Source organism: Oleispirillum naphthae, assembly GCA_027864655.1.
Classification (GTDB): Bacteria; Pseudomonadota; Alphaproteobacteria; order Rhodospirillales; family Rhodospirillaceae; genus Oleispirillum; species Oleispirillum naphthae.
Genome location: JAQAZG010000002.1, coordinates 223,762 through 281,432, shown reverse-complemented (window position 1 = coordinate 281,432; position 57,671 = coordinate 223,762). Strand labels below are relative to the sequence as shown.

47 protein-coding genes, 1 tRNA gene, 2 pseudogenes and 1 riboswitch (2 of these 51 only partly in view) are annotated in these 57,671 nt (G+C 65.8%); of the genes and pseudogenes, 28 read left to right on the top strand and 22 right to left on the bottom strand.

Going from position 1 to position 57,671, the window contains the following annotated elements; translation table 11 throughout:
- From O7R11_RS03485 to malQ, 6 genes are all read left to right on the top strand, one after another.
- Positions 1-886, top strand: the 3' portion of a protein-coding gene (locus O7R11_RS03485) for a TIGR03862 family flavoprotein (protein WP_337996095.1). It extends 317 nt beyond the left edge of the window; the window shows 886 of its 1,203 coding nt (coding positions 318-1,203); its start codon lies beyond the left edge, outside the window; its stop codon occupies positions 884-886.
- Positions 887-983: 97 nt separating this feature from the next.
- Positions 984-2,624, top strand: coding sequence for an alpha-D-glucose phosphate-specific phosphoglucomutase (locus O7R11_RS03480; RefSeq protein WP_337996094.1), 1,641 nt, complete (start codon positions 984-986; stop codon positions 2,622-2,624).
- Between the two features lie 198 nt (positions 2,625-2,822).
- On the top strand, positions 2,823-3,077 hold the full coding sequence (locus O7R11_RS03475; RefSeq protein ID WP_337996093.1) for a DUF2934 domain-containing protein: 255 nt from the start codon (positions 2,823-2,825) through the stop codon (positions 3,075-3,077).
- Between the two features lie 86 nt (positions 3,078-3,163).
- Positions 3,164-5,380: a 1,4-alpha-glucan branching protein GlgB gene (gene glgB / locus O7R11_RS03470; RefSeq protein ID WP_337996092.1), complete on the top strand. Its 2,217-nt coding sequence runs from the start codon at positions 3,164-3,166 to the stop codon at positions 5,378-5,380.
- 2 nt (positions 5,381-5,382) lie between these two features.
- Positions 5,383-7,539, top strand: coding sequence for a glycogen debranching protein GlgX (gene glgX, locus O7R11_RS03465; RefSeq protein ID WP_337996091.1), 2,157 nt, complete (start codon positions 5,383-5,385; stop codon positions 7,537-7,539).
- Between the two features lie 35 nt (positions 7,540-7,574).
- Positions 7,575-9,722 (top strand): 4-alpha-glucanotransferase, encoded by a 2,148-nt coding sequence (gene malQ / locus O7R11_RS03460; RefSeq protein ID WP_337996090.1) that lies wholly within the window; start codon positions 7,575-7,577, stop codon positions 9,720-9,722.
- A gap of 199 nt (positions 9,723-9,921) precedes the next feature.
- Here malQ and O7R11_RS03455 read toward each other — a convergent pair whose 3' ends face one another.
- On the bottom strand, positions 9,922-10,935 hold the full coding sequence (locus O7R11_RS03455; RefSeq protein ID WP_337996089.1) for a 1-aminocyclopropane-1-carboxylate deaminase: 1,014 nt from the start codon (positions 10,933-10,935) through the stop codon (positions 9,922-9,924).
- Between the two features lie 160 nt (positions 10,936-11,095).
- Between O7R11_RS03455 and O7R11_RS03450 the strand changes: the two genes are divergently transcribed.
- From O7R11_RS03450 to O7R11_RS03405, 10 genes are all read left to right on the top strand, one after another.
- The gene (locus O7R11_RS03450; protein ID WP_337996088.1) at positions 11,096-11,560 is read left to right on the top strand and encodes an Lrp/AsnC ligand binding domain-containing protein; all 465 of its coding nucleotides are present in this window, start codon (positions 11,096-11,098) and stop codon (positions 11,558-11,560) included.
- 270 nt (positions 11,561-11,830) lie between these two features.
- Positions 11,831-12,394, top strand: a complete 564-nt coding sequence (ahpC, locus tag O7R11_RS03445; protein WP_337996087.1) for an alkyl hydroperoxide reductase subunit C — start codon at positions 11,831-11,833, stop codon at positions 12,392-12,394.
- Positions 12,395-12,510: 116 nt separating this feature from the next.
- Entirely contained in the window at positions 12,511-14,091 is a 1,581-nt protein-coding gene (gene ahpF / locus O7R11_RS03440) for an alkyl hydroperoxide reductase subunit F (protein ID WP_337996086.1), read from the top strand.
- Positions 14,092-14,439: 348 nt separating this feature from the next.
- Positions 14,440-15,057 (top strand): class II aldolase/adducin family protein, encoded by a 618-nt coding sequence (locus tag O7R11_RS03435; protein WP_337996085.1) that lies wholly within the window; start codon positions 14,440-14,442, stop codon positions 15,055-15,057.
- A gap of 151 nt (positions 15,058-15,208) precedes the next feature.
- Entirely contained in the window at positions 15,209-16,102 is an 894-nt protein-coding gene (locus tag O7R11_RS03430) for a TRAP transporter substrate-binding protein (RefSeq protein ID WP_337996084.1), read from the top strand.
- Between the two features lie 130 nt (positions 16,103-16,232).
- Entirely contained in the window at positions 16,233-16,724 is a 492-nt protein-coding gene (locus O7R11_RS03425) for a TRAP transporter small permease (RefSeq protein WP_337996083.1), read from the top strand.
- Entirely contained in the window at positions 16,721-18,010 is a 1,290-nt protein-coding gene (locus tag O7R11_RS03420) for a TRAP transporter large permease (protein WP_337996082.1), read from the top strand. Before O7R11_RS03425 ends, O7R11_RS03420 begins: the two co-directional genes overlap by 4 nt.
- A gap of 56 nt (positions 18,011-18,066) precedes the next feature.
- Positions 18,067-19,098 (top strand): NAD(P)-dependent oxidoreductase, encoded by a 1,032-nt coding sequence (locus O7R11_RS03415; protein WP_337996081.1) that lies wholly within the window; start codon positions 18,067-18,069, stop codon positions 19,096-19,098.
- Complete coding sequence (locus O7R11_RS03410; protein WP_337996080.1) at positions 19,064-20,593, top strand: xylulokinase; 1,530 nt, start codon at positions 19,064-19,066, stop codon at positions 20,591-20,593. The genes O7R11_RS03415 and O7R11_RS03410 overlap by 35 nt, the downstream gene beginning before the upstream one ends.
- A gap of 60 nt (positions 20,594-20,653) precedes the next feature.
- Positions 20,654-21,421 (top strand): DeoR/GlpR family DNA-binding transcription regulator, encoded by a 768-nt coding sequence (locus O7R11_RS03405; RefSeq protein WP_337996079.1) that lies wholly within the window; start codon positions 20,654-20,656, stop codon positions 21,419-21,421.
- Positions 21,422-21,448: 27 nt separating this feature from the next.
- On the opposite strand, the gene trhA is transcribed toward O7R11_RS03405, so the two are convergent.
- The 3 genes from trhA to O7R11_RS03390 form a co-directional block, all read right to left on the bottom strand.
- Positions 21,449-22,090 carry a PAQR family membrane homeostasis protein TrhA gene (trhA, locus tag O7R11_RS03400; RefSeq protein WP_337996078.1) on the bottom strand — a complete coding sequence of 214 codons (642 nt, stop codon included), beginning with the start codon at positions 22,088-22,090 and terminating at the stop codon, positions 21,449-21,451.
- A 122-nt stretch (positions 22,091-22,212) separates the two neighbouring features.
- A complete protein-coding gene (locus tag O7R11_RS03395; RefSeq protein WP_337996077.1) occupies positions 22,213-22,467 on the bottom strand; it encodes an SHOCT domain-containing protein in 255 nt (84 codons plus the stop codon).
- Positions 22,468-22,589: 122 nt separating this feature from the next.
- Positions 22,590-23,006, bottom strand: a complete 417-nt coding sequence (locus tag O7R11_RS03390) for a GNAT family acetyltransferase (RefSeq protein ID WP_337996076.1) — start codon at positions 23,004-23,006, stop codon at positions 22,590-22,592.
- 367 nt (positions 23,007-23,373) lie between these two features.
- Between O7R11_RS03390 and O7R11_RS03385 the strand changes: the two genes are divergently transcribed.
- Entirely contained in the window at positions 23,374-24,483 is a 1,110-nt protein-coding gene (locus O7R11_RS03385; RefSeq protein ID WP_337996075.1) for a type I restriction endonuclease, read from the top strand.
- A gap of 177 nt (positions 24,484-24,660) precedes the next feature.
- Here O7R11_RS03385 and O7R11_RS03380 read toward each other — a convergent pair whose 3' ends face one another.
- The 3 genes from O7R11_RS03380 to glgA all read right to left on the bottom strand — a co-directional run bounded on the left by O7R11_RS03380 (position 24,661) and on the right by glgA (position 29,357).
- Entirely contained in the window at positions 24,661-25,326 is a 666-nt protein-coding gene (locus O7R11_RS03380) for a DUF1847 domain-containing protein (protein WP_337996074.1), read from the bottom strand.
- Between the two features lie 93 nt (positions 25,327-25,419).
- On the bottom strand, positions 25,420-27,903 hold the full coding sequence (locus O7R11_RS03375; RefSeq protein WP_337996073.1) for a glycogen/starch/alpha-glucan phosphorylase: 2,484 nt from the start codon (positions 27,901-27,903) through the stop codon (positions 25,420-25,422).
- An 8-nt stretch (positions 27,904-27,911) separates the two neighbouring features.
- Positions 27,912-29,357, bottom strand: coding sequence for a glycogen synthase GlgA (gene glgA / locus O7R11_RS03370; RefSeq protein ID WP_337996072.1), 1,446 nt, complete (start codon positions 29,355-29,357; stop codon positions 27,912-27,914).
- A gap of 200 nt (positions 29,358-29,557) precedes the next feature.
- Between glgA and glgC the strand changes: the two genes are divergently transcribed.
- A complete protein-coding gene (glgC, locus tag O7R11_RS03365) occupies positions 29,558-30,820 on the top strand; it encodes a glucose-1-phosphate adenylyltransferase (protein ID WP_337996071.1) in 1,263 nt (420 codons plus the stop codon).
- 24 nt (positions 30,821-30,844) lie between these two features.
- Here the strand turns inward: glgC and thiC are convergent.
- A pseudogene (gene thiC, locus O7R11_RS03360) lies at positions 30,845-32,299 on the bottom strand (phosphomethylpyrimidine synthase ThiC); the annotation flags it as partial.
- Between the two features lie 72 nt (positions 32,300-32,371).
- Positions 32,372-32,487, bottom strand: a riboswitch (TPP riboswitch).
- 185 nt (positions 32,488-32,672) lie between these two features.
- Between thiC and O7R11_RS03355 the strand changes: the two are divergent.
- A complete protein-coding gene (locus tag O7R11_RS03355) occupies positions 32,673-33,512 on the top strand; it encodes an MBL fold metallo-hydrolase (RefSeq protein ID WP_337996069.1) in 840 nt (279 codons plus the stop codon).
- Positions 33,513-33,527: 15 nt separating this feature from the next.
- Here O7R11_RS03355 and O7R11_RS03350 read toward each other — a convergent pair whose 3' ends face one another.
- The 4 genes from O7R11_RS03350 to O7R11_RS03335 form a co-directional block, all read right to left on the bottom strand.
- Complete coding sequence (locus O7R11_RS03350; RefSeq protein ID WP_337996068.1) at positions 33,528-34,322, bottom strand: aspartyl/asparaginyl beta-hydroxylase domain-containing protein; 795 nt, start codon at positions 34,320-34,322, stop codon at positions 33,528-33,530.
- A gap of 67 nt (positions 34,323-34,389) precedes the next feature.
- A complete protein-coding gene (locus tag O7R11_RS03345; RefSeq protein ID WP_337996067.1) occupies positions 34,390-34,788 on the bottom strand; it encodes a DUF805 domain-containing protein in 399 nt (132 codons plus the stop codon).
- Positions 34,789-35,044: 256 nt separating this feature from the next.
- Positions 35,045-38,260, bottom strand: a complete 3,216-nt coding sequence (locus tag O7R11_RS03340; RefSeq protein WP_337996066.1) for an efflux RND transporter permease subunit — start codon at positions 38,258-38,260, stop codon at positions 35,045-35,047.
- Complete coding sequence (locus tag O7R11_RS03335) at positions 38,257-39,273, bottom strand: efflux RND transporter periplasmic adaptor subunit (protein ID WP_337996065.1); 1,017 nt, start codon at positions 39,271-39,273, stop codon at positions 38,257-38,259. The genes O7R11_RS03340 and O7R11_RS03335 overlap by 4 nt, the downstream gene beginning before the upstream one ends.
- A 97-nt stretch (positions 39,274-39,370) precedes the next feature.
- Between O7R11_RS03335 and O7R11_RS03330 the strand changes: the two genes are divergently transcribed.
- On the top strand, positions 39,371-39,697 hold the full coding sequence (locus O7R11_RS03330; RefSeq protein ID WP_337996064.1) for an ArsR/SmtB family transcription factor: 327 nt from the start codon (positions 39,371-39,373) through the stop codon (positions 39,695-39,697).
- Between the two features lie 58 nt (positions 39,698-39,755).
- Positions 39,756-41,066 (top strand): NAD(P)/FAD-dependent oxidoreductase, encoded by a 1,311-nt coding sequence (locus O7R11_RS03325; protein ID WP_337996063.1) that lies wholly within the window; start codon positions 39,756-39,758, stop codon positions 41,064-41,066.
- 200 nt (positions 41,067-41,266) lie between these two features.
- Here O7R11_RS03325 and queF read toward each other — a convergent pair whose 3' ends face one another.
- The gene (gene queF, locus O7R11_RS03320; protein WP_337996062.1) at positions 41,267-41,734 is read right to left on the bottom strand and encodes a preQ(1) synthase; all 468 of its coding nucleotides are present in this window, start codon (positions 41,732-41,734) and stop codon (positions 41,267-41,269) included.
- Positions 41,735-41,929: 195 nt separating this feature from the next.
- On the opposite strand from queF, the gene O7R11_RS03315 reads away from it, so the two are divergent.
- Genes O7R11_RS03315 through O7R11_RS03300 form a run of 4 tightly spaced genes read left to right on the top strand, consistent with a single transcriptional unit; the run spans position 41,930 to position 48,490 of the window.
- On the top strand, positions 41,930-46,048 hold the full coding sequence (locus O7R11_RS03315) for a response regulator (protein ID WP_337996061.1): 4,119 nt from the start codon (positions 41,930-41,932) through the stop codon (positions 46,046-46,048).
- A 17-nt stretch (positions 46,049-46,065) separates the two neighbouring features.
- Entirely contained in the window at positions 46,066-46,911 is an 846-nt protein-coding gene (locus tag O7R11_RS03310; RefSeq protein WP_337996060.1) for a CheR family methyltransferase, read from the top strand.
- Positions 46,908-47,513: a chemotaxis protein CheB gene (locus O7R11_RS03305; RefSeq protein ID WP_337996059.1), complete on the top strand. Its 606-nt coding sequence runs from the start codon at positions 46,908-46,910 to the stop codon at positions 47,511-47,513. The genes O7R11_RS03310 and O7R11_RS03305 overlap by 4 nt, the downstream gene beginning before the upstream one ends.
- The gene (locus O7R11_RS03300; protein ID WP_337996058.1) at positions 47,495-48,490 is read left to right on the top strand and encodes a diguanylate cyclase; all 996 of its coding nucleotides are present in this window, start codon (positions 47,495-47,497) and stop codon (positions 48,488-48,490) included. Before O7R11_RS03305 ends, O7R11_RS03300 begins: the two co-directional genes overlap by 19 nt.
- A 34-nt stretch (positions 48,491-48,524) precedes the next feature.
- Here O7R11_RS03300 and O7R11_RS03295 read toward each other — a convergent pair.
- Positions 48,525-48,598 (bottom strand) — tRNA-Gly (locus tag O7R11_RS03295).
- 164 nt (positions 48,599-48,762) lie between these two features.
- Between O7R11_RS03295 and folE the strand changes: the two genes are divergently transcribed.
- The 3 genes from folE to O7R11_RS03280 all read left to right on the top strand — a co-directional run bounded on the left by folE (position 48,763) and on the right by O7R11_RS03280 (position 51,404).
- Entirely contained in the window at positions 48,763-49,407 is a 645-nt protein-coding gene (gene folE, locus O7R11_RS03290) for a GTP cyclohydrolase I FolE (RefSeq protein WP_337996057.1), read from the top strand.
- A gap of 80 nt (positions 49,408-49,487) precedes the next feature.
- On the top strand, positions 49,488-49,784 hold the full coding sequence (locus tag O7R11_RS03285; protein WP_337996056.1) for a chorismate mutase: 297 nt from the start codon (positions 49,488-49,490) through the stop codon (positions 49,782-49,784).
- A gap of 219 nt (positions 49,785-50,003) precedes the next feature.
- Positions 50,004-51,404 carry a bacteriohemerythrin gene (locus O7R11_RS03280; RefSeq protein WP_337996055.1) on the top strand — a complete coding sequence of 467 codons (1,401 nt, stop codon included), beginning with the start codon at positions 50,004-50,006 and terminating at the stop codon, positions 51,402-51,404.
- A gap of 412 nt (positions 51,405-51,816) precedes the next feature.
- On the opposite strand, the gene O7R11_RS03275 is transcribed toward O7R11_RS03280, so the two are convergent.
- From O7R11_RS03275 to O7R11_RS03240, 8 genes and pseudogenes are all read right to left on the bottom strand, one after another.
- A complete protein-coding gene (locus O7R11_RS03275) occupies positions 51,817-52,410 on the bottom strand; it encodes a hypothetical protein (RefSeq protein ID WP_337996281.1) in 594 nt (197 codons plus the stop codon).
- Positions 52,388-52,513: pseudogene (locus tag O7R11_RS03270) on the bottom strand (IS5/IS1182 family transposase); the annotation flags it as partial. The pseudogene O7R11_RS03270 and the gene O7R11_RS03275, both read right to left, overlap by 23 nt.
- 122 nt (positions 52,514-52,635) lie before the next feature.
- Positions 52,636-53,409: an amino acid ABC transporter ATP-binding protein gene (locus tag O7R11_RS03265; RefSeq protein ID WP_337996054.1), complete on the bottom strand. Its 774-nt coding sequence runs from the start codon at positions 53,407-53,409 to the stop codon at positions 52,636-52,638.
- Positions 53,410-53,428: 19 nt separating this feature from the next.
- Positions 53,429-54,121 (bottom strand): amino acid ABC transporter permease, encoded by a 693-nt coding sequence (locus O7R11_RS03260; RefSeq protein WP_337996053.1) that lies wholly within the window; start codon positions 54,119-54,121, stop codon positions 53,429-53,431.
- A complete protein-coding gene (locus O7R11_RS03255; RefSeq protein WP_337996052.1) occupies positions 54,118-54,882 on the bottom strand; it encodes an amino acid ABC transporter permease in 765 nt (254 codons plus the stop codon). The genes O7R11_RS03260 and O7R11_RS03255 overlap by 4 nt, the downstream gene beginning before the upstream one ends.
- A 60-nt stretch (positions 54,883-54,942) precedes the next feature.
- The gene (locus tag O7R11_RS03250) at positions 54,943-55,833 is read right to left on the bottom strand and encodes an amino acid ABC transporter substrate-binding protein (RefSeq protein WP_337996051.1); all 891 of its coding nucleotides are present in this window, start codon (positions 55,831-55,833) and stop codon (positions 54,943-54,945) included.
- A 54-nt stretch (positions 55,834-55,887) separates the two neighbouring features.
- Entirely contained in the window at positions 55,888-57,045 is a 1,158-nt protein-coding gene (locus O7R11_RS03245) for an aminotransferase class V-fold PLP-dependent enzyme (protein ID WP_337996050.1), read from the bottom strand.
- A 263-nt stretch (positions 57,046-57,308) separates the two neighbouring features.
- Positions 57,309-57,671: the 3' portion of an IclR family transcriptional regulator gene (locus O7R11_RS03240; protein WP_337996049.1), read on the bottom strand. The gene runs 447 nt beyond the window's last position; 363 of the gene's 810 nt are visible here — the last part of the coding sequence; the start codon falls outside the window, past its right edge — the gene reads right to left on this strand; the stop codon is at positions 57,309-57,311.

The window sequence follows — 57,671 nt, the reverse complement described above, 5'->3', positions numbered from 1 at the left end:
GATGAAGGCCGCGCCCTTGCTGCGCGCCTGGCTCGCGCGGCTTTCCGGGCTGGGCGTGGCGTTCTCGCCGCGCTGCCGCTGGACCGGATGGGACGAAACCGGCGCGCCCGCCTTCGCCACGCCGCAAGGCCCGGCGCGCAAGGCGGCGGACGCGGTGGTGCTGGCGCTCGGCGGCGCAAGCTGGCCGCGCCTCGGCGGCGACGGCTCCTGGACCGGCCTGCTCGCCGCGCGCGGCGTCGCGTTCTCGCCGTGGCGGCCCGCCAACTGCGGCTTCGACGTCGCCTGGAGCGATCCCTTCCGCGACAAGTTCGCCGGAACGCCGCTGCCGACCGCGACCTTCTCCTGCTGCGGCCGGGCGGTGCGCGGCGCCGCGGTGATCACCGCCACCGGCATCGAGGGCGGCGCGGTCTATGCCCTCTCCGCGCCGCTGCGCGACGCCATCGCAAACGGCGGCACGGCGGAACTCACCCTCGACCTCGCCCCCGACCGCGCCGAGGCGGCGCTCGCCCGCGCGCTCGCCGCGCCGCGCGGCGCGAAGTCGCTGTCCACCCACCTCGCGCGCTGCGGCCTTGGCGGCGTGCGCGGCGCGCTCTTGCGCGAAATCCGCCGCGACGCCGCGGCGCTCTCCCCCGCCGCGCTGGCGCGCCTCGCCAAGGCGCTGCCTCTGACCTGCCTGCGGCCCCGCCCGCTGGCGGAGGCGATCAGTTCCGCGGGCGGCGTGGCGCTGACCGAGGTGGACGGCGGCCTGATGCTCACCGCGCTCCCCGGCGTTTTCTGCGCCGGCGAGATGCTGGACTGGGAGGCTCCCACCGGCGGCTACCTGCTCACCGCCTGCCTTTCCCTCGGCCGTGCCGCCGGGGCCGCCGCCGCTGCGCGCCTGGGTTGAGACGCCGCGCCGGGGCGGCATGGACGGATGCCTGCGAATCGATTATTCTCGGTGGATAAAATGGCTCCACCCAAATCGGGGCTGAAAGGGGGGTTTCATGCACGAGAGCCGCGTTCCGACAGTGATTCCGACCACACCTTTCCCGGATCAGAAGCCGGGCACCTCCGGCCTGCGAAAACCGGTCTCGGTGTTCCAGCAGCCGCGCTACCTGGAAAACTTCATCCAGGCGGTCTTCGACTCCCTGCCCGACCACGAGGGCAAGACCCTGGTGATCGGCGGCGACGGCCGCTTCTTCAACGCCGAGGCGGTGCAGATCATCCTGCGCATGGCCTGCGCCAACGGCATCGCCCGCATGCTGGTGGGCAAGGGCGGCCTCTTGTCCACGCCCGCGGTCTCCTGCCTGATCCGCAAGCATAAGGCCTATGGCGGCTTCGTGCTGTCGGCCAGCCACAACCCCGGCGGCGCGCACGGCGACTTCGGCATCAAGTACAACATCGGCAACGGCGGCCCGGCGCCGGAATCCCTCACCGAGACGATCTTCGCGGCGAGTCGCACGGTCAGCCGCTTCCGCATCGTCGCGGCGCCGCACTGCGACCTCGGGCGCATCGGCTCCTGCCGCTTGAACGCCACCGCGGTGGAGGTGGTGGACCCGGTGGCCGACTACGCCGCCCTGATGGAAAGCCTGTTCGATTTCGACGCGATTTCCGGCCTCCTGAAATCCCCGGACTTCCGCATGCGCTTCGACGCGATGAACGCGGTGACCGGCCCCTACGCCAAGGCGATTCTCGAAGACCGCCTGGGCGCGCCCGCGGGCACCGTGGTCAACGGCGTGCCGCTGCCCGACTTCGGCGGCCTCCACCCCGACCCCAACCCGGTCTACGCCGCCGACCTCTGCGCCGCGATGAAGGGGCCGGACGCGCTTGCCTTCGGCGCGGCCTCCGACGGCGACGGCGACCGCAACATGATTCTCGGCGCCAACGCCTACGTCACCCCGAGCGACAGCCTGGCGATCATCGCCGCGCAGGCGCACCTGGTGCCGGGCTATGCCGGGCGGGTTGCGGGCATCGCGCGCTCGATGCCGACCAGCCGCGCCGCCGACCGCGTCGCCGCCGCCCTCGGCGTACCCTGCTACGAGGCCCCCACCGGCTGGAAGTTCTTCGGCAGCCTGCTGGATGCGGGCAAGGCCACCTTCTGCGGCGAGGAGAGCTTCGGCACCGGCTCGGACCATGTGCGCGAGAAGGACGGCCTGTGGGCGGTGCTCTACTGGCTCAACATCCTCGCCAAGACCCGCCGCCCGGTGGCGGACATCCTCGCCGAGCATTGGGCGAAATACGGCCGCGACTACTATTCCCGCCACGATTACGAGGGCCTGGACGCCGACGCGGCGGCCAAGCTGATCAAGGGCCTGCGGGCCGCTTCGCTCAAGGGCAAGAGCTTCGGCGGGCGCACCGTCACCCTGCACGACGACTTCTCCTACACCGACCCGGTGAACGGCGAGGAGACCTCGGGCCAGGGCATCCGCGTCGTCTTCGACGACGGCGCGCGCATCGTCTACCGCCTGTCGGGCACCGGCACCAGCGGCGCGACCCTGCGAGTCTACCTGGAACGGTTCGAATCCGCTCCCACGGCCCAGGGGCAGGACACCCAGGCGGCGCTCGCCGAACTGATCGGCCTGTCGCGGGAAATCGCCGGGCTTGCGGCGCGGACCGGACGCGAGACGCCGGACGTCATCACCTGACCCGCGGCGATAAACCGCTGCGGGCAGGAACGACTGGATTTTTTTCCGCGCACGACGGATGATTGCGGAGCGGGCGGGGGTCTTCACGGCCCCCGCCCGCGGCGGCGCCTTCCGGGACGACGGGGGTTTGTGTGGGGGTATCTCCCGGGCGCACCAGAGTGTTTTGGTTTATCCATTCCAGACAAGGACCAGCCCGCCATGACCGAACATACCGAACTCAAGATCCGCAACCGGGCCTACGCCTTGTGGCAGGAGCACGGCTGCGAGCCCGGCAAGGATATGGACTTCTGGTTGCAGGCCGAGCGCGAGATTCTGGACTTTGCGCCATCGGCTGCGCCGGAACCCGCCGCAAAACCGAAGGCTCCGGCCAAGGCCGCGGCAAAACCGAAGGCTCCTGCCAAGGCTGCCGCGAAGCCGAAGGCTCCGGCCAAGGCCAAGACCCCGGCGAAGTAGACCCACCCGCACGGTGCCTCCGCCCCGGCGCGCGCGGAGGCCCGCACCCGGCGCGCGCGCGGCCCCTGCCAGCATGAAGGATGGACATGGGAAATCCCCGCATCCCCGGCGAATCCGCCGGATTCGCCCGGATATTTCACGCCACCCACAACGATCCTTTCGGATTTCTGGGGCCGCATGCCGTTGACGGCGGCGTGATCGTCCGCGCCTTTCTGCCCGATGCGGAACGCGCTTTCGTCGTCGCGCCCGACGGCGCGCCGCTCGCCGCCATGGAGAGCTGCGGCAAGGGCGGTTTCACCGCGCTGCTGCCCGCCCCCGCGGGCACGGAGACCCCCTACCGCCTGCGCCTGTCCGCGGGCGAGGACACCTGGGAGATCGACGACCCCTACCGCTTCCCCGCCGTCCTCGGCGACCTCGACCGCCACCTCATGGCCGAGGGCCGCCATCGCCGCCTGTTCGACAAGCTGGGCGCGCACCCGGCGGTGGTGGAGGGGATTGCGGGCGTCACCTTCGCGGTATGGGCGCCGAACGCGCGGCGCGTCAGCGTCGTCGGCGACTTCAACGCCTGGGACGGCCGCCGCCACCCGATGCGCCTGCACCCCGGCTGCGGCGTGTGGGAGATATTCCTCCCCGGCGTGACCGAAGGCGCGGTCTACAAGTTCGAACTGCTCGGCCCCAACGGCAAGCTCCTGCCGCTCAAGGCCGACCCCCTCGCCTTCGCCTGCGAAACCCCGCCCCACACCGCCAGCCGGGTGATCCGCCGCGGCGTCTACGCCTGGGGCGACGCCGCGTGGATGGCCCGCCGCAAGGACGCCAACGCCTTCGATGCGCCGATGGCGATCTACGAGGCGCACCTCGGTTCCTGGCAGCGCTGCCCGGAGGAGGGCAACCGCTACCTCACCTACCGCGAAATGGCGGAGCGCCTGGTCCCCTACGTGCGCGACCTCGGCTTCACCCACATCGAGCTTCTGCCGGTCAACGAATACCCCTTCGACGGTTCCTGGGGGTATCAGCCGATCGGCCTGTTCGCGCCGACCAGCCGCTTCGGCGGGCCGGACGACTTCCGCGCCTTCGTCGATGCCTGCCATGCCGCGGGCATCGGGGTGATCCTCGACTGGGTGCCCGGCCACTTCCCCGACGATGCGCACGGGCTGGCGATGTTCGACGGCACCCACCTCTACGAGCACGCCGACCCGCGCCAGGGCCGCCACATGGACTGGGGCACCCTGATCTACAACTTCGGCCGCGCCGAGGTTTGCAACTTCCTCATCGCCAACGCGCTGTTCTGGCTGGAGGACTTCCACATCGACGGCCTCCGGGTGGATGCGGTGGCCTCGATGCTCTACCTCAACTACAGCCGCAAGGACGGCCAGTGGATTCCCAACGCCTTCGGCGGCCACGAAAACCTCGAGGCGATCGCCTTCCTCAAGCGCTTGAACGAGGTGGTCTACGAGGAGCACCCCGGCGCCTTCACCGTCGCCGAGGAATCCACCGCCTGGCCGATGGTCTCGCGGCCCACCTACCTCGGCGGCCTGGGCTTCGGCTTCAAGTGGAACATGGGCTGGATGCACGACACCCTGCGCTACATCAGCAAGGACCCGGTGCACCGCGCCTACCACCACAACGACCTCACCTTCGGCCTGCTCTACGCCTATCACGAGAACTTCGTGCTGCCGCTGTCCCACGACGAGGTGGTGCACGGCAAGGGCTCGCTGATCGGCCGCATGCCCGGCGACCACTGGCAGAAGTTCGCCAACCTGCGCGCCTACTTCGCCTTCATGTGGACCCACCCGGGCAAGAAGCTCCTGTTCATGGGCGGCGAATTCGCCCAGTTGTCGGAGTGGGACCACGACAAGAGCCTGGACTGGCACCTCGACACGGACCCGCTGCACGCCGGCGTGCGCGCCGTGGTGCGCGACTTGAACGCGCTCTACCGCCGCACCCCCGCCCTCTTCACCGCCGACTTCGAGCCCGCGGGCTTCGCCTGGATCGACAGCTGCAACCCGGAGCAGAGCGTGCTCGCCTATCTGCGCCGCGACCCGAAGAGCGGCGCGGTGGCGGTGGTGGTGATCAACTTCACCCCGGTGGTGCGCGAAACCTACCGCGTCGGCGTGCCCGCTCCCGGCTTCTATGTCGAGGCGATCAACACCGATTCCGCCCTCTACGGCGGCGGCAACGTCGGCAACGGCGGCGGCGTCGCGGCGGCGGCGACGCCCGCCCACGGCCAGCCCTGCTCCGTCGTCGTCACCCTGCCGCCCTTGGCCGCGCTTATCCTCACGCCCGGCAGCGCAGACGGGAGCTGAGCATGGCAACCGTCGTCTGGCCCGGCAGGCCCTCTCCCCTGGGCGCCACATGGGACGGCAAGGGCACCAACTTCGCCCTCTTCTCGGTCAATGCCGAGGCGGTGGAGCTGTGCCTGTTCGACGCCGCGGGCAAGAAGGAGCTGGAGCGCATCACCCTGCCGGAATACACCGATCAGGTGTGGCACGGCTTCCTCCCCGAGGTGAAGCCGGGCCAGCTCTACGGCTACCGCGTCCACGGCCCCTACGAGCCCTCCGCCGGGCACCGTTTCAACCCCAACAAGCTGCTGGTCGATCCCTACGCCAAGTCGCTGTCGGGCGAGATCATCTGGCACCGCAACAACTACGGCTACCGCCTCGACCATCCGCGCGGCGACCTCTCCTACAACCGCCAGGACAACGCGCGCACCGTGCCCAAGGGCATCGTCGTGGAGACGCCGCAGGGCCGCCACCTCACCGCATCGCCGGACGTGCCGTGGCAGGACTCCCTGTTCTACGAACTGCACGTCCGCGGCATGACGATCCGCCACCCCAACCTGCCGCTGCCGCGCCGCGGCACCTTCGCGGGCCTGGGCTCCGCCCCCATCGTCGCGCACCTGAAGTCGCTCGGCGTCAACGTGGTGGAGCTTCTGCCGATCCACCCCAGCGTCGATGAGCAGCACCTGGTGGAGCGCGGCCTGCGCAACTATTGGGGCTACAACCCGCTCAACTTCTTCGCGCCGTCGCCGCGCTACCTCTCGGGCCGCAACATCGCCGAGTTCCGCACCATGGTGAACCTGCTGCACGATGCGGGCATCCAGGTGATTCTCGACGTGGTGTTCAACCACTCGGGCGAGGGCAACCACCTCGGACCGACGCTGTCCTTCCGCGGCATCGACAACGCCAGCTACTACCGCCTCAACCGCGACGACCGGCGCTACTACACCGATTTCACCGGCTGCGGCAACACCTTCAACCTGGCGCACCCCCGCGTGCTGCAGATGGTGATGGACTCCCTGCGCTATTGGGTGGAGGTGATGCAGGTGGACGGCTTCCGTTTCGACCTCGCCACCTCGCTCGCCCGCGCGCCGGACGCCTATTCGCAGGAGAGTCCCTTCCTCGCCGCGGTGCGCCAGGACCCGGTGCTCTCCAAGATCAAGATGATCGCCGAGCCGTGGGATCTCGGCCCCAACGGCTACCAGCTCGGGCAGTTCCCGCCCGGCTGGTCGGAGTGGAACGACATCTACCGCAACAAGGTGCGGCAGTTCTGGCGCGGCGATTCCGGCCTGATGGGCGATTTCGCCTCCAGCATCACCGGCTCCTCCTCCCTGTTCGAACACCAGGGCCGCCGCCCCCGCGCCTCGGTCAACTTCGTCACCGCGCACGACGGCTTCACCCTCGCCGACCTCGTCAGCTACGAGCGCAAGCACAACGAGGCCAACCAGGAAGACAACCGCGACGGCAGCGACTACAACCTCTCCTGGAACTGCGGCGTCGAGGGCCCCACCGACGACCCGGAAATCCGCGCCATGCGCATGCGCCAGAAGCGCAACGTCATCGCCACGCTGCTGCTCTCCCAGGGGATCCCGATGCTGACCGCGGGCGACGAGATCGGCCGCACCCAGAAAGGCAACAACAACGCCTATTGCCAGGACAACGAGATCAGCTGGCTCTCCTGGACCGAGATGGACGACGACGACCGCGACTTCCTCGACTTCGTGCGCACCGTCGCCAAGCTCCGGCGCGACCACCCGGTGTTCCGGCGGCCGCGCTTCTTCCACGGGCGCAAGCTCGGCAAGGGGCCGCTCAAGGACATCACCTGGCTTTCCCCGCGCGGCGGCGAACTCGCGCCCGAAGACTGGGGGCTGTCGTATGCGCGCTGCCTCGGCTTCCATTTGGGCGGCGAGAGCGGCGCCTACTTCTCCCGCCATGGCGCCAGCCTCGACGACGAGCAGTTCATCGTGCTGATGAACGCGCACTACGGCACCGTGCCGTTCCGCCTGCCCGGAACCGAACTCGGGCGCAGCTGGCGCGCGCTGATCGACACCTCCAATGCCCGCCCCTTCGCGAAGAACGCCCGGCCGCTCTTCCGCGCGGGCGAGGTCTACCCGCTACAGGGCCGGGCGCTCGCCATTCTCATCCACGCCGAACCCATAGAGAAACCCGCCGCCAGGAAGGATTGACCCCTTTGTCCCGTCCGCTTTCCCCCGTGGAGCCCGTGCAAGCCCTCGGCCAACTGGCCGAAGAGGCGGGGATTCACCGCGACTACTGGGACATCGCGGGCACCCTGCACGTCACCTCGGATGCGACCAAACGCGCCATCCTCGCCGCCATGGGGATTTCCGCCGCCACCGACGCCGAAGCGGCGCAAAGCCTCACCGCCTGGCGCGAGCGCCCGTGGCGCGACCTGCTGCCGCCGGTGGTGGTGGTGCGCCGCTTCGCACCGGACACCCCGGTTTCGGTGGAGGTGGCGGTGCCCGACGAACTCGCCTTCTCCCGCCTCGGCTGGCGGCTCGAGGTGGAAAACGGCGACGTGCACGAAGACGCGCCGCCCGCCTGCGCCCTGCCGGTGGTGGCGATGGCCGATATCGGCGGACGCACCGTGGCGCGCCGCCGCCTCGACCTGCCCACCCCCCTGCCCGAGGGCTACCACACCCTCAGCGTCCGTTTCGCCGGGCGGAATGCGCGCACCCGCGTCATCGTCGCGCCGCCCGCCGCCTATGTGCCCGGCTGGATGGCGGCGGGTGAACGGCGCTGGGGACTGGCCTGCCAGCTCTACGGCCTCAAGCGCGCCAAGGACTGGGGCGTCGGCGATTTCGCGGCGCTCGAAGAGGCGATGGCGGAGGCCGGAAAGCTCGGCGCGGCGATGCTCGGCATCAACCCGCTGCACGCCCTGTTTCCGCCCTGGCCGGATGCGTGCAGCCCGTACTCGCCGTCGAGCCGGGTGTTCCTCAACCCGCTGATGATCGCGGTGGACGAAATCGGCATCGCGAGCCCCGGCCTCGACGCCTTCACCGCCCGCGACTGTGTGAAAAAGACCCTGCGCGCGGCCAAGCGGCGCGGCCTCATCGACTATCCGGCGGTGAGCGACGCGAAGTTCAAGGCGCTTGCCGCGCTCTATGCCGACTTCCTGGAAATGCCGGCGGAAAAGACCGCGGCGTTCGAGGCGTTCTGCGTCGAGGGTGGAGATTCGCTGCGCCGCTTCGCCGAGTTCTCCGCCCTGCACGAGACCATGGGCGGCCTGCCGTGGAACACCTGGCCCGCCCCCTTCCAGGACCCGGACAGCCCCGAGGTGGCGGCCTATGCGCTGGCCAATGCCGGGCGCGTCACCTTCCACGCCTTCCTGCAATGGCTGGCGGAAGGCCAGCTCGCCGCGGCGGCGCGGCGCAATCCCGGCGTCGGTCTCTACCGCGACCTCGCCATCGGGGCGAGCGCCGACGGCGCGGACGCCTGGGCGAACCAGGGCGGCCTGGTCACCGGCGCCTCCTTCGGCGCGCCGCCGGACGCCTTCAGCGCGGTGGGCCAGGACTGGGGCCTGCCGCCGCCGCACCCGCACCGCATGCGCGACGACGCCTATGCCGGGTTCGCCGCGCTCCTGCGCGCCAACATGCGCCACGCCGCGGCCTTGCGCCTCGACCACGTGATGGGGCTGATGCGGCTGTTCTGGATTCCCAACGGCACCGGGGTGGCCGAAGGCGCCTACGTCTCCTATCCGTTCGACGATCTCCTCGCCATCGTCGCGCTGGAAAGCGTGCGCAACCGCTGCGTGGTGATCGGCGAGGACCTGGGCACGGTGCCGGACGCCTGCCGCGCCCGCATGGCGGCGGAACGCCTGCTCTCCTACCGCGTGCTCTATTTCGAGAAGTGGCCGTCCGGCCTGTTCAAGCGGCCGGAGGCCTATCCGCCGCTGGCGCTGGTCACCCCCACCACCCACGACATGCCCACCATCGCCGGGCACTGGCAGGGGCGCGACGTCGCCCTGCGCGCGGAGATCGGGCTGTTCGGCGGGCCGGAAGAGGCGGAAACCGAAAGCCGCAACCGCGCGGAAGAGCGCGCCGCGCTCGCAGGCGCGCTGGCGGACCAGGGCCTCTCCCCCGAGCCGCCGCCCGCCGCCGACCCGGCGCAGGCGACGCCGGAGGCGCTCGCCGCGCTCACCGCCTCGGTGCTGCGCTTCGCCGCGCGCCCCCCCTCGGCGCTGCTCATGGTCAACGTCGGCGACATGCTGGCCGAGGATACCCAGATCAACCTGCCGGGCACGGTGGCCGAACACCCCAACTGGAGCCGCCGGATGAAACTCGCCGCGAACAAGATCGCCGCCAACCCGGCGGTGCGCACCGCCGTGGCGGCAATCCGCCGCGAGCGTTAGGCGGTTGAAGAAAAAGAAAAAACTTTGCGGAGAGACTCGGCCCCCCCGCCCCCCCATAACTGGTTTTTCGCCGCTCAGCGGCAGACAACATCTTTGCGGCAACCGCCGCAGGCCTATCGCGCTACGCGCAAAAATTGAAGTTACGGGGTGCGCGAGGGGGCCGTGTCCCCTCGCAAAGTTTTGGGGTTTCGGCCGGGCGTCAGCCGTTGCGGAAGGCGTAGCCATAGCCGCTGAGCGCCGGTGCGCCGCCGAGGTGGGCGTAGAGGATTTTCGCGCCCTTGGGGAAGTAGCCTTTCTTCACCAGGTCGATCAGGCCCTGCATGGATTTGCCCTCGTAGACCGGGTCGGTGATCATCCCTTCGAGGCGGGCGGTGAGGCGGATCGCCTCCTTGGTTTCCTCCGACGGCACGCCGTAGTGCGGGTAGGCGTAGTCTTCGATCAGCACCACGTCGTCGAGGGTGAGTGTCTTGTCCAGTTCCACCAGCCCGGCGGTGCGGGTGGCGATTTCCAGCACCTGCTCGCGGGTCTGCCGCGGCGTCGCCGAGGCGTCGATGCCGATCACCCTGCGTTCGCGCCCATCGGCGGCGAAGCCCACCAGCATGCCTGCGTGGGTGGAGCCGGTGACCGTGCACACCACGATATAGTCGAAGGCGAAGCCCAGGTCCTTTTCCTGGGCGCGCACTTCCTCGGCGAAGCCGACGTAGCCCAAACCGCCGTACTTGTGCACCGAGGCTCCGGCGGGAATCGCATAGGGCTTGCCGCCCTTGGCCTTCACGTCTTCCAGCGCGGCTTCCCAGCTGGCGCGGATGCCGATGTCGAAGCCCCGATCGACCAGGCGCACGTCCGCGCCGAGAATGCGGCTCAGCTGGATGTTGCCGACGCGGTCGTACACCGCGTCCTCGTGCGGCACCCAGCTTTCCTGCACCAGGCGGCACTTCATGCCGATCTTGGCGGCCACCGCGGCGACCATGCGGGTATGGTTGGACTGCACGCCGCCGATCGAGACCAGGGTGTCCGCGCCCGAGGCGATGGCGTCGGGGATGATGTATTCCATCTTGCGCAGCTTGTTGCCGCCGAAGGCGAGGCCGGAGTTGCAGTCCTCGCGCTTGGCGTAGATCTCCACGCCGCCGCCGAGATGGCCTCCGAGGCGGGCGAGCTTTTCGATGTGGGTGGGACCGAAGGTGAGCGGGTAGCGCTCGAATTTTTCCAGCATGGGGGCTCCCTTCCGCTTGCCGTTGCGATGCCCGGAAGCTAGCATCTATCGCGCGGAAGGTGCTCTCGAATGCGGCCATGAACTCGGATGATATTTTATTTTATCTCACTGAAGTTGGATTAAAATCCCGATTTTTCTGCTTCTAACGGAAGATTCTCTCATGCCTCACGACCTCGACCCGATCGACCTGAAAATGCTGCGCCTGCTACAGAAGAACGGCCGCCTCTCCAACGCCGATCTGGCGCAGGCCGTGGGGGCAAGCCCCGCCACCTGCCATCGCCGCACCCAGCGCCTGTTCGCCGAGGGCTACATCCGCCAGGTGCGCGCCATGGTGACGCCGCAGAAGGTGGATCGCGGCGCGCTGGTGGTGGTCGGCGTGGTGCTCGACCGCTCGACGCCGGACAGCTTCGCGGAGTTCGAAAAAGCCGTGGCCGCCCTGCCCTTCATCCTCGACTGCCACCTGGTGGCGGGGGATTTCGACTACTTCCTGAAAATCCGCGTCGGCGACATGGCGGACTTCAACCGCATCCACGGCCAGCAGCTGATCGCCCTGCCCGGGGTGCGCCAGACCCGCACCTTCTTCGTGATGAAGGAGGTGGTGGACAACGCCGCCCTCGACTTCTGAACCGGAGCGATTCGCTCCGGCGCGGCGCCGCCGGGAAAGGGCAGCAGCCCTGCCACACCCATGAATTATTGCTGTTTTGCAATAACTTATAACTTACGTTATATTCATTCATGACCTCGCCGCACCCCCAAACCCCTGATTTTCCTGGGTTCTTTCCGCGCCGCCAAGGATCGGTTTTCTAGATCGGAAATACATAGAAAACCGGATTTCATAGATCAAACCGCCGATCCAGGATGGCGCAGATTTCAGTCCAACCCCTGGAGAAACGACATGTCCCTGATCAACACCCCCGTGAAGCCTTTCAAGGCTCAGGCCTTCAAGAACGGCAAGTTCGTCGAGGTCGATGACTCCCACCTCAAGGGCAAGTGGTCCGTGGTGTTCTTCTATCCCGCCGACTTCACCTTCGTCTGCCCGACCGAGCTCGAGGACCTGGCCGACAACTACGCCGAATTCCAGAAGCTGGGCGTGGAGATCTACAGCGTCTCCACCGACACCCACTTCTCCCACAAGGCCTGGCACGACACCTCGGATGCGGTGAAGAAGATCCGCTACACCATGGTCGGCGACCCGACCGGCGCGGTCTCCCGCAACTTCGACGTGATGATCGAGGACGCCGGGCTGGCCGACCGCGGCACCTTCGTCATCGATCCGGACGGCAAGATTCAGATCGTCGAGATCAACGCCGGCGGCATCGGCCGCGACGCCAAGGAACTGCTGCGCAAGGTCAAGGCGGCGCAGTACGTCGCCGCCCACCCGGGCGAGGTCTGCCCCGCGAAGTGGCACGAGGGCGAAAAGACCCTCGCCCCGTCGCTCGACCTCGTCGGCAAGATCTGATCTCCCCCAACGGGCGGCGACCCCGCCGCCCGGACCCCTTCCCTGAGAGAGCGCGCGATCCCATCCTCCCGGGATCGCGCCCACCCAAAAAATCCTGAAAAACAAGGAGCCCCGCCGTGTTGGATGCCAGCCTGAAGGAACAGCTCAAGGGCTACCTCGCGCACATCGCGCAGCCGGTGGAGATCGTCGCCACCCTCGACGACAGCGAAAAGTCCGCCGAGTTGCGGGAACTGCTGCGCGAAATCCAGCCGCTTTCGGACGCCCTCACCCTCGTCGAGACCGGCCGCGCCGACCGCGCGCCCTCGTTCGCCATCCGCCGCGCCGGAACCGATATCGGCGTGGAGTTCGCGGGCATCCCGATGGGGCACGAGTTCAACTCCCTGGTGCTGGCGCTTCTGCACGCCGGCGGCCACCCTGCCAAGACCGACCCGGACGTGGCGGCGCAGATCCAAGCGCTGGAAGGCGACTTCCGCTTCGAGACCTACTTCTCGCTGTCCTGCCAGAACTGCCCGGACGTGGTGCAGGCGCTCAACCTGATGAGCATCCTCAACCCGCGCATCCGCCATGTCGCCATCGACGGCGCGCTGTTCCCCGCCGAGGTGGAAACCCGCCAGGTGATGGCGGTGCCCGCGATCTTCCTCAACGGCAAGCCGTTCTCCCAGGGACGGATGACCCTGGAGCAGATTCTCGCCCTGCTGGATACCGGCGCGGCGGCGCGCGAGACGGAAAAGATCAGGGGCAAGGAAGCCTTCGACGTGCTCGTCGTCGGCGGCGGCCCGGCGGGCGCGGCGGCGGCGGTCTATGCGGCGCGCAAGGGCATCCGCACCGGCGTGGTGGCGGAGCGCTTCGGCGGCCAGGTGCACGACACCCTGGCGATCGAGAACCTGATCTCGGTGCCGCACACCGAAGGCCCCAAGCTCGCCGCGGCGCTGGAAGCCCACGTGCGCGCCTACGACGTGGACATCATGAACCTGCAACGCGCGGAAAGGCTCATCCCCGCCAAGACCGAGGGCGGCCTCGTCGAGGTGCGGCTCGCGGGCGGCGCATCGGTGAAGGCACGCACGGTCATCCTCTCCACCGGCGCGCGCTGGCGGCTGATGAACGTGCCGGGCGAGGCGGAATACCGCAACAAGGGCGTCGCCTTCTGCCCCCACTGCGACGGCCCGCTGTTCAAGGGCAAGCGCGTCGCGGTGATCGGCGGCGGCAACTCCGGCGTCGAGGCGGCGATCGACCTTGCGGGCATCGTCGCCCACGTCACCCTCATCGAGTTCGACAACAAGCTCCGCGCCGATGCGGTGCTCCAGGACAAACTCACCAGCCTGCCCAACGTCTCGGTGATCACCTCGGCGATGACGACGGAAGTGCACGGCGACGGCGACAAGGTCACCGGCCTCACCTACCAGGACCGCAGCCGCAACGAGCTTTTCCGCCTCGACCTCGACGGCATCTTCGTGCAGATCGGCCTGGTGCCCAACACCGAGTGGCTGAAGGATACGCTGGCGCTGACCCCGCGCGGCGAAATCGAGGTGGATGCGCGCGGCGCGACCTCTCTCCCCGGCGTGTTCGCCGCGGGCGACGCCACCACCGCGCCCTACAAGCAGATCGTCATCTCCATGGGCGACGGCGCGAAGGCGGCGCTCTCCGCCTTCGACTACCTGATCCGCCACGCAGCGGCGGAGGAACCCGCCGCCGCCTGACGCGCGAAGCACCGCCGGAATGCCGAACGGGACCCCTTGGGGGTCCCGTTTCGCATGTCCGCATGCCCGCCGCCTGACGGAGTCTCGGTTCGCCCGTTCCGCCGTGGGACGCACGGCGCCGATGGTTTTCCCCTTCCCTCCCTCGGAAGCGTATCATGGTATGCCGCGCGGAACCCTCCGTGTCCCATCTGCACCGCCTTGATTCCCCTAGAGAAGCCGGAAGCGTGGAACATGATGACAAAATTTGAAAAAATATAAATTTAAAATGACAATTTTTACCTTGATGTGAAATAAAGTGACTACTACAGTCGACGGCAACGACACCCTTGCCACGAAAGGAGGCCGACTGTGGTGAGCAGGGAGCAGGTACTGGAATTCGTCAATTTCTGTCATTTGGTGCAGGAAAAAGGCCTCGTCAGTGGGCCCGGCGGCAATTGCAGCTGCCGCGCCGACGATCGGAACATCATGATCACCCCCACCGGGAGGTCCCTCGAGTCCCTCACCGAGGAAGACGTCGTCGTCATGGACATCGACGGGCGCTCGGCGCACAAGCTCAAGCCGTCGAAGGAGCACGCCCTGCATCGCAACTGCTATGCCGTGCGCAACGATGTACGCGTCGTGCTGCACGTGCATTCGGTCTACAGCGTCGCCCTAGCCTGTCTGAAAGACCTGGACTATGCGTGCGCCGCCCCCGTCTACACGGCGGGATATGCGGGACGCATCGGCAACCTCACGACGCTCCCCTATTTCGAATCCGGTTCCGCCGCCCTGGCGGACGGGGTGAAACAGGTCATCGCGCAGCGGAATTCCGTGCTTCTGGCGAATCACGGCCTTCTGACGGTGGGCTCTTCCTACGAACAGGCCCTGAATCTGGTCGAGGAGGTCGAAGCCAACGCCCAGCTCTTCTTCATCCTGCGGGAGCAGGGCCGTTCCCTCGACGAGGCCAAGTCCGGCATGCGCGCATAGAATCAAGGCGATAACCGTCGAATAACAACCGATAAACACAAAGGAGGATCAGCTTATGAGGAGGCACGGTATCCCAGGATTGTTGTTAGGTGCGGCTCTTGCGCTCGGTTCCGCCTCCGCCCCCGCGGCGGCGGCCGACGGCACGATGACGATGAAACTCGGTCATGTCATGGGCGGGGAGAATTCCTGGCACAAGGCCAGCCTCCTGTTCGCCGACATCGTCGAGAAAAAGACCGCCGGTCGGATCAAGGTCCAGGTCTTCCCCAACTCCCAGCTCGGGGACGAGCGCGACATGGCGGAAGGCGCTCAGATGGGCACCGTGGACATGGTGATCATCGGCGGCATCATGGGGAACTTCTACAAACCGATCCAGCTGTTCGAGATCCCCTACTTCTTCAAGGATATCAAACATGTCCGCAAGGTGATCTACGGCCCGATCGGCGAGAAGATCAAACAGGACGTCTTCGAAAAATCCGGCCTGGTCTCCCTCGAATTCTGGGAACGCTGCCCGCGCGTGCTGAGCAGCAACAAGCCGGTCAATACCATCGACGACATCCAGGGCCTCAAGCTGCGCACCCCGGAAATTCCGGCGACCGTCGCCGCCTGGAAGGCCATGGGCGCGAACCCCACGCCGATGCCCTGGGCCGAGGTCTACACGGCCCTGCAGCAGAAGATCATCGACGCCCAGGAGAACCCCCTGGCGACCATCGCCTCCGCCAAGGTGGAGGAGGTGCAGACCCACATCGCGCTCACCAACCATGTGTTCGGCACCCCCCAGCACATCATGAGCGGCAAGACCTGGGCCAAGCTTTCCCCGGCGGACCGGAAAATCATCAAGGAAGCCGCCAAGGAAGCCCGGGAATACCAGAACAAGCTGGCCTGGGAGGATGACGCCAAGACCAAGGCCGCCTTCGAGAAGAAGGGCATCGTCTTCACCGAGCCCGACCTGAAGGGATTCCAGGAGCGCGCCCAGACCATCCATGCCGGTTTCGCAAAGAAATACGGCCAGGATCTGTACGATCAGGTGCAGGCGGCGGCGCGCTGAGGCGTCCCCGCTCATCTTCGGACGCACAGGCGGGTTTACTTGCGGATCATGGCCGCCCCCATGTCCGAGCCTGTGCGTCCGTATCGAGGCGCAAAAAACCGGATAACCGCCACATCAGGGAGGCACGGCCATGAGCGAGCGAGCGCGTCATGTCCTGGACGCCATGGAGCGTATTCTCAACAGGACGATCGTCCTCTTCACGGGAACTCTGCTGTTCTCTCTCGCCATCATCATTTTCATCCAGGTGATCTTCCGCTACGTGCTGGAAGACTCCCTCAGCTGGTCGGAAGAGCTGACCAGATACATGATGATCTGGATGACCTTCCTGGCCACGGGCTACGTCGTGGGCAAGCGAGGGCACTCCAACATCGACATCCTGACGAGCCAGCTCAGCCCGCAATGGCGTCTGCGCATCGACAAGGCCAACAGCGTCCTGCTGATCGTCTTTTCCTGCATGATCGTCCGCTACGGCATCGAATTCATGACCTACGGCGCCAGACAGACGTCGAGCGCCCTCCTCATCCCCATGCACTACGTCTACCTCGCCATTCCCGTCGGCGGCGTGCTGATGCTGTTCTATGCCGTCGTCATTCTGCTGCGACAGGAGGGGACTCCCCAATGACCACGATTCTGCTCATCCTGTTCGGCGTTTTTCTCGTCCTTCTCGTCTTCGGCATGCCGATTTCGTTCGCCCTGGCCCTTGCATCCGTCGCGGCGCTGCTCAACCTCGGCACCTACGACCTGACGGTGATCGTGCAGCGCATGTTCACCTCGATCAACTCGTTCTCCTTGATGGCCATCCCCTTCTTCATGCTCGCCGGCGAGCTGATGGAGGTGGGCGGCATCTCCCGGCGCATCGTCAACTTCGCCAACGCGTTCGTCGGCTGGATCACCGGCGGCCTCGCCATGGCCTGCGTGCTCGGCAGCATGATCTTCGCCGGGGTGTCGGGCTCGGCGGTGGCCACTGCGGCGGCCATGGGCTCCATCCTGGTGCCGGCGATGGAGGAAAAGAAATACGGCAAGGGCTATTCCGCGTCCGTCGTCGCCACGGCCGGCACCATCGGGCCGATCATTCCGCCCAGCATCCCGATGGTGATCTACGGCTCCATCACCGGCGCCTCGATCGGGCGCCTCTTCGTCGGCGGCTACATCCCGGGCATCCTGATCGGCCTGGGGCTGATGATCGTCGCCTACCTCATCGCAAAGAAGCGCAACTATCCGAAAACCAACGAGCGGATCAGCCTGCGGGAAATCGGCACCTGCACCGCCGATGCGCTGCTGTCGCTGTTCATGCCGTTCGTCATCATCGGCGGCATTCTGCTCGGCATCTTCACACCGACCGAGGCGGGTGCCGTCGCCTGCGTCTATGCTTTCATCCTCGGCGCGTTCTTCTACAAGGAAATCAAGCTGAAGGACCTCTACCGCGTGATGGAGCACGGGGTGCAGATCACCACCATCGTGATGTTCCTCGTCGCCGTGGCCTCGCTTTTCGGATGGATTCTGACGGCCGAGGGCCTGCCCGCCTTCATCGTCAAGTCCTTCCTCAACATTTCCACCAACCCGCTGGTGATCCTGCTGCTCCTGAACGTCATGCTGCTCATCGTCGGCATGTTCATGGACTGCACGCCGGCGATCATCCTGCTCATGCCCGTGCTGACGCCGCTGCTGAAGAGCGTCGGCATCGATTTCGTGCACTTCGGGGTGGTGATGATCCTCAACCTGGGCATCGGTCTGGTGACCCCGCCGGTCGGGACCTGCCTGTTCGTCGCCGGAAAGATCGCGAACATCTCCATCGTCGAGATCGTCAAGGAGATCTTCCCGTTCCTCCTGGTGATGATCGCCCTTCTCTTCCTCATCACGTACGTCCCGTGGACGGTCACCTGGTTGCCGTCCGTCCTCATCGGATAGCCGCGGGATATCCCTGTTGTTCCGCAGCGCGCGGAACGAATCGGTAGGAGATTTCTATGAGAGCGTTTGTCACGGCGCAATTGAACCACGCAAGCATTGCGGCGCTGGGCCAATACATGGACATGGCCTTCGGCGGCTGGGGGCACACCGGCGTCAAGCTGGCTCCCGCGGAGCTGATCGCCCAGGCGGGGAACCCGGAGGTGCTGATCGTCTGCTACGAACACGTGGATGCGGAGGTGATCTCCCGGCTCACCCGGCTGAAGGTGATCTGCTGCAGCCGCGGCGGCGTGCGCGCCAGCGTCGATGTCGACGCCGCGACGCGGGCGGGCATCCCCGTGCTCTACACCCCCGGACGCAACGCCGGGGCGGTGGCGGACATCGCCCTCGGCCTGATGCTGGCCGCGGCGCGCAACATCGCGCTGACCAACCATTACATCCGCATGCGCGACTGGGAAAACGCCACCTGGGACATGGACGGCAACACCGCGGAAAAACGCTTCAGCGGCCCCGAACTGGAAGACAAGACCATCGGCATCGTCGGCTTCGGCGAGGTGGGGCGCAAGATCGCCTTGCGCGCCAACGGCTTCGGCATGCGCATCCTCACCCACGACCCGTTCTTCACGCCGTTCGCCGCGCTTCCCGGCGTGCAGAGCGTCTCCCTCGACGACCTGATGCGCCAGGCGGATTTCGTCGTCATGGCCTGCGCGCTGAACGACAAGACCCACGGCATGATCGATGCCGGGCGCATCGCCCTGATGAAGCCCGGGTCCTACTTCGTCAACGTCGCGCGCGGCGCGCTGGTGGACGAGGCCGCGCTCCATGCGGCATTGCGCGACGGCGCGATCGCGGGTGCCGGACTCGACGTCCTGATCGACGAGCCGATCCCGCACGACCACCCGTTCCTATCGCTGCCGAACATCGTCATCACGCCGCACATCGGCGGCGCCTCGGCCGACATCACCGAGCGCCAGTCGAAAATCCTGGGCACGGGCCTCATCGCCTTCCTCCAGAACAGGCAACCGTCGAATATCATCAACCCTGAGGTGCTGCACCATGACCAAGCCGGAAACCTTACTCCTCGGCATTGACATCGGCCTCTCCGGGGCGAAGTGCACCTTCTATTCCGACAAGGGACGCCCCGTAGCCGGAAGTCATGCGGAATACCCCACCACGTCCCCCCATCCGGGATGGGCGGAGCAGAACCCCGATCACTGGTGGAAGGCCGTGACGGCGAACATCCGGGACTGCATCGACCGGCAGGGAGTCGACGCGTCCGCCGTCGCCGCCGTCGGCGTCAGCTGCTCCAACACCATCGTCCCGGTGGACCGGGACGGCAACGTCCTGCACAACGCCATCCTGCTGTTCGACCAGCGGACGGGCAAGGAAGTGCAGTGGGTGAAGGACGAAATCGGCGAGGACCGCATCTACCGCATCACCGGGAACCGCATCGCGCGCGGCACCTATTCGCTGCCGACCATCCTCTGGCTGATGCGCAACAGGCCGGATGTGATGAAGCGGGCGTGGAAGGTCCTCGTTCCCAGCGGCTTCATCGTGCAGCGGCTGACCGACGTCTTCTCGATCAACCGCTCGCGGATGAGCTTTACCCTGCTCGCCGACCTGCGCAAGGGCGCGTGGGATGCGGACCTCGCTCGCGATGCGGGCGTCCCGCTTTCCATACTGCCGGACCCGTACGCGGCCTCCGCCGCCGTCGGTTGCGTCACGCCGGGCGCGGCGAACGCCACCGGACTGCGCGCCGGCACCCCGGTGGTCGCGGGCGCCATGGATACGGTGGCCGCCTCCTTCGCCTCCGGCGCGGCGCGGGAGAACACGGTCTTCCTCACCATCGGCACCACCGTCAGACTCTGCCACACCACGACCGTCGCCCGCTTCGACAAGCGCCTGATGAACACCGCCAACGTCTTCGGCGATACCTGGCTCGAAATCGGGGCGACCAACACCGCGGGCGCCTCGCTCCGCTGGTTCCGGGACACCCTGGGAGGGGCCGGTTCCTCCGGCGAAAAGGTCACCTACGCACAACTGGACGCGGCTGCGGCGGCCTCCCCCCCCGGGGCGGGCGGCGTGATCTTTCTTCCCTACATGGCGGGCGAACGCAGCCCGCTGTGGAACCCGGATGCGAAGGGCGTATTCTTCGGCATCGGCCTTCCCACCACCTATGCCGACATGGTGCGCGCGGTCATGGAGGGCGTCTCCTACTCGGTGCGGCAGCTGGTGGAGATCGTCATGACCCATCCCGATCCGGCGTCGACCATCGCCATCAGCGGCGGCGTCGCGCGCAGTCCGCTGTGGTGCCAGATCATCGCCGACATGCTGCGCCACCCGCTCATCCAACTGGAGGCGGGGGAGACCGAGACCCTGGGCGCGGCCCTGATCGCCGGGCACGGCGTCGGCCTGATTCCCGACCCCTTGCCCTTCGTCGACAGGCTGGTGAAAAAAGGACGCAAATACATGCCCGTACCCGAGAATGCGCACGCCTACGACGCGTACTATCCGATCTTCATGAAACTGTACAAGGACATCGCGGAAACGTATTCTCAGCATGCCGCCGTGCAACAGACCGCATGATGCCGGACGGCCGTTTCATCGTGAACGGACCCCGACCCCCAGACTTGCGATCGCGCCAGAATGAAAAAAATTGAACGCCGCCACATGATCGAGAGTCTCTCCAAGGTCCGCGATTACATCTCCATCGCGGACCTCGTCGCGGCCATCGGGGTCTCGGAATCGACGATCCGCCGCGACATCGACGACATGGAAAGGAAGAACCTGCTCTTCCGCGACCAGGGGCTGATCATCTGGAACCAGCCCGACAAGAGCCACCTGGAAAAGGTCTACTACCGCCAGTCGCAGAACGTGGGCACCAAGAAATTCCTCGCGGAAAAGGCGTCCGCGCTCGTCCTGGACAAGGACGTCATCTTCATCGATACCGGCGTCACCATGTTCCACCTGGCCTGCGCCATCGGCTACGACAAGTCGCTCACCGTGGTGACGAACGACCTCAGCATCGCCCTGGAACTGGAAAAGCGCCCCCAGATCAACACCATCGTCCTCGGCGGCACGATCCGCCACGGCACCCACACGCTCAACGGCGAGTTCGCGGTGCGCAACCTCTCCGGCCTGCGTTTCACCAAGATGTTCACCAGCGCCGGCTGCATCCACCCGGACGAGGGCTTCATGTACTACAATCTGCAGGCCACGGAGCTGCGGAAGAAAATCGCCCCCCTCGCGGAGAAGGTCATCGTCGTCGCGGACGCCAGCAAGTTCTCCAGCATCGGCTTCGTCACCGGCATCCGCTTCGACCAGTGCGACCTCCTGATCACCGACGGCATCCCCGACGAATTCCGCGGGAAGCTTTCCCCGAAGACCGAACTGCGCATCTTTGAAAAAGATTGACGTTTCCCGGCGGCGCGGCCCGCCGCCTCAGCCCGGAATGATCGCGTCGAACACCGCCACATAGTGGCAGCACGCCGCCGCCAGCACGAAGCCGTGCCAGATCGCATTCTGGAAGGAAAGCCGCCGCCACGCATAGAAGGCGACGCCGACGGTATAAAGCACGCCCCCGGCGATGAGAAACCCCAGCGCAAAACCGGGCAGCGCGGCGAACAACGGCCCCCCCGCCACCAGGCCGACCCACCCCAGCGCCAGATACAGAGCCACCGACAGCCGCGCCAGGCGGTCCGGCCGGAACATCTTGAGCGCCAGGCCGAAGGCCGCCATCGACCACACCATGGCGAGCAGGCCGTAACCCGCCCAGCCGCCGATGTTGACCAGGGTGAACGGCGTGTAGGTGCCCGCGATCATCACATAGATCGCCGCATGGTCGCCGCGCCGCAGAATCTCCTTGCAGCGCGACTCCGGGGCCAAGTTGTACGCGGCGGAAAAGCCGAAGGTGCAGATCAGCCCCAGGCCGTACACCGCCGCCGCGACCACCGGCAGCGCATCGCCCGCCGCAGCCGCGCGGACCAGCAGAACCACCGCGGCCACCACGGCCAACGGCACGCCGAGGGCGTGGATCACCCCATCGGCCAAAATCTCGGAACGGGTGTAACAGGATGCGGACATGCCGGCCGTGCCCCCCAACGGCGGCCGCGGGCAATGAACCGGCGGCTCTTCCGGCGGAGACTAGCACCGAACCCGCGGCGGCGACAGACACTCCTGGGTGAAAGTCTCGTGACCGGCTCGCCTCAGCCGCCCAGGTCCTTCTTCATGCGCTGATAATCCGCCTGGGAGATCTCGCCCTCGACATAGCGCTTGCCCAGAAGCTCCAGCGCCGGGTCGCCCTGCCGCCGCCCCGCGCGGCCGCGCACCGCCGCGACCACCGCATAGACCACCAGCCCCCAGAACAGCAGGTGCGCGATCCCGTGAAACGCAAAAAACGGCCAGGACCAGTCGCCCTGCCCGCCCATCATCCAACCGCCATGGCCGCCGTAACCCCACATCGCATCCTCCATCTCAAAGGGCTTATCGATGCCTCCACCCTAGCCCCGAGATGTCGCACGCCTGTGCCGAGAAACCCGGAAAACTGTCGCAAACCGTATCAGCCGGAACGCCGCGCCGTGCCTCACAGCCACTTGCCCATCACCACCCGCGGCGCAACCTCGAACCCCAGCCCCTCGTAGAACGCCACCACCGGGGCGTTGGTCTCCCGCACCAGCAGTTGCGCCTTCACCACGCCGCGTTCCCGCAACCAATCCTCCGCCGCCGCCACCATGCGCCGTCCATACCCCAGGCCGCGGCACGCCGGATCGGACGCCACGTAATACAGCCAGCCGCGGTGCCCATCGTGCCCCACCAGCACGCTCGCCCGCACCCGCCCGCCTTCATCCACCCCCACCAGAACCCCGGAACACGCCCCCGCCACGGCGAAGCGGAAATCCACAGCAGGGTCGTTGTACGCCACCACCAACCCGCAGGCGCGCCACAACGCCACCACCGCCGCCTCATCCCCCGCCTCGGCACCCCGCACGCTCAACGGCATAGCAACGCCCTCCACTCAGCCAAAAAACCACCCTAGCCGACAGATTGCCCCGAAACCGTGTGAACTTACGATGAAGACATAAAAAAACGCGGGCCCCGCCCGCACCCGCCGGGGTCGCGGACCCCGGACCCCATAACTTTTCCTCTCGACAACTCCCCCAACGCCCTGACCACGGCAAGCAAGCCCTACAGCGCTTCGCGCGAAAACATGGGCAGGCTTAATGATGCCCAAATAGGGAGGGACACGTATTTTAAAACCGATAGTTGACTTGCGGGTCCATTAAATGGAGAATTTCATCTCTGTTTCCAAGGCGGTGTGCGGTGACTGAACCATAAAACTTCTTACCGATTCTTTTGGGGGACGGGTCATGACAACAGAATTCCAACAGGAGCTGGTCAACTTTTCCAATAGAATTTCCTCAATCTCCGGTAAATGTTCCACAGAAGAAGGAACAAAGCAGTTCCTAGTTCTTCCTTTCCTCGAATTTCTTGGATATGACTGCAAAAATCCATCCGAGGTTTGCCCAGAATGCTCGGCTGATTTTTCTGATAAATATAAAAATCGTGTCGATTATGCAATTCTTCGAAATGAAGAACCCGTCATCGCTGTTGAATGCAAATGTGTAGGCTCAGATATACGTGATGATAGAGGGCAATTGCGTAGTTATTTTAATGCTGTAAAAACCATAAAACTAGGAATACTTACAAACGGCACAGTTTATGAGTTCTATGCAGATTCCGACGAACCGAACATGATGGATCAAACCGCTTTTTTATCAATTGATCTAATAGACATATCGAGGGGAAAAATTGAAGATTCTGCCATAGATGGCCTTTCCGGCCTCAAAAAATCAACGTTCGACCCAGAGAACATTGGAGCCGAGGCAAAAAAGAAAATAATTTTCCAAAGTATCGTGCACCAACTTGACGGCCTAGCAAATGCACCAAGTGAAGCTTTCACGCGGATGCTGCTCCAGAATGCTGGACTGAGTCATATTCGAACAAAAAATCTGTCCGAATATCAAGACATTGTGAAAGTCGCTTTCCGCGAATTCATAAATCTTCGCATCCTTCAGCGCCTTGACATATCTACTAAAGAATCCGAGAAAACTTCCACACCACCCACAACAACACCAGAATTACCGGCAGATTCTGCCCCATCCAGCGGAATTATAACCACAGAAACAGAGATAGAGGCTTTTCATTACGCAAAAGAGCGCCTTGCCTTCCTGGTGAGAGACGAAGATATGTTCAGTAAAATCAGCGAAATACAATACAGAGACTATCTCGGTAAATTCATAGTGTTTTACAAGAAAGAACGAAAAGGAAGGTTATTTGAATTTCTTGAGAATAAAGACAATCACAAATACACGTTCATATTCCCGGATGGCTCTGAATTCTCCGGCGACGACCTATCGTCTGTTCAAATCGACAAACCCCTTCTGGAAACATTTCAGAAGCGCTTGGCCGAGGCATGACTCTAACTCCTTTTAATTCCACGAGGAAACCTGCCGGAAGCGACAGCGCGTTTCCGGTTGGAGGCATGGAGTAAGTATGGGGTCGAGGGGACCGAGTCCCCTCGCGGGTGCGGGCGGAGCCCGCGCGTTTTTCACTTCCCCAGCGGGCGCAATGCGCCCGCTTTAGCTATCTGGGGCTCACACCAAGCCGTCCACGCGCTCTTTGTCGAAGATGCGGCGGCAATAGCTGTGGGAGGTATAGAGCGCGGCGACCGGGTTGTGGGCGAGGACGCGGTCTTTCGCCACCAGCACGGTGACGGGCGCCTCCGAGTGGCGGATAAACAGGCTGTCGTGGCCGACGCACAGGCCGACGGCGACGTTGAGGTCGGTTTTCCGTTCGTTGAGCAGCAGCGCCTGGAGGATGGGGTTGCAGCAGGATTCGTCGAGGCCGGGTTTGACCTTGATCTCGTCGGGGATGCCGATTTCGAGTTTGTCGATGGAGCCGACCTTGCACAGCACGACGTAGGTATCCATGCCGCCCATTTGCAGGAACCTGGCGAAGGTGCGGGATTCCTCGATCATGCCGATGCAGGTGGCGATGCCGATTTTCTTCGCGCCGATGCGGCGGGCGAAGACCAGGGTTTCCTCGACGCGGGTGAGTTTGCCGTAGTAGGTGCCTTCGATCTCGGCGGCGGCGCGGGCCATTCTGCCGTCCAGTTCGTCTCCGCGGTAGGTTTCCAGCATTTCGGCACGGAGGCTGGGGTCCAGCGCCTCGGTGAGGCAGAACTTGGGATAGCTCTTGTCGTGGCGGTAGCAATTGAGCTGGCGGCAATCGCCGCAGCTGAGTTCGTGATCTTCGGCCATGTCGGTCTCCTCGGCGATAGGTGTCCCCGCCGAGGACTATAACGCAAAACCGCGCCCCAGGTGGTCCGACCACCTGGGTTTTTTGCGGGTTTTTTACGCGTCGAGGGGTTTGATCCCCCAGATCCCCTTCGCGTACTCGTGGATGGTGCGGTCGGAGGAGAACTTGCCCATGTTGGCGACGTTGAGGATGGCGCGGCGCGTCCATTCCGCGCGGTCCAGGTAGGTTTTGTCCACCTCCTCCTGGCAGGCCACGTAGTCGGCATAGTCGGCGAGCAGCAGGAAGTGGTCGCCGCCGCGCAGCAGGCTGTCGATCAGGGGCTTGTAGCGCACCGGGTCGTTGGGCGAGAAGTAGCCGTTGCGCACCATGTCGAGGGTGCGGCGCAGTTCCTCGTTGGCGTTGTAGTATTCCCACGGGTCGTAGCCGCCGGAGCGCAGCTCCTTCGCCTCCTTCGTGTCGAGGCCGAAGATGAAGATGTTGTCCGCCCCCACCTCGTCGTGGATTTCGATGTTGGCGCCGTCCATGGTGCCGATGGTGAGCGCGCCGTTGAGGGCGAACTTCATGTTGCCGGTGCCCGAGGCCTCGGTGCCCGCGGTGGAGATCTGCTCGGAAAGCTCGGAACCGGGGATGATCGTCTCGGCGCTGGAGACCTTGTAGTCGGGGATGAACACCACCTTGAGCATGTCGCGGGTGGCGCGGTCGTGGTTGACGGTTTCCGCCACGTCGAGCACCAGGCGGATGATCAGCTTGGCCATGTCGTAGCCCGGCGCGGCCTTGCCCGCGAAGATCACGGTGCGCGGCACGGTCACGCTTTTCGGGTCGTCCTTCAGGCGGTTGTAGCGGGAGATCACCTGCAGCACGTTGAGGAGCTGGCGCTTGTATTCGTGGAAGCGCTTGACCTGGGTGTCGAACAGGCTTTCCGGGTTCACCTCGACATGGCAGGCGGAGGAGATGAGCTTCGCCAGGCGCTGTTTGTTGGCGAACTTGATCTCCTGGAAGCGTTTCTGGAAGAAGGCGTCGCCCGCCATCGGCGCAAGCGCGTGCAGGCGGTCGAGGTCCTTTTCCCAGCCCTTGCCGATCGCCTCGGTGATCAGGGCGGAGAGTTCGGGGTTGGACTGGCGCAGCCAGCGGCGCGGCGTGATGCCGTTGGTCATGTTGACGAACTTCTCCGGCCAGATGCGGGCGAAGTCGGCGAACAGGCCCTCGCGCAGAAGCTGAGTGTGCAGGGCGGCGACGCCGTTGACCTTGTGGCTGCCCACCACCGCGAGGTGCGCCATGCGGATGCGGTGGGTGGCGTCGTCCACCAGGGAGACGCGGGACAGGATGCCCGGATCGCCGGGGAAGGTGCGCCGCACCTCGCGCAGGAACAGATCGTTGATCTGGTAGATGATTTCCAGGTGGCGCGGCAGGATCGCCTGGACCATGTCGATGGCCCAGGTTTCCAGCGCTTCGGGCAGCAGCGTGTGGTTGGTATAGGCGAAGGTCTTGCGGGTGACCGCCCAGGCCGCCTCGAAGCTCATCCCGTGGTCGTCGATGAGCAGGCGCATCAGCTCCGCCACCGCCATCGCCGGGTGGGTGTCGTTGAGCTGGATCGCCACCTTCTCGGCGAAATGGGTGAAGTTCTCGTGGGTGCGCAGGTAGCGGTGCAGGATGTCCTGCAACGAGGCGGAGACGAAGAAGTACTCCTGCTTCAGCCGCAGTTCCTGGCCGTCCTGGCTTTTGTCGTTGGGGTAGAGCACCTTGGACAGGGTTTCCGAGATGGTCTTGCTGCGCACCGCCTCGATGTAGTTGCCCTGGTTGAAGTATTGCAGGTCGAACTCGCGGGTGGAGCGGGCGGACCACAGGCGCAGGTTGCCCACGGTTTCGGTGTCGAAGCCGGAAACCGGGGAGTCGAAGGCCATGGCCATCACCTCCTCCGCGTCCACCCACTGGCAGATGTCCTCGCCGTTGGCGTTGCGGAAGCAGAGGTTGCGCCCGCCGAGGCGCACCTTGTAGAGCACCGAGGGGCGGGCCACCTCCCACGGGTTGCCGTAGCGCAGCCAGTTTTCCGGCTGTTCCAGCTGCTGGCCCTCTTCGATGCGCTGGGTGAACATGCCGTATTCGTAGCGGATGCCGTAGCCGATGCCCGGATAGTCGTGGGTGAACAGGCTGTCGAGGAAGCACGCGGCGAGCCGCCCGAGGCCGCCGTTGCCGAGCGCCGCGTCGTATTCGAAGCCCTGCACCGCCTCGAAATCCAGCCCGAGGTCGTCGAGGGTGCGCAGCGTCACGTCCATCACGCCCAAGTCGATCAGCACCTTCTTCAGCGAGCGGCCGATCAGGTATTCCATCGAGAGGTAGTAGACGAGCTTCTTGTCCTGGGCGTAGCTCTGCCCCGAGGTGCGGACGTTGCGCTCGGAAAGGACGAAGCGCAGAAGGTGCGCCAGCGCGAGAAACCAGTCGCGCAGCTCCGCGCCGTCGGGGGAGCGCCCGACCGACTGGATCATCGAGCGCATCAGCGCCTTCTTCAGGGTCTCGGTGTCCTCGAACACGTTGAACAGGCGGTCCTTCGGGTCGTCAACGACCTGCATTCTAATGGACATCGTGGCTCCTACGTCTTGGACTTGAGCACCATCTCGTAGATTTCGCGGTAGCGCACCGCGGCGGCCCGCCAGGAGAAATCCTTCTCCATGGCGCGGGTCTGCACCTCGCGCCAGGCGGCCGGGCGGTCGTAGAGGCCGCGGGCGCGCGACAATGCGGCCAGCAGGTCCGCCTCCCCCTCGCCGTCGAAGACGAAGCCGGTGCCGACGGGGCTTTCCCCCACGTCGGCGACGCTGTCGGCGAGGCCTCCGGTGCGGCGCACCACCGGCAGTGTACCATAGCGCAGGGCATACATCTGCGTCAGACCGCAGGGTTCGAAGCGCGACGGCACGGTGAAGACGTCGGCCCCCGCCTCGATGGCGTGGGCGAAGGCCTCGTCATACCCGATATGGGCGGCGACGCGCCGGGGAAAAGCCTCCGCCGCCTCGCGGCAGCGGCGTTCCAGGTCGGCATCGCCCGAACCCTGGATCACCACCTGGAAGCCCATGTCGAGAATTCCCGGCAGCGCCTCGAGCACGATGTCGATGCCCTTCTGCCACACCAGGCGGCCGAGCAGCCCCAAAAGCGGCACGCTGGGGTCGGGGTCGAGGCCGGAGGCGGCCTGCAACGCCGCCTTGCACGCCGCCTTGCCGGAGACATCCGCCGCCGAATAGGGCGCGGCGATCAGGGGGTCGGTCTCCGGGTTCCAGATGTCGTGGTCGATGCCGTTCAGGATGCCGCGCAGGCGCGCGCCCCGCGCCGCGACCACGCCCTCGAGGTTGCAGCCGTAGAGCGGCGTCTGGATCTCCCGCGCGTAGGTGGGGCTCACCGTGCTCAGAAAGTCGGAAAACACCAGCCCCGCCTTGAGGAAGCTGAGGTTGCCGTAGAACTCCATGCCGTCGATGGTGGCCAACGCCGGGTCCACCGCCACCTCGGGCAGCACGTCGGCGCCGAACACCCCCTGGTAATGCAGGTTGTGGATGGTGAACACGCAGCCCGGGGTGCGGCTGCGCCACTGCTTCAGATACGCGGGGATCAGCCCGGTCTGCCAGTCGTGGGCGTGCACGATGTCGGGCTGCCAGCCCATCAGCCCTCCCCCCACGCCGATCAGCGCGGCGACGCGGGAAAGCAGGGCGAAGCGGCGGAAGTTGTCGCCCCAGTCGCGCCCCTGCGGGTCGAGGTAGGGGCCGCCGGGGCGGGCGAAGGCCTCCGGGCAATCGAGCAGCAGCACGTCGAGCGTGCTGTCGGGCATACGCGCGGGGATCAGGCGCGCCGGGCCATAGCCGAGGGATTCCCCCAGTTCGAGCGGCGGCTTCGGGTCGGCGACGCGGGCCATCGCCTCGGGGTACCCCGGCACCAGCACCCGCACCTCGTCGCCCAGGGAACGGAAGGCCTTCGGCAAAGCGCCCACAACGTCGGCAAGTCCCCCGGTTTTGACCAGCGGAAAGACTTCCCCGGCGACAAACAAAATACGCATTTGGTGAGTGATCCCGGCTCTCGATCCCGGAGTCGACTATGGCACAGGCAGATGCCGGGCAGTAGTCCAAACCGCACCCGAAGATATGGCGCAAGGCTTTCTTGAAGATGCGGTGACGCAAATTTTAACCCTCGGTTTTGCCTTTGCGCCGCATCCGCCTTGGCATAACCTGTGGGTGAACCACTGGGGGAGGAACGGTGATGAATGCCAGTCCGTACGATCTCAACACCTCCTTGAAAAATACGCTCGCCCTGGTGCTGGCGGGCGGACGCGGCAGCCGTCTGATGGACCTCACCGACAGCCTGGCCAAGCCCGCCATCCCGTTCGCCGGGAAGTTCCGCATCATCGATTTCCCGCTGTCCAACTGCATCCACTCCGGCATCCGCAAGGTCGCGGTGCCCACCCAGTACCGCTCCCACCAGCTGATCCAGCACGTGCAGCGCGGCTGGGGCTTCCTCAAGTCCGAACTCCAGGAATTCATCGAGATCTGGCCGGCGCAGCAGCAGACCGCGGACGAAAGCTGGTACCGCGGCACCGCGGACGCGGTGTACCAGAACCTCGACTTCATCCGCGCCATCGCCCCCACCTACATCCTGGTGCTCGCCGGGGACCACGTCTACAAGCAGGACTACTCGCTGATGCTGGCGCAGCACATCGAGCGCCGCGCCGAGGCGACGGTGGGTTGCGTCGAGGTGCCGCTCGACCGCGCCTCGGGCTTCGGCGTGGTGAAAGTGGACGAGCACGACCAGATCGTCGAATTCATGGAAAAGCCCGTGCATCCCGCGCCGATCCCCGGCAAGCCGGACCTCGCCTTCGCCAGCATGGGCATCTACATCTTCAACACCGATTTTTTGTTCGCGCAGCTCATCCGCGACGCCGGAACCCAGGGCTCCAGCCGCGACTTCGGCAAGGACATGCTGCCCAACCTGGTCGGCCGCTCCAGCCTGTTCGCCCACCGCTTCGCCGACAGCTGCGTGCGCAGCGCGGAGGAGATCGAACCCTACTGGCGCGACGTCGGCACCGTGGACGCCTATTGGGAGGCCAACATCGACCTCACCTCGGTGACCCCCGCGCTCGACCTCTACGACCCCGACTGGCCGATCTGGACGACGCAGGAGCAGCGCCCCCCGGCGAAGTTCGTGTTCGACGACGACGACCGCCGCGGCATCGCCCTGGACTCGGTGGTCGGCGCCGGATGCATCGTCTCCGGCGGCCGGGTGCGGCGTTCGCTGCTCTCCAACAACGTGCGGGTGAATTCCCATTCGGTGGTGGAGGACACGGTGGTCCTGCCCAACTGCGACATCGGCCGCCACGCGCGGATCAACCGCGCGATCATCGCGCAGGACACCCGCATCCCGCCCGGCCTGGTCATCGGCGAGGACCCGGACCTGGACGCCAAGCGCTTCTACCGCTCCGAGGGCGGCGTCATCCTGGTCACCGCCGCGATGATCGAAGAGCTATAGCGCCGCCGCCACCTCGCGGAAGCCGCGCATCGAGCAGAACGCCTTGCCGCACATCGTGCAGGCGTGGGAATCCTCCGCCGCGCCGCGGTAGGCCGCCGCCGTCGCCGGGTCGAGGGCAAGCGCGATCTGGTCGTCCCAGCGGAAGTCGAAGCGCGCGCGGGAGAGCGCATCGTCGCGCGCCCGCGCCGCCGGGTGCCCCTTGGCGAGGTCGGCGGCGTGCGCCGCGATCTTGAAGGCGGTGACGCCCAGGCGCACGTCGTCGCGCTCCGGCAGGGCGAGGTGCTCCTTCGGCGTCACCACGCACAGCATCGCGGTGCCCATCGCCGCGATCATCGCGCCGCCGATCGCCCCGGTGATGTGGTCGAAACCGGGGGCGGAATCGGTCACCAGCGGCCCCAGGGTGTAGAGCGGCGCCTCGCCGCAGAACTCCGCATGGCGGGCCATGTTCTCCGCGATCTTGTGCAGCGGCACGTGGCCCGGCCCCTCGATCATCGTCTGCACGTCGTGGCCGGAGGCGATGCGCGCCAGCTCGCCCAGGGTGGCGAGCTCGGCGAACTGCGCCGCGTCGTTGGCGTCGGCGGTGCAGCCGGGGCGCAACCCGTCGCCCAGCGACACCGCGACGTCGCAGGAGGCGAGGATGCCGCAGATCTCGGCGAAGCGGGTGTAGAGGAAGTTCTCCGCATCGTGCGCGGCGCACCAGCGCGCCATGATCGCGCCGCCGCGGCTGACGATGCCGGTGACCCGCCCCAGGGCGAGCGGCACGTGCGCGCGGCGCAGCCCGGCGTGGATGGTCACGTAGTCCACCCCCTGCCGCGCGTGATCGAGGAGGGTCTCGGCGAAGATTTCCCAGGAGAGGTCCTCCGCCCGGCCGCCGGCGCGCACCAGCGCCTCGTAGAGCGGCACCGTGCCCACCGGCGCCGGAGAGCCGCGCACGATCGCCTCCCGCGTCGTCATGATCTCCGCGCCGGTGGAAAGGTCCATCACCGTGTCCGCGCCCCAGGCCACGGCGTCGCGCATCTTTTCCACCTCGCGCGCCGGGTCGGAGGCGACGCCCGAGGTGCCGATGTTGGCGTTGACCTTGACCCGGAAGGCGCGGCCGATCGCCATCGGCTCCAGTTCCGGATGGTTGCGGTTGGCCGGGATGATCGCCGCGCCGCGCGCCACCTCGGCGCGCACGAACTCCGGCGTCACCCCTTCGCCCTCGGGGCAGCCCAGGCTCTCGCGGATCGCCACGAACTCCATCTCCGGGGTGATCTCCCCCGCCCGCGCCCGGGCGAGCTGGGTGCGCGGCTCCCCTTTCCCCGCGGCGAGCCAGGGCCGCGGCGCGGCCCCGCCGCCCGCGGTGTCGTAGAGCCGCAGCGACGCCTCGCCCTCGGGCGTCACCTCGCGGAACGGCACCGCGACCTCGGGGAACAGGGTGCCGCGCAGGTGCCCCCGGCGGCAGGCGGCGACCGGGCAGACAACGGAGTCGGTGGACATGGAACAGGTCTCCTCGCATCGACGGAAAAGACCCGGGAGCGAGGCAAGGGGGGCACCGGCAGGAAGGAGAGGCCCGGCGCACGATCCCATCCCTTCGCCGGTATGACCCGGATCAGGTTCAAAGGGTCACCGCGCCGCGTGCGCCGTCGGTATCTCAGCCCCTTGCCGGAGCCCCCCTTGGGTTCGCCGCCCAGGGTGGCGGCAAGCCGCCGCCCTGTCAAACCGAAACCGGCGCATCCTTCGGAAACCCCTGGACGTGACCGCCCGGCACATGCTTTCCTGCATGTAGGATTTGGACTACATGACTGCGTGCCGGTGCATGCAATCGTGGTCCCATGCCCCCATAACAAGCCCGAACCGGGAGGCCTTGGCTATGTCAGAGACACGCTTTTCCGTCACCGCCGTGGTCGAAAACGCCGAGAGAGAAGGCTTCGTGTCGGAGCACGGCCTCTCCCTGTGGATCGAGACTCCCCACGGCCCCATCCTGTTCGACAGCGGGCAGGGCAAGGCCCTGATTCCCAACGCCGAACGCCTCAACATCGACCTCGCGCAGGCCCACTTCCTGGTGTTGAGCCACGGCCACTACGACCATACCGGCGCGGTGGATCAGGTGCTGGCGAAAAACGACTCCCTGATGCTGGTGCACCACCCGGACATCTTCCTCACCCGCTACAGCATCCGCCCCGGCGAAGCGCCGCGCGACGTCTCCATCCCGCCCGCCATCGCCGCCGCGATCCGCGCCCTGCCGCCGCAGCGCATCTGCGCCAGCCGCGGCCCGGTGGAGCTGGTCCCCGACGTCGGAACCACCGGCGAGGTGCCGCGCGCCAACACCTTCGAGGACGTGGGCGGCCCGCTTTTCCTCGACACCGAGAGCAAGGTTCCCGACTCCATCCCCGACGACCAGTCGATCTGGATTCTCACCCCCAAGGGCCTGGTGGTGATCTGCGGCTGCGCCCATTCCGGCATGGTCAACACCGTGCACCAGGCGCGGCGCATCACCGGCGAACACCGCGTCGCCGGGCTGATCGGCGGCTTCCACCTCAACGCCGCGTCGGAACACCGCCTGCGCGAAACCGCGCGCGTGCTGATGGATTGGAACGTCGGCTTCGTCGCCCCCGGCCACTGCACCGGCGCGGCGGCGATCGCCTACCTGCGCGGGCTGCTCGGCGACCGGGTCAAACCCATCGCCACCGGCGACATCATCCGCTTCTGACGCATCCGGCGCGGCTCAATGCCGCGCCGCTCCCGCGCCGTAGAACAGCTTCTCCCAGGCCTTGTGCGCCTCGTAGCCCTCGCGGATGAACGGCGTGAACAGCGCCAGCCGCAGCACCAGCTTGTTGGTCAGGCTGGCGGGGAAGCGCGTCGGCTTCTCGAAATCGACGAACAGCACCACGCGCACCGCGTCGGAATGGTTCCACGCCTCGTGCTCGTAGGCGTCGTCGAAGATCAGCGCCTCGCCCTCCCGCCAGTGGCAGACGCGGTCCGCCACGCGGATGCCGATCTTTTCCGGCGCATCGGGCACGATCAGGCCGAGGTGGAAGCGCAACACCCCGTTGTACGGCCCGCGGTGCGGCGGCAGGTGCTTGCCCGGCTCGAAGATCGAGAACATCGCCGACTTCAGTCCCGGAATGTTCTGGAGGATGCGCCAGGTCTCCGGACACTGGCGGACCGCCTCTTCCGAGACGATGCCGTAGCCGCAGAGGAAGAAGGTCTTCCAGTCGCGGTCGGCGGAAATCGACCGCACCTCGGCAGAAATCTCGTGGAACGCGGGCAGCTCCCCCTTGCGCGCCAGAACCGCCTCCAGTTCCGCGCGGATCGCCCGCCACTCCGCCTCCACCCGGCGCGCCCAGGGGAAGGCGTCGGTGTCGTAGACCGGGGGGCTGCCCCCCTCCGCATAGGCCAGATTCAGGCGCTCGGCCGCGGCGACGAGGCGCATCACGCCCCGCGCCAACAGCCCCGGGCGCGCCATGGTGTCGGTGAGCCCCACGGTCCGCGCCTGCTGCCGATGTGCTAAGTCCTGCATGATGACTCCGGTTTTCTCCCATGTTTTCATGACATGGGAGACAAACCGGAGCGATGCAACTTGGCGGTCAGCCCTCGACGAACGGCGCGTCGGGGACGAAGTCCGGATTCAACGGGTCGGGGCCGTGGTCGTTGGGCCCCGCCTCGCCGCGGCTCGCCCACCAGTAGATCAGGATCAGCGGTCCGATCAGCGGCACCAGCCACAGCAGCAGCCACCAGCCGGACTTGCCGATATCGTGCAGCCGCCGCGCCGCCACCGCCAGGGTCGGCAGAAAGATCGCCAGGGGGAACAGCAGGGAAAACAACCCGCCGGAAAGCGGAAAGGTCGCGGCATCGAAGATCACCACCACCGCCGAGCCCAGCAGGTAGAACCCCACCCACCACCAGAACTCCGCCCGCGCGGCGCGCCCGGCGAAAGCGGCGTATTTGGCGAAGCAGACCCTGATCGCATCGGAGAAAGTCATCATCCCGCCACGATGCCCTTCGCCTCGGGAAAAAACAAGGCCGGGCCCTGCCCGGGCCCGCTGGGGCCGCGGGTCCCAGACCCCATAACTGTTTTTCGCCGCGCAAGCGGCCATCAACCGTCACGCCGCGTGATGAGCCTATGGCGCTGCGCGCAAAAACCAAAGTTATGGGGAGTGTGGGGGGATTGGAGCCGACCGCCGGAGGCGGTGGGAACGCCCAGTGGGCGTTCCCAAGGCGGAAATGTCCCCCCACGAAGTTTTAGTGTTCCCCCCCGAACCCCTTGCCGTCGTCGCGCAGCCAGACGTAGATCGCCGGGATGGCGAGCAGGGTGAGCGCGGTGGAACTGGCGAGGCCGAACACCAGACTGATGGCGAGGCCCTGGAAGATCGGGTCAGCGAGGATGAACGCCGCGCCGATGATCGCGGCGAGCGCGGTGAGCAGGATCGGCTTGAAGCGGATGGCGCCCGCCTCCACCAGCACGTCACGCAGGGTGTGGTCCGGGTGCGCGGCCTTGAGGTGGCGGATGAAATCCACCAGCAGGATGGAGTTGCGCACGATGATCCCGGCGAGCGCGATGAAGCCGATCATCGAGGTGGCGGAGAACGGCGCGCCGAACATCCAGTGTCCGAGCACGATGCCGATGAGGGTGAGCGGCACCGGCACCAGGATCACCAGCGGCACCTTGAACGACCCGAACTGTGCGACGACGAGCAGATAGATCGCCAGGAGCGCGACGATGAAGGCCGCCCCCATGTCGCGGAAGGTGACGTAGGTGACCTCCCACTCGCCGTCCCAGAGGAGGGTGAGCCCCGCCTCGTCGAGCGGCTGGCCGTGGTAGCCGATGGCGATCGGCGGCAGGTCCGGATGTTCCGCCTGCATCTTCGCCAGGGCGTTCTCCACCGCGGACATGCCGTAGATCGGCGCCTCGAAGGCTCCGGCGAGTTCCGCCGTGACCATGTCGTTGAAGCGGCCGTCGCGGCGATAGACGGTTTCGGAGGTCTTCTCGGCCACCACCCGCACCACGTCGCCGAGTTCGACCACGCCCTTCGCGCCGGGCACCGGGGTGGTGAGCAGGCGCTCGCCGATGGCGAGGTCCGAGGGCGGCAGCTTCACCGCGATCTCGATCGGGTTGGTGCCGTGGCCGCGGTGGGAATAGCCCACCGAAACCCCGGAGAACAGCGCGCGCAGGGTGTCGAACACCGCCTGTTCCTCGACGCCGTGGAATTCCAGCGCCTCCTGGTCGATGACGAGGCGCAGGCGCTTCGCCGGATGCCCCATGGAATTGTCGATATCGACGACGAAGGGCACGGCGCGGAACGCCTGGCGCACCCGCTCGGCGGCGGCGCGGCGGGCCTCGGCGGTGGGGCCGTAGACCTCGGCGAGCAGGGTCGCCATCACCGGCGGGCCGGGCGGCACCTCGGTCACCTTGACCGCGGTGCCGTCCGGCACCGGCAGGTCGGCGAGGCGGCGGCGCGCCTCCAGCGCGATGCCGTGGCTTTCGCGGCTGCGGTCGCCCTTGGGCAGCAGGTTGACCTGCAACTCGCCCAGTTCCGGCGAGGACCGCAGGTAGGAGTGCCGCACCAGGCCGTTGAAGTTGAACGGCGCGGCGGTGCCGACATAGGCCTGGATGTCCACCAACTCCGGCAGGGAGGCGAGCCGGTCCGCCGCGGCGCGCAGCACGCGGCTGGTCTCCTCCAGCGAGGAGCCCTCCGGCAGGTCGATCTGCACCTGGAACTCGGACTTGTTGTCGAAGGGCAAGAGCTTGACGGTGACGCTCTTGGTGGCGAAGAGGCCGCACACCGCAAGGGTGGCCACCCCGACGCCGAGGAGGAAGCGCTTGGAGCGGCCGCGCCCGGTCAAGAGCGGCACCGCGATGCGGCGGTAGAACGCGCCGAGGCGGCCTTCGTCGTCGTGGTGGCCCTCGCCTTCCCGCTCCGCCTTGCGCCCGGCGATGCGGTAGAGCAGCCAGGGGGTGATCGTCACCGCGACGAAGAACGAGAAGATCATCGCCGCCGAGGCGTTGACCGGGATCGGGCTCATGTAGGGGCCCATCATGCCGGAGACGAACATCATCGGCAGCAGCGCGGCGACGATGGTCAGGGTGGCGACGATGGTGGGGTTGCCGACCTCGGCCACCGCCTCGATCGCCTTGTCGGCGATCGACTTGCCGTCCTTCATCCCCCAGTGGCGGGCGATGTTCTCGACGATGACGATGGCGTCGTCCACCAGGATGCCGATGGAGAAGATCAGCGCGAACAGGCTGACGCGGTTGATCGTGTAGCCCATCAGGTGCGAGGCGAAGAGGGTCAAGAGGATGGTGGTGGGGATGACCACGGCGACCACCACCCCCTCGCGCCAGCCGATCGCCAGGGTGATCAGACCGACGATGGAGATGGTGGCGAGCGCAAGGTGGAACAGCAGTTCGTCGGATTTCTCCAGCGCCGTCTCGCCGTAGTCGCGGGTGACCTTGACCTCGATGTCGGCGGGGACGAGGCGGCCCTTCAGGGTGTCGAGGCGGGTGAGGATATTGTGCGCCACGTCCACCGCGTTGGCGCCCTTGCGTTTGGCCAGCGCGATGCTCACCGCGGGCGCGGGCTTGAGGCTGCCGTCCTTGAGTTTTTCCAGTTGCCAGACGCGGGTGTCCCCGGTGGCCGCGCCGACGACGATCTTCGCCACGTCCTTGACGTAGACCGGCCGCCCGTCGCCGGTGGTGATCAGGAGGTTGCCGATGTCGCCCGGCCCCTGCAAGGTATGCCCGGCGACCACCGGGGGCTGTGCCCCCGCCTCGCGCACGCGGCCCAGCGAGAACGCGCGGTTGGCGTTCTTCACCTTGTCCACCAGCTGGTTGAGGGTGACGCCGTAGAGGCTCAGGCGCTCCGGGTCGGGCTCGACGCGGATCTGGTCCGGGTGGCCGCCCGCGATGAAGGTCAGCCCCACGTCCTCCACCTTCACCAGTTCGCTTTGCAGCTCGTCGGCGATGGCGTGCAGGGCGTTGTCGTTCCAGCGGTCCTCCTTGCCCGGCTTGGGGGTGAGGGTGAGCACCACCACCGGCACGTCGTTGATGCTGCGCCCGACGATCAGGGGCTCGGGAATGCCGATGGGGATTTCGCCGTAGTGGGCGCGGATGGTGTCGTGCACGCGCAGCAGCGCGGCGTCGCGGTCGGTGCCGACGAAGAAGCGCGCGGTGACCATCGCCTGGTCGTCCACGGTCTGGGAATAGACGTGCTCCACGCCGTCGATGCCCTTGACGATGTTCTCCAGCGGCTTGGTCACCAGTTCCACCGCGTCCACCGCCCTCAGGCCGTCGGCGGAGACCATGATGTCCACCATCGGCACCGAGATCTGCGGTTCCTCCTCGCGCGGCAGCTGGATCAGGGCGATCAGCCCCACCGCCAGCGCGGAGAGCAGCAGCAAGGGCGTCAGCGGACTGCGCAGGAAGGTGCGCGTCAGATGGCCGGAAATCCCCAGTTTCATGACCGGCCCCCCGCCTTCGGAGCGTCCTGGGGCAGGATCACGTCGCCGTCATGCAGGCCGGAGAGCACCTCGATGCCCTCCGCATGGCGGCTTCCGGTCTGCACCACCACGGCGGTGCCGTCGGCGAGGCGGGCGAAGGTGACGCCGAAGCGCGTGGCGAGATAGCCCTCCGGCACCAGAAAACCTTCGCGGCTGCCGGTCTTCACCGTCACCAGGGTGCGCTCGCCGACGAAATAGCCGCCGAGGTCCGCCACCTCCACGTCGGCCATCACCCGGCCGTTGGACAGCTTGGGATAGACCTTCACCACCTTGCCCTCGCGGGTGCGGCCCGGGTCTTCGTCCGGGGCCATGCCGCGCGGCCCGATGCGCACCGGGTCGCCCTCGCGGATGAAGCGGGCGTGGCGCTCCGGCACCTCGATGCGCAGCAGGTAGGCGCCGGTGGCGATGGTGGCGATCGGCTCGCCCGGCATCACCACCGCGCCGTCGGTGACATGCACCACCAGGACGCGGCCGTCGCCGGGGGCGAGCACCTCGCCCTCCTTCATCTGCTGTTCCACCACCTGGCGCGCCGCAGCCTGGGAGGCCAGCCCGCGGTCCGCCACGGCAAGCGCGGTGCGCGCCGTATCCAGCCGCGCCTTGGAGACCACGCCCTGCTTGTAGAGCTGCTGCGCGCGGTTGAAGTCGAGTTCCGCCTGGGCGCGTTCGGCGCGCAGGGACTGGGTCTTCGCCTCCAGCGAGCGCATCTGCAGCACCAGCTTGGGGTCGCCGATGGTCGCCACCTTCTGCCCGGCCTTCACCGCGTCGCCCTCGTCGATCAGAAGCATGGCGACGGTGCCGCCGTTGCGGGCGCGCGCCTGCTGCACATGGGCGCTTTCCACCGTGGCGTAGATGGTCTTGCGGTCCTCGATGGATTGCCGCCGCACCGTCAGGCCGCCGTCGGCCGCCTGCGCCAGAGAGGCGGAGACCAGGGCCGCCGACGCGATTGCCAGGACTGTCCGGATCGTGCTGCGCATGGAGGAACCCCCTTCGTGGTCGTGCCCCGGAAATGGGGCGGAGAAAAGCCTTGTTGACATAATATGCATAGTTGCTAATTTAGCAAGTATGAATACCATGGACGTCGCCGACAACGCCAGACAGGCCGCCGACCTTCTCCGCGCCCTCTCGAACCCGGGTCGGCTGACGATTCTCTGCCTGCTCTCCGGCGGGGAAAAGACGGTCGGCGAACTGGAACGCGCGATCGGCCTGTCGCAGTCCGCGCTGTCGCAACAACTGGCGGTGCTGCGGCGCAAGGGCCTGGTCCAGACCCGGCGGTTTCGCCAAAACGTATTCTACACCATCAGGGATGATCGCGCGATGCGTGTCATCGACACCCTGGCGGGATTGTATTGCCCGACCGGAACGCCGACATCAAAAAGTGAGGCCGCGGCCTCCAAGTGAGCATGAGGGTCGAGCTTGCGACAACCACGGCACAGCCGTGACAGCGGAGGACGGCAGGATGGCGCATATCGTAGTCATGGGTGCGGGGATCGGCGGCGTGCCGATGGCTTATGAAATGCGGGACGCGGCGCGCAAGGAAGACACCGTCACGGTGGTCAGCAACACGCCCACCTTCCACTTCACGCCGTCCAACCCCTGGGTCGCGGTCAACTGGCGCAAGCGCGAGGACATCGAGATCGAACTCGCCCCGGTGCTCGCCAAGCGCGGCATCGAATTCTCCCCGGCCGGGGTGGCCAAGGTCTACCCGGAGGAGAACCGCCTGGAACTCCTCGACGGCCAGGAGATCATCTACGACTACCTGGTCATCGCCACCGGCCCGGCGCTCGCCTTCGACGAGATCGAGGGCTTCGGCCCGCATGGCGGCCTCACCCAGTCGGTCTGCCACGTCGATCACGCGGCGCACGCCGCCGAGGCGTGGGAGGCCTTCTGCGCCGACCCCGGCCCGATCGTCGTCGGCGCGGTGCAGGGCGCCTCGTGCTACGGCCCGGCCTACGAGTTCGCGGCGATCATGGATACCGACCTGCGCCGCCGCAAGATCCGCGACAAGGTGCCGATGACCTTCGTCACCGCCGAACCCTATATCGGCCACCTCGGCCTGGGCGGCGTCGGCGATTCCAGGGGAATGATGGAAAGCATCCTGCGCAGCCGCCACATCGACTGGATCTGCAACGCCAAGATCGAGAAGTTCGCCGACGGCGCGGCCCACGTCATCGAGGTGGACGACGACGGCAACGAGAAGAAGCGCCACACCGTGCCCTTCTCCTTTTCCATGATGCTGCCGTCCTTCCGCGGCATCCCCGCGGTGATGGGCGTGCCCGGCCTGGTCAACCCGCGCGGCTTCGTCATCGTCGATAAGCATCAGCGCAACCCCGCCTACCCCAACGTCTTCTCGATCGGGGTGTGCGTCGCCATCCCGCCGGTGGGCAAGACCCCGGTGCCGGTGGGCGTGCCGAAAACCGGCTACATGATCGAATCCATGGTCACCGCCACGGCGCACAACATCGCCAACCTGCTGAACGGCGAAGAACCGGACCGCGAGGCCACCTGGAACGCCATCTGCCTCGCCGACTTCGGCGATTCCGGCGCGGCCTTCGTCGCGCTGCCGCAAATCCCGCCGCGCAACGTCAACTGGTTCTCCACCGGATGGTGGGTCCACGCCGCCAAGATCGCCTTCGAAAAATACTTCATGCACAAGATCCGCGCCGGAACCTCGGAGCCGATCTACGAGAAATACGTCCTCAAGGCGCTGGGCATCACCAAGCTCAAGGACAAGATCCTCCACGCCATCCCCGACGAACCGAAACTCTGAGGGACGCGGAACACCAAAACTTCGCGGGGGGACTCGGTCCCCCCGCTCCCCCCATAACTTTTGGTTTTTGCGCGCAGCGCGAGAAAGCCATCACGCGGCGTGACGGTTGATGGCCGCTGCACGGCGAAAAACCAGTTATGGGGTTTGGGGCCCAAGGCCCCAACGGGGTCCAGGGGCGGCGCCCCCGGCCTGGTTTTCCCCTACCCCCGCCCGCGGTAAGGCGGCACGCCCTGGTCGGGCAGCCAGATGCCTTTGGGCGGTTCGCCGCTTTGCCAGAACACGTCGATCGGCATGCCGCCGCGCGGGTACCAATAGCCGCCGATGCGCAGCCACACCGGGGCGAGGGTTTCCACCAGGCGCTTGGCGATCGTCACGGTGCAGGTTTCGTGGAAGGCGCCGTGGTTGCGGAAGGCGTGGAAGAAGAGCTTCAGCGACTTGGATTCCACCAGCCAGCGGTCCGGCACGTAGTCGATGACGAGGTGCGCGAAGTCGGGCTGCCCGGTGACCGGGCAGAGCGAGGTGAATTCCGGGCAGGTGAAGCGCACCACGGTGCGGGCTTCGGCCTCGCCCTGCCAGGGCACGCGTTCCAGCACCGCCTCTTCCGGGGTGGCGGCGGCGCGCGCGGCGCGGCCGAGTTGGGTGAGGTTCGTTCCGGTCGTGTCGCTCATCTTTGCGGGCTCCTTTTCCCCTTAGGGCATAGCGGATTTTTCCCTTCGCCGCACCTCCCCTGCCGCGGCAACCGGAGGGGCAAAACCATGGCCTGCCGTTCGACTGTTGCCGCCTTCCCGCGTGTCGGAGTATGTTGCGCTCTTACAACAAGAAAACCCCGAGAGACCGGGCGGCAGAACACCCAGGAGTCCATCATGCGCCTTGCCGACGCTTCGATCAGGAGCAAGCTGTTCCTGTTCTACCTGCTCGCCGGCATCCTGCCGCTCTCCCTGATCTCCTTCCTGGGCTTGAACTTCGCCTCGAAGGCGCTGCTCGACAAGTCGTTCAGCCAGCTGGTCACGGTGCAGAGTCTGCGCAAGGCGCGCATCGAGCACGATTTCTCGATCCGCCTGGACTCGGTGCACCGGCTGAACCAGCGCAACGACATCATCAACCTGTTCACCGAGATCGGCGCCTTCCAGCACGTCCACGGCCTCGACGCGGCGAACCGTCTCGACGTCACCGACCCCGGCTACCGCGCCATCGCCAACCGCTATTCGCCGTCGTTGCGGCACTACCTCGCCACCTACGCCTACCGCGACCTGCTGCTGCTCTCCGTCGATGGGCGGCTGCTCTATTCGCTGAAGCAAGACCCCAACGCCGGGCGTCTGGTGGAATCCGGCCCGCTGCACGATTCCGGCCTGACGCGGCTGTGGCGGCGCATCGGCGAGACGCGGCAGGCGGCGATCGTCGATTTCTCCCTCTACGGCAGCGAGCGCGGCGATCACGCCGCGTTCATCGGCCAGCCGTTCTTCGGGCCGGACGGGCAGATGCGCGGCGTCATCGCGCTGCGCCTCGGGCCGGAACTGATCGACACCATCGTCACCTCGCGCGACGGCATGGGCAAGAGCGGCGAGTCCTACATCGTCGCCTTCGACCCGAGACGGTCGCGCTATGAGTTCCGCACCACGGTGCACACCTCCGGCGGCGGGCGCTGGGTGATGGGCGCGACGATGCCGGAACTCCCCTATTGGAAGCAAAGCCGCACCGCAAGCGGCCAGCCGGTCATCGGGGAGTTCAAGGACAGCGAGGGCGAGCCGGTGCTGGTGGCGGCGACGGAGCTGGCGATTCCCGACGTCGCCTGGACCCTGGTGTCGAAGGTCGCCCGCGCCGAAGTAGTGGCGCCGATCCGCGACCTGGGGATCGAGATTCTCGCCCTCGGCGGCATTCTTGTGCTGTTCGTCGGCATCGGCGCGTTGATCTTCGCCGACACCTTCACCTCGCCGGTGCTCAAGGCGACGCAGATGGCTCAGGCGATCGCCGAGGGCCGGCTCGACGTCTCCATCGACGCCGCGCGCAAGGACGAACTGGGGCTGCTTTCCCGTGCCCTCGATTCCATGGCGCACCGCCTGCGCGAGCACGACTGGCTGATGAGCGGCGCCTCCACCCTCAACGACACGCTGCGCGGCGAGCACGACCCGGACAAACTGAGCGAGCGCCTCCTCGCCTTCATGACCGCGCACTTCCAGGTGCCGCTCGGCGCGCTCTATCTGGCGCGGGAGGATGCGGCGGTGCTGCGGCTCGCGGCGCGCCACGGCGTGTCCGATGCGGATGCGGAGCGCCGCAGCAACATCCCCCTCGGCGACGGCATGATCGGCCAGGCGGCGGTTTCCCAGGCGCCGCTTTATTTCGACACCGCGCCCACCGATGCGCCGGTGCTCGACTACGGCGCGGGGGAGGTGCGGCCCAGCCGCTTCGCCGCGGTGCCTCTGGTGTTCGAGGGGGTTGCGATCGGGGTGCTGCTGCTCGGCGGCTTCACGCCGTTTTCCGCCGTCGGCCGCCGCTTCCTCGCCGAGCATGCGGGCAATGCCGGGGTGCTGCTCGCCGCGGCGCAGAGCCACCAGACCATCGAGGCGCTGCTCGCCCGCTCGCGCGAGCAGGAGAACGACCTGCGCGCCTCCAACGCCGAACTGAAGCGCCAGGCCCAGGCCCTGATCGAATCCGAGCGCGAACTGCAAACCCAGCAGGAGGAACTGCGGGTCATCAACGAGGAACTGGAGGAGCAGACCCGCGCCCTGCGCAAGTCGGAGAACGAGTTGCAGACCCAGCAGGAGGAACTGCGCGTCACCAACGAGGAGCTGGAGGAGCGCACCCAGGAGCTGGAGCTGCGCAGCCGCGCGATCCAGGCGAAGAACGACGAGCTGACCGCGGCGCGCGACGAGATCCGCCAGAAGATCCAGGAACTGGAAACCGCCAACCGCTACAAGTCGGAGTTCCTGGCGAACATGAGCCACGAACTGCGCACGCCGCTGAACAGCATCCTCATCCTGTCGCAGCTGATGGCGGACAACCGCAACGGCAACCTCTCGGAGCGGCAGACGGAATCGGCGCGCACCATCAACGCCGCGGGCAGCGACCTCCTGAAGCTGATCAACGACATTCTCGACCTCTCCAAGGTGGAGGCGGGCAAGATCGAGATGACGATGGATCCGATGCCGATCGCCGGTTTCCTCGCCGATATCGAGCGGGTGTTCCGCCCGGTTTCCGATATCCGCGGCATTCCCTTCGACATCGCGGTCGCCGACGACGCGCCCGCCGCCCTGGTGACGGATTCCCACCGCCTACAGCAGGTGGTGCGCAACCTCCTGTCCAACGCCTTCAAGTTCACCGAGGCGGGCGGGCGCGTCGGCCTCGCCATCGCCCGGCCGGAGGCGGCGGACCTGCCCGCGGGCAGCGCGCTCACCCCGGAGAACGCGGTGGCTTTCGCGGTCAGCGACGACGGCATCGGCATCCCCGCGGAACGCCAGGCGGACATCTTCGAGGCGTTCCGCCAGGCCGACGGCGGCACCAGCCGCAAGTACGGCGGCACCGGGCTCGGGCTTTCCATCTCGCGGCGGCTGGCGGAGGCGCTGGGGGGCACCATCACGCTGACGAGCGAAGCCGGCAAGGGCAGCGTGTTCACCGTCATCCTGCCTACCGCACAGCCCGAACCCGCGGCGGAGGAAGCCCCGGCGCCGGCCGCCGAACCGCCGAAGCCGGCGCCCGGCCCGGTTCCCGCGGCGCGGCGCACGCCCCCGCCGCAACCCGCACGCCTGCCGCCCACCCTGCCCGAAGCGGCCGCGGAGGACGTGCCGGACGACCGCCGCGACCTCGATGAAGGCGACCGCATCCTCCTCATCGTCGAGGACGACCCGGCCTTCGCCGCGATCCTGCGCGACCTCGCGCACGAGCGCAGCTTCAAGTGCCTGATCGCCGCGGACGGCGAAACCGGCCTGCACTTCGCCGACTACTACCGCCCGAGCGCGATCATCCTCGACATCGGCCTGCCCGGCATCGACGGCTGGGAGGTGATGAGCCGCCTCAAGGACAGCCCGGAGACGCGGCACATCCCGGTGCACTTCATCTCCGGCGTGGACAACGCGTTGAACGGCCTGCGCATGGGCGCGGTGGGCTTCCTCACCAAGCCGATCGGCATCGAGCATCTGGACGCCGCCTTCGGCAGGATCGAGGAGATCATCGACAAGCCGGTGAGCGCGCTGCTGGTGGTCGAAGACGACCCCGCCCAGGCGGAGGCGATCCGCCAGCTCATCGGCAACGGCGACGTGGTGACGACGATCGCGGGCGACGGCGCGGCGGCGCTCGAAGCGCTTTCCGAGCGGCCCTTCGACTGCATGATCCTCGACCTCGGCCTCAAGGACATGACCGGCTTCGACCTTCTGGCGCATCTGGGCGAAATTCCCCACTGCGCGCAGATGCCGATCATCATCTATACCGGGCGCGACCTCACCCGCGAGGAAGAGGAACAATTGCAGCGCCACGCCGACAGCATCATCATCAAGGGAGTGCGCTCGCCCGAGCGCCTGGTGGACGAGAGCGCGCTCTTCCTCCACCGGGTGGAGGCGGCGCTGCCGGAACGCCAGCGCGCGATGATCCGCATGGTGCACGACCGCGACGCGGCGCTGAAGGAGCGCACGGTGCTTCTGGTGGACGACGACATGCGCAACGTGTTCGCGCTTTCGAGCGTGCTGGAGGACAAGGGGATCGCCGTGGTGATCGCCCGCGACGGCAAGGAATGCCTGGCGCGCCTGGCGGACAACCCCGGCATCGACCTCGTCCTCATGGACATCATGATGCCGGAGATGGACGGCTACGAGGCGATGCGCGAAATCCGCAAGAACCGCGCCTACGCCAAGTTGCCGATCATCGCGCTCACCGCCAAGGCGATGAAGGGCGACCGCAACAAGTGCGTGGAGGCGGGCGCCAGCGACTACCTGGCGAAGCCGGTGGATACGGAGAAGCTTCTGTCGCTGCTGAGGGTATGGCTCTATCGATGACGACGGATCTCGTCCGGATGGAAAACGAACGCCTGGAGATGCGCCTGCTGCTGGAGGCGATCTACCAGAAGTCCGGCTACGACTTCCGCGGCTACGCCTCCGCCCACATCAAGCGGCGGCTGGAGCATGTGCGCAACCGCGCCGGGCTCGCCACCTTCTGCGAGGTGACGCACCGCCTGATCTGGGATGCCGAGTTCTTCGATTCCGTGCTTTCGGCGCTCTCGATCAACGTCACCGAGATGTTCCGCGACCCCGGCTTCTACCGCGCGGTGCGCGAACAGGTGCTGCCGGTGCTCAAGACCTATCCGTTCATCAAGGTCTGGCACGCCGGCTGCGCCGCCGGGCAGGAGGTCTACTCCATGGCGATCGTGCTCGCCGAGGAGGGAATGAAGGACCGCGCCCAGATCTACGCCACCGACATCAACCCGCCGGTGCTGGAGATCGCGCGGCGCGGCATCTACCCGCTGGACGCGGTGCGCCACTACACCGCCAACTACCAGAAGGCGGGGGGCGCCTCGTCGTTCTCCGAATACTACACGGCGGACTACGATTCGGTGGCGGTGAAGACGGCGCTGAAGCAGAACGTGCTGTTCTCGCCGCACAACCTGGTCACCGACGGCATCTTCGGCGAGATGCACGTGATCTTCTGCCGCAACGTGCTGATCTATTTCGGCGACGACTTGCAGAACAAGGTGATCAAGCTGTTCCTCGACAGCCTGTGCAACGGCGGCTTCCTCTGCCTCGGCACCAAGGAGAGCCTGCGCTTCTCCGAGCATGCGGACGCCTTCGAGGTGGTGGACGCGCGGGAGAAGATCTACCGCAAGCGGCCCGCCCTGCCCACTCCGGAAGCGGAGGCGGAATGACCTCCCCGCCCGCAACGGATGCGGTGGTGATCGGCGCCTCGGCCGGGGGGCTCGCCGCCATCGGCGCGCTGCTTTCCGCCCTGCCCGCCGCCTACCCGCTCGCGGTGGTGGTGGTGCAGCACATTCCGGCCGACGCGGCGGACACCCTGGTGCGGCGCTTCCAGCGGCATTGCCGCCTGCCGGTGCGCGAAGCGGAGGACAAGGACACGGTGGAACCCGGCATAGTCTTTATCGCTCCGGCGGATTATCATCTTATGATTGAACCCGACCGCAGGTTCAGCTTATCTAGAGAAGAACGCGTCAACTTTTCCCGCCCCTCGATCGACATCTTGTTCGAAACCGCGGCGGAAGCCTTCTGCAACCGCTTGGTCGGTGTTATTTTGACCGGCGCCAGTGCCGACGGCGCGACGGGCCTGGCGAAGATCGCAGCAATGGGAGGAACCGGCGTGGTGCAGTCCCCCGAAACGGCCGAAGTGGACGTGATGCCGCGCGCGGCGCTTGCCGCCTGCGCCGGCGCCCGCGTGCTGCCGCTGGCCGCCATCGGCGCCTTTCTCGCCCGCCTCATCCCGGAATCGGAGGCACCATGCCCGCCGATATCCTGATCGTAGACGACAACCCCAACAACCTGTTCGCGCTGGAAAACCTTCTGGCGGCGCCCGACCTCAACATCATCACCGCGGGCTCGGGCAACGAGGCGCTGGCCAAGACGCTCTCCCACGAATTCGCCATCGCGCTCCTGGACGTGCAGATGCCGGAGATGGACGGCTTCGAAACCGCGGAACTGATGCGCGGCAACTCGCGCACCCGCCACATCCCGATCATCTTCGTCACCGCCAACCGCAGCGAGCGCGAATACGTGTTCCGCGGCTACGATTCCGGCGCGGTGGACTATCTCGCCAAGCCGCTCGACGTCAACATCCTGAAAAGCAAGGTCAACGTCTTCCTCGAGCTGCACCGTCAGCGCCGCGCGCTGGAGGAGAAGACCCGCGAACTCGACGCCAAGATCTCCGAAATGGAGCGCCTGCAAAACCTGTTGCAGGAGCGCAACGAGCAACTGCGGGTGTTGTCGCGCACCGACCGCCTCACCGGCATCTTCAACCGCCTCTCCTTCGACGAAACGCTGGACTACGAGTGGCGGCGCTGCGACCGCGGCGGCAAGCCGCTCACCCTGATCATGGCCGATATCGACCACTTCAAGGCCTACAACGACCGCCTCGGCCACATCGCGGGCGACCACTGCCTGAAGCAGGTGGCCTGGGCGCTCTCCGCCGCGCTGATGCGCCACGTGGACACCATCGCCCGCTACGGCGGCGAGGAGTTCGCCGCGATCCTGCCGGAAACCGACGAAAGCGGCGCGGTGGCGGTGGTGACGAGGATGCGCAATGCGGTGAAGGCGCTCAACATCGCGCACCCCGCCTCACCGACCGAATTGCACGTGACGATCAGCCTCGGCGTCGCCTCGATGCTGCCGGACCCGAATCTCTCCCCCCTGCGGCTGATCGAAATGGCCGACGACGCGATGTACCGCGCCAAGGCCCTGGGCCGCGACCGCCACGCCCTCTACAGCCAACTCGGCTGAAGGCGCTTCATCATCCCGAATGCATTGGAAAAATTGGAGCGGGTGAAGGGAATCGAACCCTCGTCGTAAGCTTGGGAAGCTTCTGCTCTGCCATTGAGCTACACCCGCATCCGGCCGTGCGCGGCACGGCTGGCTTGGAGGCCGGATATTAGGCTAGGCGGTTTTTCCTGGCAAGGGGGCAATTCCCCGATCGCCGTATCCGGAAATTCCGGGTTGCATCCGCAGCGTCAAAGGCCAACATCCTAGGGCGGAAAAGACCGAGGAGACCTCCCGTGAACAAGCCCGTGCCGACATCCACCCCCGCCCCCGCCGCCAACGCCGCCCCCACCCGCCCCAGCCGCGAGGAAGCCGAAGAGGCTGTGCGCACGCTCCTGCGCTGGGCGGGCGACGACCCGTCGCGCGAGGGCCTGGTGGACACCCCGGCGCGCGTCGCCCGCGCCTACGAGGAATTCTTCGCGGGCTACGCCACCGACCCGGAGGCCTATCTCCGCCGCACCTTCGAGGAGGTGGAGGGCTACGACGAGATGGTGGTGCTGCGCGACATCCGCGTCGAGAGCTATTGCGAGCACCACATGGTGCCGATCATCGGCCGGGCGCATGTGGCCTACATGCCGCACCGCCGCGTCGTCGGCATCAGCAAGCTCGCCCGCGTCGTCGAGGCCTATGCCAAGCGCCTGCAAATTCAGGAAAAGCTGACGGTGCAGATCGCCAGCACGATCAACGACGTGCTGGAGCCCATGGGCGTCGCCGTGGTGATCGAGGCGAGCCACCAGTGCATGACCACCCGCGGCGTGCACAAGCCCGGAGTTTCGATGATCACCAGCCACATGCTCGGCGTGTTCCGCTCCAACCCGACGACGCGCAAGGAGTTCATGTCGCTGCTCGGGGCCTCCGGCGGCAACCCGCTTCACCCGTAAGGCGCGGAAAAACGCTTGCAACCGGGGCCGCGAGGCCGGACATTCGGAGGCTGTTTCACCGCCGACGGACGCAACGCCCCATGACCTCCGACCCGATCCTGCCCGAACTCAAGCGCCTGCGCGCCAGCATCGACAACATCGACGCGGCGCTGATCTACCTGCTCTCCGAGCGTTTCAAGTGCACCAAGCGGGTGGGCGCGCTGAAGGCGGAGCACGCGCTCCCCGCCTCCGATCCGGGGCGGGAGAAGGAACAGATCGCGCGCCTGCGCGCGCTGGCGCACGAGGCGGACCTCGACCCGGAATTCGCCGAGAAGTTCCTCAACTTCGTGATCACCGAGGTGATCCACCACCACCTCGCCGCCGCGGGGAAGAAGTAGGGCGGAAGCGGCAAGAAAACCGCGAAGTTCCCCACAACAAAATTTTGAATAATACCAAGTTGAAACTCGACATACCACGGTATGCCGAGCCGTATGCTTTCCGCGCTTTTCGCCTTGCAAATCAATACCGGGAGGACCACCTGCATTTTCATGCGGCGATACCTCGACTTGCGGTTTCCGCGTTTCGCCTCGGAGCCCCAGCGACCGGATGACAACGGTATGGAAGATCTCTCCCCCGACGCGCCCCGCCCCTCCGCCGCCCCGGCGGCGGACACCGTCGTCATCTCCAACGAGGAGCTCCTGAACCTGCGTTCGGAGCACCGCCGCACCCTCTACCTGCTGCGGCAAACCCAGGAGGCCTACGGCCACTTCGTGCCGAAGGGGTTCCTCCATATCCTCGGCACGGAAGACATTCTCGACGTCCGCCTGGGCCATGAGATCGAGAAAAAGATCACCATCATGTTCTCGGACATCCGCAACTTCACCACGCTGTCCGAGGCGATGACCTCCCACCAGACCTTCGAGTTCATCAACGGCTATCTCGCCCTCATGGAACCCGCAGTGCAGACGCACGGCGGCATCATCGACAAGTTCATCGGCGATGCGGTGATGGCCTTCTTCCCCGAGCGGGCGGCCCATGCGCTCGAAGCCGCCTTCGCGATGCGCGACGCCCTCTCCCACCTCAACGGGCAACGCCGCAATGCGGGGCAGGAACCGATCGCCATGGGGATCGGCCTCAACACCGGGCTGACCACCCTGGGCGTTATCGGCCACATGGGCCGCATGGAGGCGACGATCATCGGCGACGCGGTCAACGTCGCCTCGCGCCTCGAATCCCTGACCAAGCAGTATCATGTCGGCATCCTGATCAGCGAGGACACGCTGGCCTGCCTCGACGGCGCCGGGAAACACCTTATCCGCTTCATCGACCGAGTGGTGGTGAAGGGCCGCCTGCGACCGATCTCCGTCTACGAGGTCTTCGACGGCGACGAACGCGCCACCGCCGAGGCCAAGCTCTCCACCCTCGACATCTTCGAAAAGGCGGTCGCCTACTACCACCTGGGCGAGGCCGATCTGGCCCTACCGCTGTTCCACCTGTGCCGGGAAAAGACCGATCTCGACCCGGTGGCGGATATCTACCTGAAGCGCTGCCTCACCTGCATCGAGACCGGCGTGCTCGAAGGCCCCCACGAATTCCACAACCGCCTGGAATGGTGCTCCGCCTACGAGACCGGTATCGCCGATGTGGACCGGCAGCACCACGGACTCCTCGACAACATCAACAAGCTCTCCGCCGCCATCCAGGGCAACGACACGGCGGCAACGGAAGAGGTGTTCGCCTTCCTCGGTGCGTACAGCGTCGAGCATTTCTCCACCGAGGAGGAATACATGCGGCGTTACGACTACCCCTTCCTGCAGGAACACATCCAGGAGCACGAGGCCTTCATCCGCGGCTTCACCACTGCCAAACGGAAAATCCTGTCGCATCCGGAGGACAAGCTGCTCGCCCTCTTCCACATCAACCTGTTCCTCTACGACTGGCTGATCAGCCACAGCACCCGCATCGACAAGCACTTCGCCAACCACGTGCTGAAGGCGCTGGCGCAGACGACGGGATGACGCGGTGGAGGGCTTGGACGTGGAGGACGAGGATTGGCGAAAACATGCTCATGGCATGTTTTCGTCCTGCCGTATCGAACCGGAGGTTCTTGCCACTGTTCCTCAAGCCAATGAAAAAGGCCTCCCTATGGGAGGCCTTTTTCATTGGCTGTGCACCCAGTCCGCAGCGAACCCGTCTCCGCATTCCTTTCCCTGCAAACAGGGAAAAATACAGGGAATGGGCCAGCCACCCCGCTCAGCAGACCACGATATGGGCTCGTAACACCACGGCCCCGCTCACTTTCGGGAGTATCTCCCTATTCGGGAAAACAGGGAACCGATCCGACAGAACAGGGAATTTTCATGCTTTCTCGGCTCATAACATCAACTCCCCGGGCCGATGAGGCTAGGGGTGACCGGCCCTTCGACACAATCACTCTGGAACCCGCCTATAGAGTCCACCGAACGTGACGTTCATGCCCCCGCACTTCAGGTTATCGCCTGCGACCAGCCAGTCCCCAACCAATATTATGTGAATCTGGCATCCTCCTTTGTACTTGAAAAGAATCCTGTTCCCTTTGGGAGAGGCGGACGCTTCGAATGAGCCTGTATGGGGAACATTTCCACCATATCCGAGAGCATATCCTGTCGCAGCAAGGCTGCCGGCGACCTTCCCTGCCCGCAATTCGATATCGGCATTCTCATCGACCCACTTGGTTCTGTAGGACCATTTACCGAACCAGTTCTGCAATGTGGTGCTACGAATCGGCTCCCCGATATCCAAGGATTGCGCTGCAACCCAGCCGACGCTTTGCCTGGCGACACGACCGTTCTTTGCCATATCCGGGGCAACGTAAAAGGCGCAGACCCAGCCGTCGGTCACATGGGAAGCCACCAACTCGTTGCCGGGAACGAGGAACTCGTCGCGGCGGCACGGCGTTTCGGCACAGCCTTCCCCACCGTCGTAAAGGTACACCTTGACCTGCCCTGGAACTTTCATCCGGCTGAAAGTTCCAGGGCAGGTCATTGAGTACGCGCCGGTCGTCCTGGCGCGGTACGCCGCGCGGCTTGTTCGGCAGCAGCGGCGAAATGATCGACCATCCGGCGTCAGTGAGATTAAAGCGGGCCATGATCAAACTCCCTATTGCTAGGAAATTTGAATCACAGTCCGCCCGCCAGGAGAATCCCCTTTATGGGTACAGAACCTAGGTGGGTAAAAACCCCCAACTCAGGTCACAGCGTCTCCGCGGCTTCAGTGGATGATCTGGTTCAGGAAATCCTGCGCCCGTTCGCTTTGGGGGGCCGTAAAGAACGTGGACGGCGCAGCGCATTCAACGACGGTGCCCTTGTCCATGAACACTACCCGGTCGGCGACCTCGCGCGCGAAGCCCATCTCGTGCGTGACGCAGAGCATGGTCATTCCCTCCGCGGCTAGTTGCACCATCGTGTCCAGAACTTCCTTAACCATCTCCGGATCGAGGGCGGAGGTCGGCTCATCGAACAACATGATCTGCGGCTTCATGCACAACGCCCGCGCAATAGCGACGCGCTGTTGCTGCCCGCCCGAAAGCTGTCCCGGATACTTGTGCACCTGATCGGGAATATGGACTTTGGAGAGGAAATGCATCGCGATTTCACGCGCCTCCGCCTTGGTGATACCGCGGGCTTGTACAGGTGCCAGCATGCAGTTCTCGAGAATGGTCAGATGCGGAAACAGGTTGAAACTCTGGAAAACCATGCCGACGTCGCGGCGCACCGTGGCGATGTCTTTCAACTGCTCGGTCAGGATCTGGCCGTTGACGATGATGCGCCCTTCGTCATGCGTCTCGATCCGGTTGATGCAGCGGATTAGCGTGGACTTGCCCGAACCGGAAGGACCGCAAATGATGATCCGCTCTCCCCTGCGGACGTCGAGATCGATGCCGTCGAGGGCGCGGAACCGGCCGTAATTTTTGCACACCGCATCCAACTCGATCACTTTTTCGTGCGAAGCCTCGCCGGGAAGCCCAGAAGGAACGGGATTCATACGCATCTCCTTTTCCCGGCTACCGGTTGATCGCCGCTTGGTGGCTGCGACGCAACCAAGCGACCAGTTGCGAAGCGGCACAGCAGATCGCCAGATAGATCGCCGCCACCGTCAGATACATCTCGACGAGCCGCCCGTTGAGCTGTGCGATCTTCGATGCCGCGCCGACCAGATCCGTAAGGGAGAGGACGTAGACGAGCGATGTGTCCTGAAACAGAATGATCGTCTGGCTGAGAATGATCGGGCTAGCGATCCGCACCACCTGAGGCAGGATCACGTAGCGGTAGGTCTTGTAAGTCGAGAGCGAAAGCGCCTTAGCCGCCTCGTATTGGCCGCGCCCCAGGGAGCGCAGGCCGACCCGGATGATTTCGGAGTAATAGGCCGCCTCGAACATCGAGAAGGTGATGAACGCGGTCCACACGCCACCGATCGGCACCGGGCGCCCGCCGTTCACCAGTGCACCGACAACCAAGGGGACGAGAAAGAAGAACCAGAACAGCACAAGGATCAACGGGACGGAGCGAATCAAGGCGACGTAACCGCGCGCGAGCTGCGCTGCCACGGGGATTTCGAGGTGCTGCACCAGCGCTAGTCCGATACCGAGGGCCATTCCGGTAGCGAACGCGCAGACGGTCAACAGCAGCGAAAAGCGCAGCCCCTGCATCAGATAGGGCAGGCTTTCGTAGACGATACCGAAGTCGAGACCGTTCATGGCGTACTCTCCCGGGCCGGGCGGCGAAGACGGATCCGCCGTATCCGGTCGTGCGTCATCCCGGGGATTCTGAAAGCCTCGTCGAGCCACGACATCAAGCGATAGGCGGCAAGCGCGAGGCCGAGGTAGATCAGGGTCGCCGCGCCGAATGCGGCGAAGGTCTGGAAGGTCTCCTCGCTGATCTGGCGCGCCTGGGCGGTGAGTTCCAGCAGGCCGATGGTCAGCGCCACCGAGGTGTTCTTGTAGATGCCCATCACCTCGCTGGTCAGGCTCGGGATGATCAGGCGCAGCGCCTGGGGGACGAGAACCAACCGGTAAATTTTCACGCCGTTCAGGCCGAGCGCGGCCGCAGCCTCGCGCTGACCCGCGGGTAAGGCTTCAATGCCGGTCCTCACCTGCTCGGCGACGCGCGCGCCGGTATAGGTGGAAAGGCAAATCAAGGCGGGGAAGAACGCGCCCCACGGCGGCGGCAATTGCTTGATCCGGTTTCCGATATCCGGCGGGAGCAATTCGGGCAGCACGAAGTACCACACGAACATCTGCACTAGCACCGGAATGTTCCGAAAAACCTCGACGTAGAGGCGTGCTACAGCGCGGACGAAGCGGTTGCGGACGGTGCGGCCGACGCCGACCGTAATGCCGATGGCGAACGCGAAGCACCACCCGAAAACCGCCAGGGCAAGGGTCCAGCCGAGCCCTGAAAGCAGCCATTCAAGGTAGGTCCGCCCATCGAAGCCCCTCTCGAAAAGTACGCCGAACATCGCGTTATCCTTCAAACTGCGATGACGCGGCGCCGATCGCACGGCGCCGCGTGGGAGCGATCAATAATCGACGACGTCGCTCGGGTGTGCCACCCGTTCTTTCAACGCGGCGCTCATCGGGAAGTTCAGGTTGATGTTCTTCGGCGGAATCGGCGACATGAACCACTTATCGTAAACCTTGGTGAACTTGCCGGAGGCCATCATGCCGGAGAGAACGCCATCGACGGTCTTTTTGAACTCCGGATCGTCCTTCGAGAACATCAGGCCGTAATAGACCTTGGGGTACTGGCTGGGGATGAACGCCAGGGTCTCCGGCTTGGCGTACTGCGCCTTCAAACCGGCGAGGAGGATGTCATCCTCCAGGAACGCCGCAGCGCGTCCGGAGGTCAGCATCAGGAAGGATTCGGCGTGATCCTTCGCCTGGGCGATGTTGAGATCGAGCTTCTCCTTGCGCGAGATCTCCTGCGCCACGCCGACCGCGTTCGAGCCCTGGGTGACCACCACCACCTTGCCTTTGAGGGCCGCGGGCGACTTCAGGCCGCTCGCGCTCAAAGCGAGCCATGCGGACTGGCTGGCGAAGGTGGAGACGCTGAACATCACCTGTTCTAGGCGCTTCTTGCTGCTGGAGGTGCCGCCGCATTCGATGTCTACGGTGCCGTTCTGGATAAGGGGAATGCGGTTCGACGAGTTCACCGGCACCAGATTGACCGCGAGCTTGGTTCCGAGATCGGACTCCAGACGGTTGACGATATCCGCACAGAGATCCAGCGAGAAGCCAACCGGCTTTTGGCCTGTCTCGAGGTAGGAGAACGGAATCGATGCCTCGCGGTAGCCGATCGAGATCGCCTTGTTGCTCTTGATGCGGTCGAGCGTCGGCCCGGCGTGGGCCGTCGCGGTAAAAGCGAACGCCGCTATAGCGGTGGCGGAACACAATACACGCAATCTAGACATGACAACCCTCTCTGTATGTAGCGGATGAACCTCATTCCTTCGTATCGGCACCGGTCAGGAGGCGCGTGCCGCCCGACCGTGCGCCCGGATCGCCGCGAGCAAGGCGTCGATGTCCGCCTCGGTATTGAACATCCCGAGAGAAATGCGGACCCCGTCCCGCTCCGGCGAAACCCGGATGTTCCGGGATTCGAAATACGCAACCCATTCGGCAGCGGCGATCGCCGCGACGTAGATGTGCGGCGCGCGAAGGTGACGGGCGCGCGGTCCGACCAGACCGATGCCGAGCTCGTCCAGTCCGGCGATCAGCCGGTCCCCGAGGCCGAAGCAGTGCGCCTCGATGTTGCCGACGCCGACGGACTCAATCAGGTCGAGCGCCGCGCCGAGGGCTTGTGTCGCGGGAAGGTTGTAATTGCCAATCTCGAATCGGATGGCGGTCGGAGCGAACGCCATGTCGTTGGGGCGCGCGACCAAGTCGGCGGGCGGATCGGCGAGACTGATCGCCGCCAGATAGGCGGGCTCGAGTTCGGTCAGTTTCGAATTCCAATACAACAGCCCGAGCCCCTGCGGCACCAGGAGCCCCTTGTGGGTGCCGCAGCCGATGAATGCGGCCCCCAGCTTCTTCGCGTCAATCGGAGTGACGCCGATCGCCTGCATCGCGTCGAGAACGTAGTAGAGATTCTTCTCCCGGCAGAGACGCCCGATCCCCTCGATATCGAAACGGTGCCCGGCATGGAAAGTCACGCAGGACATCGAAATTGCCCGAGTTCGCGCATCGATGTGAGGCAGGAAACTCTCCGCAGTGACCGCTTCGGCCATCGGGATGAATCGCACTTCCACCCCCTTCCGCTTCAGGTTCAGGAAGGCGTAGGTGTTGTTCGGGTGGTCGCCGTGGATCATCAACACGTTGTCGCCGGACTTCAGCGGCAGTGCGTTGGCGGCGATGTTCATGCTCTCGGAGGTGTTCTTGGTGAACGCGATCTCCGTGGCGGCGGCATTGAACAGCGCGGCGGCCTTGGCCCGCGCCCGTTCCATCCGTTCGATCCAGAGTGACTTCGGACCGGCGCTCTCATAACTCTCCGCGACGAAGCTTTCGAGTGCGGCCTTCACCGGCTGGGACATGGGAGTCTGGAAGCCGGAATCGAGGTAGACGATCTTCTCAGCGGCGGGGAACAGCTTCCGTATGGCACCCACATCAAAGTACTGCGTCATCATCCTCTCCATCGCCGGCTCGACGTTCGCGGTGGCGCGCACTTCGTTCGGCGGACATGTTTCTCGAAACGCACCGGCGCTTCAAAAGTGCATAACAATTCATCAAAACCATATCTGCCTAAATGATAGGCCTGGCCTCGGCGACGTCCACAATAATTCCGTTTTATGAGGTATATTTATTCCGATTTTTGAGAAAAATACGTCATTCCGGCCGTGGCACGGCCAGATAAAGTCACCGGATAAGGAACGGAACTGGCAGGGAGGGGTCAGACCGGCTTCGAGGCCGTGAAATCGTCGTCCTGCTGAAGAATGGTTTCCGAGAGGAGTCGGGCCGCCCGCATCAGCGGCTCCCGGAAACGATCGAGCTCCACGAAGCTCACACGCGCCACCGGCACCGAGACGCCGAGACAGGCGATCAGCGTGCCGTCGGGCGCCATGATCGGCACCGCGCAGCCGACGACCCCACGCACGAATTCCTCATTGGTCTTTGCCCAGCCCGCACACTTGGTCTCCGCAAGGACCGCAAGCAACGCATCCGCATCGGTCAAGGTGCGTTCGGTGTGCTGGTGCCTCACCAACGCATGCACCAGCTTCTCGCGCGCCCGCAGCGGCAGCAGGCTCATGTAGAT

Coding starts and splice junctions, on each gene's coding strand:
- O7R11_RS03280 (WP_337996055.1), top strand. CDS start 50,004: ATGGAAGATCTCTCCCCCGACGCGCCCCGCCCCTCCGCCGCCCCGGCG.
- O7R11_RS03340 (WP_337996066.1), bottom strand. CDS start 38,260: ATGAAACTGGGGATTTCCGGCCATCTGACGCGCACCTTCCTGCGCAGT.
- O7R11_RS03310 (WP_337996060.1), top strand. CDS start 46,066: ATGGAAAACGAACGCCTGGAGATGCGCCTGCTGCTGGAGGCGATCTAC.
- O7R11_RS03450 (WP_337996088.1), top strand. CDS start 11,096: ATGCCTCACGACCTCGACCCGATCGACCTGAAAATGCTGCGCCTGCTA.
- O7R11_RS03300 (WP_337996058.1), top strand. CDS start 47,495: ATGCCCGCCGATATCCTGATCGTAGACGACAACCCCAACAACCTGTTC.
- O7R11_RS03250 (WP_337996051.1), bottom strand. CDS start 55,833: ATGTCTAGATTGCGTGTATTGTGTTCCGCCACCGCTATAGCGGCGTTC.
- O7R11_RS03405 (WP_337996079.1), top strand. CDS start 20,654: ATGAAAAAAATTGAACGCCGCCACATGATCGAGAGTCTCTCCAAGGTC.
- O7R11_RS03275 (WP_337996281.1), bottom strand. CDS start 52,410: ATGACCTGCCCTGGAACTTTCAGCCGGATGAAAGTTCCAGGGCAGGTC.
- O7R11_RS03410 (WP_337996080.1), top strand. CDS start 19,064: ATGACCAAGCCGGAAACCTTACTCCTCGGCATTGACATCGGCCTCTCC.
- O7R11_RS03335 (WP_337996065.1), bottom strand. CDS start 39,273: ATGCGCAGCACGATCCGGACAGTCCTGGCAATCGCGTCGGCGGCCCTG.
- O7R11_RS03430 (WP_337996084.1), top strand. CDS start 15,209: ATGAAACTCGGTCATGTCATGGGCGGGGAGAATTCCTGGCACAAGGCC.
- O7R11_RS03265 (WP_337996054.1), bottom strand. CDS start 53,409: ATGAATCCCGTTCCTTCTGGGCTTCCCGGCGAGGCTTCGCACGAAAAA.
- O7R11_RS03380 (WP_337996074.1), bottom strand. CDS start 25,326: ATGGCCGAAGATCACGAACTCAGCTGCGGCGATTGCCGCCAGCTCAAT.
- glgB (WP_337996092.1), top strand. CDS start 3,164: ATGGGAAATCCCCGCATCCCCGGCGAATCCGCCGGATTCGCCCGGATA.
- O7R11_RS03245 (WP_337996050.1), bottom strand. CDS start 57,045: ATGATGACGCAGTACTTTGATGTGGGTGCCATACGGAAGCTGTTCCCC.
- O7R11_RS03260 (WP_337996053.1), bottom strand. CDS start 54,121: ATGAACGGTCTCGACTTCGGTATCGTCTACGAAAGCCTGCCCTATCTG.
- glgX (WP_337996091.1), top strand. CDS start 5,383: ATGGCAACCGTCGTCTGGCCCGGCAGGCCCTCTCCCCTGGGCGCCACA.
- O7R11_RS03330 (WP_337996064.1), top strand. CDS start 39,371: ATGGACGTCGCCGACAACGCCAGACAGGCCGCCGACCTTCTCCGCGCC.
- O7R11_RS03390 (WP_337996076.1), bottom strand. CDS start 23,006: ATGCCGTTGAGCGTGCGGGGTGCCGAGGCGGGGGATGAGGCGGCGGTG.
- O7R11_RS03420 (WP_337996082.1), top strand. CDS start 16,721: ATGACCACGATTCTGCTCATCCTGTTCGGCGTTTTTCTCGTCCTTCTC.
- O7R11_RS03455 (WP_337996089.1), bottom strand. CDS start 10,935: ATGCTGGAAAAATTCGAGCGCTACCCGCTCACCTTCGGTCCCACCCAC.
- O7R11_RS03480 (WP_337996094.1), top strand. CDS start 984: ATGCACGAGAGCCGCGTTCCGACAGTGATTCCGACCACACCTTTCCCG.
- O7R11_RS03325 (WP_337996063.1), top strand. CDS start 39,756: ATGGCGCATATCGTAGTCATGGGTGCGGGGATCGGCGGCGTGCCGATG.
- O7R11_RS03475 (WP_337996093.1), top strand. CDS start 2,823: ATGACCGAACATACCGAACTCAAGATCCGCAACCGGGCCTACGCCTTG.
- O7R11_RS03255 (WP_337996052.1), bottom strand. CDS start 54,882: ATGTTCGGCGTACTTTTCGAGAGGGGCTTCGATGGGCGGACCTACCTT.
- glgA (WP_337996072.1), bottom strand. CDS start 29,357: ATGCGTATTTTGTTTGTCGCCGGGGAAGTCTTTCCGCTGGTCAAAACC.
- O7R11_RS03350 (WP_337996068.1), bottom strand. CDS start 34,322: ATGCAGGACTTAGCACATCGGCAGCAGGCGCGGACCGTGGGGCTCACC.
- ahpC (WP_337996087.1), top strand. CDS start 11,831: ATGTCCCTGATCAACACCCCCGTGAAGCCTTTCAAGGCTCAGGCCTTC.
- queF (WP_337996062.1), bottom strand. CDS start 41,734: ATGAGCGACACGACCGGAACGAACCTCACCCAACTCGGCCGCGCCGCG.
- O7R11_RS03415 (WP_337996081.1), top strand. CDS start 18,067: ATGAGAGCGTTTGTCACGGCGCAATTGAACCACGCAAGCATTGCGGCG.
- O7R11_RS03305 (WP_337996059.1), top strand. CDS start 46,908: ATGACCTCCCCGCCCGCAACGGATGCGGTGGTGATCGGCGCCTCGGCC.
- O7R11_RS03425 (WP_337996083.1), top strand. CDS start 16,233: ATGAGCGAGCGAGCGCGTCATGTCCTGGACGCCATGGAGCGTATTCTC.
- O7R11_RS03315 (WP_337996061.1), top strand. CDS start 41,930: ATGCGCCTTGCCGACGCTTCGATCAGGAGCAAGCTGTTCCTGTTCTAC.
- O7R11_RS03385 (WP_337996075.1), top strand. CDS start 23,374: ATGACAACAGAATTCCAACAGGAGCTGGTCAACTTTTCCAATAGAATT.
- O7R11_RS03395 (WP_337996077.1), bottom strand. CDS start 22,467: ATGTGGGGTTACGGCGGCCATGGCGGTTGGATGATGGGCGGGCAGGGC.
- O7R11_RS03355 (WP_337996069.1), top strand. CDS start 32,673: ATGTCAGAGACACGCTTTTCCGTCACCGCCGTGGTCGAAAACGCCGAG.
- O7R11_RS03375 (WP_337996073.1), bottom strand. CDS start 27,903: ATGTCCATTAGAATGCAGGTCGTTGACGACCCGAAGGACCGCCTGTTC.
- trhA (WP_337996078.1), bottom strand. CDS start 22,090: ATGTCCGCATCCTGTTACACCCGTTCCGAGATTTTGGCCGATGGGGTG.
- glgC (WP_337996071.1), top strand. CDS start 29,558: ATGAATGCCAGTCCGTACGATCTCAACACCTCCTTGAAAAATACGCTC.
- O7R11_RS03345 (WP_337996067.1), bottom strand. CDS start 34,788: ATGATGACTTTCTCCGATGCGATCAGGGTCTGCTTCGCCAAATACGCC.
- O7R11_RS03285 (WP_337996056.1), top strand. CDS start 49,488: ATGACCTCCGACCCGATCCTGCCCGAACTCAAGCGCCTGCGCGCCAGC.